The organism is Paenibacillus agricola, from assembly GCF_011440305.1.
Taxonomy (GTDB): Bacteria; Bacillota; Bacilli; order Paenibacillales; family NBRC-103111; genus Paenibacillus_S; species Paenibacillus_S agricola.
Map to the genome: position 1 here is coordinate 1 of NZ_JAAOIW010000004.1, position 57,671 is coordinate 57,671.

The 57,671-nt window shown below is 44.5% G+C and carries 57 protein-coding genes and 2 pseudogenes; 23 read left to right on the plus strand and 36 right to left on the minus strand.

The window, feature by feature from the left end; genetic code table 11:
• Positions 1-95, plus strand: a 95-nt coding sequence (locus G9U52_RS11355) for an IS3 family transposase (RefSeq protein WP_166146753.1), incomplete at its 5' end; no start/stop codon positions are given.
• 262 nt (positions 96-357) lie between these two features.
• Entirely contained in the window at positions 358-1,497 is a 1,140-nt protein-coding gene (locus G9U52_RS11360) for an FtsW/RodA/SpoVE family cell cycle protein (protein ID WP_166150685.1), read from the plus strand.
• Positions 1,498-1,589: 92 nt separating this feature from the next.
• Here G9U52_RS11360 and G9U52_RS11365 read toward each other — a convergent pair whose 3' ends face one another.
• The 3 genes from G9U52_RS11365 to G9U52_RS11375 all read right to left on the minus strand — a co-directional run bounded on the left by G9U52_RS11365 (position 1,590) and on the right by G9U52_RS11375 (position 5,255).
• On the minus strand, positions 1,590-3,467 hold the full coding sequence (locus G9U52_RS11365) for a CASTOR/POLLUX-related putative ion channel (protein ID WP_166149550.1): 1,878 nt from the start codon (positions 3,465-3,467) through the stop codon (positions 1,590-1,592).
• A gap of 131 nt (positions 3,468-3,598) precedes the next feature.
• The gene (locus G9U52_RS11370; RefSeq protein WP_166149551.1) at positions 3,599-4,588 is read right to left on the minus strand and encodes a BadF/BadG/BcrA/BcrD ATPase family protein; all 990 of its coding nucleotides are present in this window, start codon (positions 4,586-4,588) and stop codon (positions 3,599-3,601) included.
• Positions 4,589-4,655: 67 nt separating this feature from the next.
• The gene (locus G9U52_RS11375; protein ID WP_166149552.1) at positions 4,656-5,255 is read right to left on the minus strand and encodes a TetR/AcrR family transcriptional regulator; all 600 of its coding nucleotides are present in this window, start codon (positions 5,253-5,255) and stop codon (positions 4,656-4,658) included.
• A 189-nt stretch (positions 5,256-5,444) separates the two neighbouring features.
• Here G9U52_RS11375 and G9U52_RS11380 point away from each other — a divergent pair, with 189 nt between their 5' ends.
• Positions 5,445-6,107: a DUF2306 domain-containing protein gene (locus G9U52_RS11380; protein ID WP_166149553.1), complete on the plus strand. Its 663-nt coding sequence runs from the start codon at positions 5,445-5,447 to the stop codon at positions 6,105-6,107.
• 85 nt (positions 6,108-6,192) lie between these two features.
• Here the strand turns inward: G9U52_RS11380 and G9U52_RS11385 are convergent, their stop codons facing one another.
• Both G9U52_RS11385 and G9U52_RS11390 read right to left on the minus strand, forming a co-directional pair.
• Positions 6,193-6,609 (minus strand): organic hydroperoxide resistance protein, encoded by a 417-nt coding sequence (locus G9U52_RS11385; protein WP_166149555.1) that lies wholly within the window; start codon positions 6,607-6,609, stop codon positions 6,193-6,195.
• A gap of 68 nt (positions 6,610-6,677) precedes the next feature.
• Positions 6,678-7,202, minus strand: a complete 525-nt coding sequence (locus G9U52_RS11390; RefSeq protein ID WP_166149557.1) for a YfiT family bacillithiol transferase — start codon at positions 7,200-7,202, stop codon at positions 6,678-6,680.
• A 169-nt stretch (positions 7,203-7,371) separates the two neighbouring features.
• Between G9U52_RS11390 and G9U52_RS11395 the strand changes: the two genes are divergently transcribed.
• From G9U52_RS11395 to G9U52_RS11405, 4 genes are read left to right on the plus strand one after another with little or no spacing between them, the layout of a single operon-like run.
• Positions 7,372-7,707: an ArsR/SmtB family transcription factor gene (locus G9U52_RS11395; protein WP_166149559.1), complete on the plus strand. Its 336-nt coding sequence runs from the start codon at positions 7,372-7,374 to the stop codon at positions 7,705-7,707.
• Positions 7,708-7,736: 29 nt separating this feature from the next.
• Positions 7,737-7,859 carry a hypothetical protein gene (locus tag G9U52_RS40855; RefSeq protein ID WP_279538604.1) on the plus strand — a complete coding sequence of 41 codons (123 nt, stop codon included), beginning with the start codon at positions 7,737-7,739 and terminating at the stop codon, positions 7,857-7,859.
• A gap of 26 nt (positions 7,860-7,885) precedes the next feature.
• Complete coding sequence (locus G9U52_RS11400) at positions 7,886-8,293, plus strand: DoxX family protein (protein WP_166149561.1); 408 nt, start codon at positions 7,886-7,888, stop codon at positions 8,291-8,293.
• Positions 8,286-8,798, plus strand: coding sequence for an SRPBCC family protein (locus tag G9U52_RS11405; RefSeq protein WP_166149563.1), 513 nt, complete (start codon positions 8,286-8,288; stop codon positions 8,796-8,798). The genes G9U52_RS11400 and G9U52_RS11405 overlap by 8 nt, the downstream gene beginning before the upstream one ends.
• 149 nt (positions 8,799-8,947) lie before the next feature.
• Here G9U52_RS11405 and G9U52_RS11410 read toward each other — a convergent pair whose 3' ends face one another.
• Positions 8,948-9,238 carry a hypothetical protein gene (locus G9U52_RS11410; RefSeq protein WP_311764867.1) on the minus strand — a complete coding sequence of 97 codons (291 nt, stop codon included), beginning with the start codon at positions 9,236-9,238 and terminating at the stop codon, positions 8,948-8,950.
• A gap of 327 nt (positions 9,239-9,565) precedes the next feature.
• Here G9U52_RS11410 and G9U52_RS11415 point away from each other — a divergent pair, with 327 nt between their 5' ends.
• Positions 9,566-10,522 carry a helix-turn-helix transcriptional regulator gene (locus G9U52_RS11415; protein ID WP_166149565.1) on the plus strand — a complete coding sequence of 319 codons (957 nt, stop codon included), beginning with the start codon at positions 9,566-9,568 and terminating at the stop codon, positions 10,520-10,522.
• Positions 10,523-10,668: 146 nt separating this feature from the next.
• Complete coding sequence (locus tag G9U52_RS11420; protein WP_166149567.1) at positions 10,669-11,202, plus strand: hypothetical protein; 534 nt, start codon at positions 10,669-10,671, stop codon at positions 11,200-11,202.
• 234 nt (positions 11,203-11,436) lie between these two features.
• Here G9U52_RS11420 and G9U52_RS11425 read toward each other — a convergent pair whose 3' ends face one another.
• The 3 genes from G9U52_RS11425 to G9U52_RS11435 all read right to left on the minus strand — a co-directional run bounded on the left by G9U52_RS11425 (position 11,437) and on the right by G9U52_RS11435 (position 15,237).
• Complete coding sequence (locus G9U52_RS11425; RefSeq protein WP_166149569.1) at positions 11,437-11,967, minus strand: hypothetical protein; 531 nt, start codon at positions 11,965-11,967, stop codon at positions 11,437-11,439.
• A 402-nt stretch (positions 11,968-12,369) separates the two neighbouring features.
• Positions 12,370-13,386, minus strand: a complete 1,017-nt coding sequence (locus G9U52_RS11430; protein WP_166149571.1) for a Gfo/Idh/MocA family protein — start codon at positions 13,384-13,386, stop codon at positions 12,370-12,372.
• A 279-nt stretch (positions 13,387-13,665) separates the two neighbouring features.
• Entirely contained in the window at positions 13,666-15,237 is a 1,572-nt protein-coding gene (locus tag G9U52_RS11435; RefSeq protein WP_166149573.1) for an ABC-F family ATP-binding cassette domain-containing protein, read from the minus strand.
• Between the two features lie 287 nt (positions 15,238-15,524).
• Here G9U52_RS11435 and G9U52_RS11440 point away from each other — a divergent pair, with 287 nt between their 5' ends.
• The 4 genes and pseudogenes from G9U52_RS11440 to G9U52_RS11455 all read left to right on the plus strand — a co-directional run bounded on the left by G9U52_RS11440 (position 15,525) and on the right by G9U52_RS11455 (position 20,452).
• Positions 15,525-17,099, plus strand: coding sequence for an ethanolamine ammonia-lyase reactivating factor EutA (locus tag G9U52_RS11440; RefSeq protein WP_166149575.1), 1,575 nt, complete (start codon positions 15,525-15,527; stop codon positions 17,097-17,099).
• Between the two features lie 35 nt (positions 17,100-17,134).
• Entirely contained in the window at positions 17,135-18,454 is a 1,320-nt protein-coding gene (locus G9U52_RS11445; RefSeq protein ID WP_166149577.1) for an ethanolamine ammonia-lyase subunit EutB, read from the plus strand.
• Positions 18,455-18,529: 75 nt separating this feature from the next.
• Positions 18,530-19,202 (plus strand): annotated as a pseudogene (gene eutC, locus G9U52_RS11450) (ethanolamine ammonia-lyase subunit EutC).
• Positions 19,203-19,405: 203 nt separating this feature from the next.
• On the plus strand, positions 19,406-20,452 hold the full coding sequence (locus tag G9U52_RS11455) for an aldo/keto reductase (RefSeq protein WP_166149579.1): 1,047 nt from the start codon (positions 19,406-19,408) through the stop codon (positions 20,450-20,452).
• A 134-nt stretch (positions 20,453-20,586) separates the two neighbouring features.
• Here G9U52_RS11455 and G9U52_RS11460 read toward each other — a convergent pair whose 3' ends face one another.
• The 4 genes from G9U52_RS11460 to G9U52_RS11475 all read right to left on the minus strand — a co-directional run bounded on the left by G9U52_RS11460 (position 20,587) and on the right by G9U52_RS11475 (position 23,841).
• Entirely contained in the window at positions 20,587-21,288 is a 702-nt protein-coding gene (locus G9U52_RS11460) for a class I SAM-dependent methyltransferase (RefSeq protein ID WP_166149581.1), read from the minus strand.
• 64 nt (positions 21,289-21,352) lie between these two features.
• Positions 21,353-21,928: a Type 1 glutamine amidotransferase-like domain-containing protein gene (locus tag G9U52_RS11465; protein ID WP_166149583.1), complete on the minus strand. Its 576-nt coding sequence runs from the start codon at positions 21,926-21,928 to the stop codon at positions 21,353-21,355.
• Between the two features lie 219 nt (positions 21,929-22,147).
• Positions 22,148-22,600: a hypothetical protein gene (locus tag G9U52_RS11470; protein ID WP_166149585.1), complete on the minus strand. Its 453-nt coding sequence runs from the start codon at positions 22,598-22,600 to the stop codon at positions 22,148-22,150.
• 38 nt (positions 22,601-22,638) lie between these two features.
• On the minus strand, positions 22,639-23,841 hold the full coding sequence (locus G9U52_RS11475; RefSeq protein WP_166149587.1) for a multidrug effflux MFS transporter: 1,203 nt from the start codon (positions 23,839-23,841) through the stop codon (positions 22,639-22,641).
• Positions 23,842-24,147: 306 nt separating this feature from the next.
• Here G9U52_RS11475 and G9U52_RS11480 point away from each other — a divergent pair, with 306 nt between their 5' ends.
• The gene (locus G9U52_RS11480) at positions 24,148-24,534 is read left to right on the plus strand and encodes a MarR family winged helix-turn-helix transcriptional regulator (protein ID WP_166149589.1); all 387 of its coding nucleotides are present in this window, start codon (positions 24,148-24,150) and stop codon (positions 24,532-24,534) included.
• A 163-nt stretch (positions 24,535-24,697) separates the two neighbouring features.
• Positions 24,698-26,281 (plus strand): PucR family transcriptional regulator, encoded by a 1,584-nt coding sequence (locus G9U52_RS11485; protein WP_166149591.1) that lies wholly within the window; start codon positions 24,698-24,700, stop codon positions 26,279-26,281.
• A gap of 143 nt (positions 26,282-26,424) precedes the next feature.
• Here G9U52_RS11485 and G9U52_RS11490 read toward each other — a convergent pair whose 3' ends face one another.
• From G9U52_RS11490 to G9U52_RS11505, 4 genes are all read right to left on the minus strand, one after another.
• Positions 26,425-26,895 carry a VOC family protein gene (locus G9U52_RS11490; protein WP_166149593.1) on the minus strand — a complete coding sequence of 157 codons (471 nt, stop codon included), beginning with the start codon at positions 26,893-26,895 and terminating at the stop codon, positions 26,425-26,427.
• A 113-nt stretch (positions 26,896-27,008) separates the two neighbouring features.
• Positions 27,009-28,214: an MFS transporter gene (locus G9U52_RS11495; RefSeq protein ID WP_166149595.1), complete on the minus strand. Its 1,206-nt coding sequence runs from the start codon at positions 28,212-28,214 to the stop codon at positions 27,009-27,011.
• A 35-nt stretch (positions 28,215-28,249) separates the two neighbouring features.
• On the minus strand, positions 28,250-29,461 hold the full coding sequence (locus G9U52_RS11500; protein ID WP_166149597.1) for an MFS transporter: 1,212 nt from the start codon (positions 29,459-29,461) through the stop codon (positions 28,250-28,252).
• A 30-nt stretch (positions 29,462-29,491) separates the two neighbouring features.
• Positions 29,492-29,728, minus strand: coding sequence for a helix-hairpin-helix domain-containing protein (locus G9U52_RS11505; RefSeq protein WP_166149599.1), 237 nt, complete (start codon positions 29,726-29,728; stop codon positions 29,492-29,494).
• Between the two features lie 185 nt (positions 29,729-29,913).
• On the opposite strand from G9U52_RS11505, the gene glsA reads away from it, so the two are divergent.
• Positions 29,914-30,858: a glutaminase A gene (gene glsA / locus G9U52_RS11510; protein WP_166149601.1), complete on the plus strand. Its 945-nt coding sequence runs from the start codon at positions 29,914-29,916 to the stop codon at positions 30,856-30,858.
• An 84-nt stretch (positions 30,859-30,942) separates the two neighbouring features.
• On the opposite strand, the gene G9U52_RS11515 is transcribed toward glsA, so the two are convergent.
• The 7 genes from G9U52_RS11515 to G9U52_RS11545 all read right to left on the minus strand — a co-directional run bounded on the left by G9U52_RS11515 (position 30,943) and on the right by G9U52_RS11545 (position 41,435).
• A complete protein-coding gene (locus G9U52_RS11515) occupies positions 30,943-31,842 on the minus strand; it encodes a CheR family methyltransferase (protein WP_243767292.1) in 900 nt (299 codons plus the stop codon).
• 9 nt (positions 31,843-31,851) lie between these two features.
• Entirely contained in the window at positions 31,852-35,532 is a 3,681-nt protein-coding gene (locus G9U52_RS11520; protein WP_166149603.1) for a response regulator, read from the minus strand.
• Positions 35,533-35,670: 138 nt separating this feature from the next.
• Positions 35,671-36,519 (minus strand): carbohydrate ABC transporter permease, encoded by an 849-nt coding sequence (locus tag G9U52_RS11525; protein ID WP_166149605.1) that lies wholly within the window; start codon positions 36,517-36,519, stop codon positions 35,671-35,673.
• Between the two features lie 52 nt (positions 36,520-36,571).
• Positions 36,572-37,483 carry an ABC transporter permease gene (locus G9U52_RS11530; RefSeq protein WP_243767293.1) on the minus strand — a complete coding sequence of 304 codons (912 nt, stop codon included), beginning with the start codon at positions 37,481-37,483 and terminating at the stop codon, positions 36,572-36,574.
• A gap of 59 nt (positions 37,484-37,542) precedes the next feature.
• Positions 37,543-38,631: a Gfo/Idh/MocA family protein gene (locus G9U52_RS11535; RefSeq protein WP_166149606.1), complete on the minus strand. Its 1,089-nt coding sequence runs from the start codon at positions 38,629-38,631 to the stop codon at positions 37,543-37,545.
• A 22-nt stretch (positions 38,632-38,653) separates the two neighbouring features.
• Entirely contained in the window at positions 38,654-39,808 is a 1,155-nt protein-coding gene (locus G9U52_RS11540; protein ID WP_166149608.1) for a Gfo/Idh/MocA family protein, read from the minus strand.
• Positions 39,809-39,902: 94 nt separating this feature from the next.
• Positions 39,903-41,435 (minus strand): type 2 periplasmic-binding domain-containing protein, encoded by a 1,533-nt coding sequence (locus tag G9U52_RS11545; RefSeq protein ID WP_166149610.1) that lies wholly within the window; start codon positions 41,433-41,435, stop codon positions 39,903-39,905.
• 208 nt (positions 41,436-41,643) lie between these two features.
• Here G9U52_RS11545 and G9U52_RS11550 point away from each other — a divergent pair, with 208 nt between their 5' ends.
• Positions 41,644-42,528, plus strand: coding sequence for an AraC family transcriptional regulator (locus tag G9U52_RS11550; protein WP_166149612.1), 885 nt, complete (start codon positions 41,644-41,646; stop codon positions 42,526-42,528).
• Positions 42,529-42,678: 150 nt separating this feature from the next.
• Here G9U52_RS11550 and G9U52_RS11555 read toward each other — a convergent pair whose 3' ends face one another.
• The 3 genes from G9U52_RS11555 to G9U52_RS11565 all read right to left on the minus strand — a co-directional run bounded on the left by G9U52_RS11555 (position 42,679) and on the right by G9U52_RS11565 (position 46,040).
• Positions 42,679-44,445 (minus strand): methyl-accepting chemotaxis protein, encoded by a 1,767-nt coding sequence (locus G9U52_RS11555; RefSeq protein WP_166149614.1) that lies wholly within the window; start codon positions 44,443-44,445, stop codon positions 42,679-42,681.
• 561 nt (positions 44,446-45,006) lie between these two features.
• Positions 45,007-45,372 carry a c-type cytochrome gene (locus tag G9U52_RS11560; protein ID WP_166149616.1) on the minus strand — a complete coding sequence of 122 codons (366 nt, stop codon included), beginning with the start codon at positions 45,370-45,372 and terminating at the stop codon, positions 45,007-45,009.
• 14 nt (positions 45,373-45,386) lie between these two features.
• On the minus strand, positions 45,387-46,040 hold the full coding sequence (locus G9U52_RS11565) for a response regulator (protein WP_166149618.1): 654 nt from the start codon (positions 46,038-46,040) through the stop codon (positions 45,387-45,389).
• A 277-nt stretch (positions 46,041-46,317) separates the two neighbouring features.
• On the opposite strand from G9U52_RS11565, the gene G9U52_RS11570 reads away from it, so the two are divergent.
• Complete coding sequence (locus G9U52_RS11570) at positions 46,318-46,683, plus strand: c-type cytochrome (RefSeq protein ID WP_166149620.1); 366 nt, start codon at positions 46,318-46,320, stop codon at positions 46,681-46,683.
• A gap of 195 nt (positions 46,684-46,878) precedes the next feature.
• Here the strand turns inward: G9U52_RS11570 and G9U52_RS11575 are convergent, their stop codons facing one another.
• Positions 46,879-47,934, minus strand: coding sequence for a serine hydrolase domain-containing protein (locus G9U52_RS11575; protein ID WP_166149622.1), 1,056 nt, complete (start codon positions 47,932-47,934; stop codon positions 46,879-46,881).
• 897 nt (positions 47,935-48,831) lie between these two features.
• On the opposite strand from G9U52_RS11575, the gene G9U52_RS11580 reads away from it, so the two are divergent.
• Together G9U52_RS11580 and G9U52_RS11585 are read left to right on the plus strand one after the other, a co-directional pair.
• Positions 48,832-49,164 carry a BlaI/MecI/CopY family transcriptional regulator gene (locus G9U52_RS11580; RefSeq protein ID WP_375790249.1) on the plus strand — a complete coding sequence of 111 codons (333 nt, stop codon included), beginning with the start codon at positions 48,832-48,834 and terminating at the stop codon, positions 49,162-49,164.
• Positions 49,165-49,199: 35 nt separating this feature from the next.
• Positions 49,200-50,729 (plus strand): M56 family metallopeptidase, encoded by a 1,530-nt coding sequence (locus G9U52_RS11585; protein ID WP_207952929.1) that lies wholly within the window; start codon positions 49,200-49,202, stop codon positions 50,727-50,729.
• A 179-nt stretch (positions 50,730-50,908) separates the two neighbouring features.
• Here G9U52_RS11585 and G9U52_RS11590 read toward each other — a convergent pair.
• Positions 50,909-51,080: pseudogene (locus tag G9U52_RS11590) on the minus strand (IS5/IS1182 family transposase); the annotation flags it as partial.
• A 6-nt stretch (positions 51,081-51,086) separates the two neighbouring features.
• On the opposite strand from G9U52_RS11590, the gene G9U52_RS39235 reads away from it, so the two are divergent.
• Positions 51,087-51,263 carry a hypothetical protein gene (locus tag G9U52_RS39235; protein ID WP_207952995.1) on the plus strand — a complete coding sequence of 59 codons (177 nt, stop codon included), beginning with the start codon at positions 51,087-51,089 and terminating at the stop codon, positions 51,261-51,263.
• Here the strand turns inward: G9U52_RS39235 and G9U52_RS11595 are convergent.
• From G9U52_RS11595 to G9U52_RS11620, 6 genes are all read right to left on the minus strand, one after another.
• On the minus strand, positions 51,240-51,593 hold the full coding sequence (locus tag G9U52_RS11595) for a YmaF family protein (protein WP_166149628.1): 354 nt from the start codon (positions 51,591-51,593) through the stop codon (positions 51,240-51,242). The two genes, G9U52_RS39235 and G9U52_RS11595, sit on opposite strands and share 24 nt — an antisense overlap.
• 350 nt (positions 51,594-51,943) lie before the next feature.
• On the minus strand, positions 51,944-52,519 hold the full coding sequence (locus G9U52_RS11600; RefSeq protein ID WP_166149630.1) for an S-layer homology domain-containing protein: 576 nt from the start codon (positions 52,517-52,519) through the stop codon (positions 51,944-51,946).
• Between the two features lie 157 nt (positions 52,520-52,676).
• Positions 52,677-53,171 (minus strand): nucleotidyltransferase family protein, encoded by a 495-nt coding sequence (locus tag G9U52_RS11605; protein WP_311764850.1) that lies wholly within the window; start codon positions 53,169-53,171, stop codon positions 52,677-52,679.
• Positions 53,172-53,254: 83 nt separating this feature from the next.
• Positions 53,255-53,794: a GNAT family N-acetyltransferase gene (locus G9U52_RS11610; protein WP_166149634.1), complete on the minus strand. Its 540-nt coding sequence runs from the start codon at positions 53,792-53,794 to the stop codon at positions 53,255-53,257.
• Between the two features lie 65 nt (positions 53,795-53,859).
• Entirely contained in the window at positions 53,860-54,372 is a 513-nt protein-coding gene (locus G9U52_RS11615) for a DUF6886 family protein (RefSeq protein ID WP_166149636.1), read from the minus strand.
• 44 nt (positions 54,373-54,416) lie between these two features.
• Positions 54,417-54,959: a GNAT family N-acetyltransferase gene (locus G9U52_RS11620; protein ID WP_166149638.1), complete on the minus strand. Its 543-nt coding sequence runs from the start codon at positions 54,957-54,959 to the stop codon at positions 54,417-54,419.
• 372 nt (positions 54,960-55,331) lie between these two features.
• Between G9U52_RS11620 and G9U52_RS11625 the strand changes: the two genes are divergently transcribed.
• Together G9U52_RS11625 and G9U52_RS11630 are read left to right on the plus strand one after the other, a co-directional pair.
• Positions 55,332-56,396 carry a glycosyltransferase WbsX family protein gene (locus G9U52_RS11625; protein WP_166149640.1) on the plus strand — a complete coding sequence of 355 codons (1,065 nt, stop codon included), beginning with the start codon at positions 55,332-55,334 and terminating at the stop codon, positions 56,394-56,396.
• A 69-nt stretch (positions 56,397-56,465) separates the two neighbouring features.
• Entirely contained in the window at positions 56,466-56,987 is a 522-nt protein-coding gene (locus G9U52_RS11630) for a class I SAM-dependent methyltransferase (protein WP_243767294.1), read from the plus strand.
• A gap of 100 nt (positions 56,988-57,087) precedes the next feature.
• Here G9U52_RS11630 and G9U52_RS11635 read toward each other — a convergent pair whose 3' ends face one another.
• Positions 57,088-57,666, minus strand: a complete 579-nt coding sequence (locus tag G9U52_RS11635; RefSeq protein ID WP_243767295.1) for a TetR/AcrR family transcriptional regulator — start codon at positions 57,664-57,666, stop codon at positions 57,088-57,090.
• Positions 57,667-57,671: the final 5 nt, after the last annotated feature.

Consider the following 57,671-nt stretch of genomic DNA (forward strand, 5'->3'; position numbering starts at 1 on the left):
GATATATCCAGTATTACAACCACAAACGCATAAAGGCAAAACTAAAGGGCATGAGCCCGGTACAATACCGGATTCACACCCATAAGGTAGCCTAATATATATTGTCTAACTTTTTGGGGTCACTTCAAGCTTCGGACGGTTTCTTTAGGTGCCATATCCTGAATGAGGCTTATTTACGAATCCGTGCCATCTTTTAGGAAAGGATGCTTTATTAAGTTGTTTTATAGTGTAACTTTATATAGCTATCCTTCGTCTTATCTAGACAGTTCTTAATTCATTTATTTTATTAATAACCAGATTGGCTGTACAATATAAAATAATAAGCTCCATACTGGGGGTCGCTGCTTGGGAATTTTAATGAAGAAAAGGATTGACAGGTTAGACGGGATTATTCTTTCACTGCTATTTATCTTTATGGGGATTAGTATTTTCTGCATTTACAGTGCCACATGGATGAACCCTGATTATGTCGGAGCCCATATTAGAATGCTGTATTTTTACGGCTTGGGGTTCATTGTTGTGTTCGCTATGCTGTTTATTAACTATAAGATCATTCTAAAGTTTGCCCCGCTTTATTATATGGCGGGCGTTGGTCTGTTGATCTTTCTTTATTTTAAAGGGGATACGATCAATAACTCCCAAGGCTGGTTCTCCTTGCCGGGCGGACTGAGCTTTCAGCCTGCCGAGATTTGCAAGCTGTTTATGATCCTATTGCTCGCTTATTTTCTGTCCAAAAGAAATGTGGAGCTCCTCAACTTTACCAAAGAGGTCATGCCGATGGGACTCATGACCTTACTTCCATTCATGCTAGTGTTGATGCAGCCTGATCTGGGCAATGCTATCGGGTATCCCGTTATTTTTCTTGTCATTTGCTGGGTTGGGCATATCCGCTATAGCCATGCCATCATCGGTATGGTCATTATTGTGGCGGTTAGCGGCACCATGCTGTACAGCTATGTCAAATATCATGATGAAGTCAAACAATATATGGCGACTAAAAATAAGGAATACTGGCTGGATCGTATTGATGCTGTGCTGCTGCCGGAACAGGCATCCGAGAAATCAACGTATCACATGAAGCGGGCGATTACAGCCATCGGCTCTGGCTCTCTGCAGGGAGATGGTTTTCTAAAAGGAACCTCCGTCCAAAGAGGCCAGGTTCCATACACCTATTCCGATTCCATCTTTGTTGTAGTCGGCGAAGAGTTTGGGTTCGTGGGCTCCTCTGTGCTGCTAATGCTTTATTTTATTCTGATTTACCGGATGATGATTATTGCCTTAAACCTCCAAACCAAGGCAGGAATCTATGTGATTATGGGCATTGCTTCCATGTTCCTGTTCCAGATTTTTGAAAATGTCGGCATGCTGATCGGCATCATGCCGATTACAGGGATCACCCTCCCATTTATTAGCTATGGAGGCACCTCTTTGATGACCAATATGATTTCGATTGGCTTTGTGCTTAACATTAAGGTTTATGATGATGTAGAATTATAAGCTTCCCCCAAAAAAACCTTCAGCCTCCACATCTACTGTGGTTCTGAAGGTTTTTTCGATTTTATTGGGCTGGTCTATGAGCGGGAATGCTCCTATTCCTCGCCTATCACAATCATTTTATCCTGGTCGGTAAACTTAATAAATGCTGCTTTCTGCGGATTCATATAAATCCCATAGTTTTTGCTGGCATTCGCAGCTTCCGCTTCAATTTTATAACCAATGGCGATTTCATTTTTTAATTGGACCGATTCCACCAACGTGTAAAAGTTAACTTCACCGCTTAGTGTAATATAATTGCTTATTTTTTTCATATAAATTTCAGACCCTTCAGATCCGAATAATTGCTCATACACGAGGTTCAAATATTTGTTTTCGGAAATTTGCGCAACCATTAAGCTAATGATTTTACCGCTGATAACAAAGTCATTGACCTTATTCACATCGGCAAGCTCGCGGTTGCGAACATCCAGCATTTCGCTGACTAATGAAAATTGGATGCCGGTCTTTTCCGAAATATCTCTTAAATGGAGCAAGGTAATTAAAGTTACCGCATCTGCCTCTTGAACGCTTAGACGGTCCTGGTAGCAAAGCACAATAATATGGTCGAATTTTTCAGCAACTAAGGCTTCGAGTGCGCCGCGGTTCGAAATATCAGTTTCTACAAACTGGACTGTACAATTGCTCAGTTGCCCCTCGCACAAGCTTTGTAAGCGATTATCGTCGCCGTCAAATTCAGCTGCAACTTTAATGATCGAGCCTTGGGCCACATACTTATCCAGCTCTCGAATAATATCAATGGCATGCTCATTCCAGCCCAGAAATAAGGTGGTTTCGGGTAAAGGCGTAGCTACGGCTACGGCAGCTAACAGCTCTTTTTGTACCGGATATTCCTTCAATCCCGACAATATAATTTGATCGTCATCCAAAGAAATCACAATGATTTTATCATTGTCCTCTAGGATTAAATCCTTGGATGGATTGATAATTACAGCTTGATTACGAAACAACCCAATTACCGATGACGAAGCATAGGCATTAATAATATCCCCGAAAGCTTTTCCGGTAAGCGATTTCTCTGATTTGAAATAAATTTCATTGCCATTAAAATCAAGAAGATCGGTATAAATCACAGAGAGCCCGGATTGTCGGCACGTTTGTGCAATAACTCTTGAGATCAGCTTGTCCGCAAGAATGATTTCAGCTTGGCCTTTTCCGGCAATTCTCGTAACCTCCAAATTTTGTGGGTCCTTGACTACAGCTACGATATGCGCTGACTTTTGCTGCTGGTTCGTATTGGCGGTAATAGCCAGTATGGTTTTGATTGTGTTGGCATCTACATCATCATTAATAATTACGGTTCGGGCTGCACTAATATTCAGCATGTTAATATCAGCAATATCCAAGGGGGAGCCTTGCCGGCAAACAATTTTGGTGCCAAATGTGGAAGGAATCCTTTCTTGTAGCTCCTCTTCCATTTCGACCTTGTCCTTCGGAGCCATAATGACGATCGTCGATTTCTTCAAGCTTTTGTTGGCTTCAATGATCTCTGAAACTAAGGTGAAAATATTATCGGACCACCAGAGGATGATAGAATGATTGCTTTCGATGACGATAGAACGGCCTCTTCTCAGAGACTCAATCTTGTCTTGAATACCGGAGGTTAACAGTCCGATCAGGATACTGACGATAAAAATACCGCTAAGTGTAATCAACAGCATAAGAAACATAAATAAATAGCTTCCCGTATCGCCACCCAGTGTTCCAGCATCGATCGCCCTCATAAAGCTCAGCCAGACTAGATTAAGAAAGCTTTCTTCTGGCGAAGCATCGGTCAGCCACGCGATAAAGGATATAAAAAGTACAATTACGAAGGAAATGAAGGCCAAATACCCTATTAATGCAGGCGTGCCTCTTGACATCAGATTGTCAAATTTATACTTAATTTTTTCGGATAATGAAAATTGTTTCATCTATTCTCCACCTATTCTTAGTAGTATTAATGCTTCTGCACGCTAAGTATTATCTACTATTTTCGGGTGGTTGACAATATATTCTTGTCGGGTTGCGAATCCGTGAAACAGGCTCTCTTTAATCTGAGAATTCATTCATGGCGGGAGTGAGGATGACGTGCAAGATTGTCCAGCAATTGTGCTGTTATGGGCATAGAAATTTGCTTAAGCGCCATTAGCACCGCGCCAGCCACGGGAGAGAATACCGGCTTGACCAATTGGTAACTTTTATGGTTGCCGGCTTTAGTTCGAAGGGCAAGCTGTTGCTGGAAATACTCGCTGTTGGCCACACTTCCTATTAAAGCAACCTTTACCTCCTGTGCTGAAAAATAGGAAGCAAGCATCTCAATGCCTACCATAATCTGGTGCACGGCGCGGTCGCAGACGGTTTGCGCCAATCGGCTATTGTACACAGCTGCTTGAGTTATCGCAGGGGCAAGCTCGGCAAATCGTTTATTCCGCTCTCTACGGTCAGCGATGAAACCGTTAAGTGCAAACTGAGCCAGCTCTTGAATAGAGGAAAAGCCCCAAAATTGCAGCAGCTCCTGGACAAGCTCCTGGTCGCTTTCGTCGAAATTGCCTGCTAAGACCTCGTAGGTAACATCATAGGCGAGGAAACGTGCGGCGCTGGCTGCATATTGGTACATATCGTAATTACGGATCTGTCTGCCTTGCTCATTAACCGCGAAAATAATAGAACCGGTTCCTGAGATCACGATAATGCCAGGCTCGGATAACAAAGCGCCGCTATGCCCAACCACTGCGTCGTTCACAAGCAAATTGAGACCTGTTAAGCCCTCCATATCCGTTAATGGTTGAACCCATCCGAGGTCAGCTTCCGAATCATAGCCGGCAATCCCGCCTACCAAACCAACCACATCGCTAATTTCCTTGCCGGCCTGTTGCAACGCTTCTTGGATGGCGTGATGAACATTCAGTTTTGCCTGCCCATCCTTGTGAAAGGAGGCGGCTCCCTTCTCGATGTAAGCGAGTACATTGCCCTCACAGTCCGCAGCCATCACCCGTGTATGGGTGCCGCCTCCATCTATTCCTATTACAATACCCTTTATTAGGTTGCTCATAGTACCATCCTCGATTCTTATAAGCTATTGGCAAGCTTTTATACGGTAGAGCTCTGACAATTCCCAATTAATCCTTTTCATGCTTAAAGGTCAGCAGCAGCAGCTCGATGTTTTTAATCGCATAGGCGACATGTTTATTGTCACGGGTAAGCCTGCTCACAAGAATACCGCCTTCAATGGCTGAAAAACAAAAGGAGGCTACCGATTCCGTGTCCATGTCTACCCGAAGCTCCTTATCCGCTATGCCCTGTTTCAAAATACTCTGGATCAAGGATAAAGTAAGCTCATATATCGCAAGCGTTTGGTCACGGAGGAAGGGAGAGGCATGGTCGCTTTCAACGGCTGTGATTAAAAAAGGACAGCCTCCGATCAGGGGAGGATTGTGAACAGCATCGCTATAAACCTCGCCCATGGCCGATATTTTCTCAATTGCCGTTTCCTTGCCTTGGATAGCTGCCGAAAAATGCTCCGAAAGCAAGTTTCCTGCGTATTTAAATGCCTCTAGGGCAATTTCATCCTTATTCGTAAAGCTTCGGTATAAACCGCCCTTAGTGAGCCCGGTAGCTTCAATAATATCCTGCATGGTCGTTCCTGCATATCCCTTTTGATTAAAAAGCTCTGCGGATTTCATAATAATATGAGCTTTTGTTTTTTCGCCTTTTCGCATGTAAGGATTCCTTTCTTCATTTATGATAATTGCAAATGGGACGATCCAAAAGCGTTCGGACTCGTACATAAATTGTAACAATTCACGAATGAATTATACCATAATTTGCTATATAATAGCATTAATAAAGATACCGGACGGTTCGGTATTTAAAATACCACTAAAATAACTGAATATTGGAGTGATCCTATGAACGTATTTAAAGGCAAATACTTATATGCCCTGATGGTCGCGATTTCCCTTATTTATATCATTTATGTGACGTACACGAATTTGCTTTACGATCCACAGGCAGCGGATTTTCTAAGCCACAAAACCAATCTCAAACGGCCCATACCTGTTCCGGCATGGGCAAATGTGATGCATATTCATGTTATTGCTGCTTGTTTGGCTATGGTAGCGGGAGCTCTTAATTTCTCAAGCACGCTTTTGCGGAAGTATCGACTCTTCCATCGAATCAATGGCTATCTCTATGTCCTTTGCGTTTTTATTGTAGTTGTTACATCTGGTTACATGGCACCTTATACGACAGGAGGGAAAATAAATAGCATCCCGTTTAACCTTGTAAACATTTTGTGGTTTGGGATGACTATTACGGCATTAGTCCAAATCAAACGCAAGCAAGTGAATAAACATTGGAAATGGATGGTGCGCAGCTATGCTTTTTGTTTTACCAATATGTTTATTCATTTAATTAGCTTTGTTTTACATGATGGATTTGGGATTCCATATACGCTGAGCTACACGATAGGTGTGTATGGGGCCATACTTTTGAATATAATTGGTGCTGAGCTTGTTATCCGTTTTATTTATAAAATTCCACTTGCGCCCATTATGGCTGCTAAGACTTGAATACCCAGCGATAGCCTGCTTGACCAGCTCCCATTCGGTCAGCCCTTTCCATGCCAAACCGCATTTCGTGCATCTGGGTGGTAACTTAAACTACGTTGAGCTCAACTTGAATATTTCCCCTCGTGGCCTTGGAATATGGGCATACCTGATGCGCAGCGTCAACCAATTCCTTGGCTAAAGCCGGATCAACACCCAATAGGTGTACATCCAATTTCACTTCAAGCCCAAATCCGCCATCCGTATCTTTTCCAATCGTAACATGAGCTGTTACCTCCGTCCCCTCGACCTTAATTTTTTTGGTTCTGCATACCAAATTTAGTGCACTTTCGAAGCATGCTGCATATCCCCCTGCAAAAAGCTGCTCAGGATTCGTTGCTGCACCGCCCTGACCCCCTAATTCCTTAGGCATCCGTACATCCAGATTCAGATTGTTGTCACTGGATACTAGCTTCCCATCTCTTCCACCTGTTGCCTTAACCGTAGCTGTATATAATTTTTCCATCACATAGTCCTCCAATTAGAATAAGTTTATTCTGTTAGTCTAGACAAAAACGAACCTAACTTATACCTTTACCAGCCGTTATCCTCTTTTAAACCTCTTATCTGTGCAATATGATGTCGATTGTGCCAAACAAATCTTTGTAGCGCAATATCGATAGTAATCGGGCCTAAAGCTTGGGTTGTGAACTTTCTGCTGAAATCTACCTGGCTTAAACTATGAAGTAAAATAAATAACCGGCTATGTAGAGCTTCTAAAAGCGTCAATGACGTTTGCACGGGAACATCTCTGTAGTCGTTCAGCTCTGCGAACAGATCCTCACGATAAGAACTCGCAATGGGATCATCTTCCGTTAACGCTCTTTTTAACCGTAGGTAAGCGTTCATATCATTATCTGCCATATGATGCACAACTTGCTGCGTTGTCCAGCCATCAGGACGATAAGGGATTTGTAACTGTTCCGAGTCGAGGTTCTCCAAAACCTCCTTTAGAGATTTTGAAATGTCAGGGATTTGCTCTATACAATGGTTCCGTTCCTCTACGGACAGATGGGGATTTGCTACAAAATGACCTATCGGGTATCGCAATTTATCCACTATCTGAATCCTCCAATTTTGATGTTCATTATGTTTACTCTCTTCATCATCGCAATGATATGATTTGTGCTTAGTTTATTACAGAAAATTCAGATTGTAAATTATACCCATTTGTGACATCTCACAATATTCCTTGACAGGAATATTCCATATAAAATATACTCAAATTATGAATTCCACTTTTAGCGCTCTTGCCGAGCCCAATCGATTCAATATTGTCGAACTCTTGCGTGATGGCCCACTCTCCGTAGGAGATGTCGCTGTCCAACTCGGCCTTAATCAGCCGCAAACCTCCAAGCATCTCCGTGTGCTTTGTGATGCCGGACTCGTTGAGGTGCATGCGGTCGCTAATCGGCGAATTTACAAGCTACGAGCCGCTCCCTTCCAGGAGCTTGATGCCTGGATGGAATCGTACCGCCGTATCTGGGAAGAACGATTCGACCGATTGGACGATTATCTGCAGGAGCTGCAAAGAAAGGAAGCGAACCCAGACAACAAGCAGTAGCCCTGTGGAGCAGAAATATACGAATAAAATTGGAGGAGGCATGTACCCATGGAAATGGAAACAAACAGGAAATTGATGTGAAACCAGGTGGTGTATGGCGCGCCAAATCAACATTTGACCGTCTTGAGCAGCAACTGGCGAAGATGGAATAAACCTTGTAAAGGAAGAGTGCTAATACATGAGGAAAATAACCATTTTTTACTGGATTTTCACTGTACTTACGGTAGCCTTAATGGGAATTGGGGCGATTCCGAACCTTCTATCCGCACCCGATGGTGTCGTCTTATTTGCTCATTTAGGATATCCTGCTTACCTGCAGCCCTTTCTAGGTGCTGCCAAACTATTAGGAGTTGTGGCGATCCTGATTCCCGGATTTCCGAGAATAAAGGAATGGGCTTATGCCGGACTTGTTTTCGATTTGACGGGAGCCATGTACTCATTCATAGCAGTTGGCGATCCGCTTATTGAATTAGCAGTCTTCCCAATTGGTTACATTGTAATTATTGGCTCCTACGTTTTGTACCATAAAAGACTAAGAGCGGCTTCACTAAGCATGGCTAATAATAGGAGGAATTTAAATGTCTGAAGAAAAAACAACCAACCAAGGGGTCGAATTCGTCATTACCCGTGTCTTTAGTGCCCCGCGGGAGCTTGTATTCAAGGCATGGACTGAAGCGGAGCACTTGCAGCATTGGTGGGGACCCACAGGCTTTTCAATCCATATCTCCAAAGCAGATATCCACCCAGGCGGGATCTTCCATTTTTGCATGAAATCTTCGGATGGCCACGAAATGTGGGCCAAGTTTGTGTATGGTGAGATTGTAGCTCCAGAGAAGCTGGTGTACATTACTTCCTTTTCCGATGAAGAAGGCAATACGGTTCGAGCTTCTTTTAGCGAAACCTTTCCACTAGAAATTTCTTATGTGGTGACTTTTATTGAGAAAGATGGCAAAACTCGAATAGAAATGAGCGGAGGCCCTGTTGATGCTACCGAAGAGGAGCTGCAATTTTACCATTCGATGTTTGGCTCCATGCAGCAAGGCTTCGGCGCTACCTTCGGCCAACTCGACGAATACCTTGCATCGCTGTAAAATGTTCAAAAAAGACGACTTTCCATTCGATTTCCTAAATGGAAAGTCGTCTTTTTAATTGAAGCGCTGCGGGATTTTTAAAAGCAAAAGAACCTCCTAATCCACTATTGGTGTGGGTGGAGGTTCTTTTTATGCAAGTCAATTAGGGCTTACTTTTTACCTGCATATTCCTTGTTTGCTGTTTCCAGCATTGATTTCCAATTAGCAAAATCGGTTTCTCTCACAATGTGTCGCTCAAACAGCTCAGCATGGATGTTGTTGATATCTGCTTGCGTTTTCACTTGAAAGTTGCCTTTCTCTAAAAACGCTGCAAAAGTCTTCAGGCTGGAATGCTTGCTCATAAAGGCATCATTAAACAATTCATCCAATGAAATAAAATTCGGGTCTTCTTGCACCGTATTTTGGCCTTGTAAATCCTTCAATAGCTCGTCTAACGATATGGGCTTATGCTTTTTCAGACTACCACTCCTAAAATTTGTTTTTCGATGCTAGCTTTACTATGGAAATCGAAGCTAACTTCATCATTCATCTCGTTGATTATACATGAAATCCATACTAAATGAGAAACTTTTAAATTACTAAGCTGTTATTTGATGGTTCCCTACCCCAATTATACGATGTGAGAGTAGGTCTCGGCAAACCTTACATGCCATCCAGATGGAAATAGAAAGCGAACCCGTGGCACGGAGCATAAACATCTGTTACAATTTTCAGTAAATGCCCGTGAGCGGCAGGCTTTAGTTGGAGGCTTTATTAGGAGGATGGGAATGTCGGATATTTCATATACAACAGAAGAAATTGGCAAGCTTTTAAAGGTTTCCAAGGTTACGGTTTATGACTTAATTAAGAAAGGCGACCTTCCTTCCTTTCGTGTAGGCAAGCAAATGCGGGTAGATGCAGCAGATCTCGAAGCCTACAAAAACCGCGAGAAAGCATCACCTTTTAAGCTACCGAGTGATTTTCAAGAACGTTCCCAACCCGTACCCGCGGCTCCTTTTGCCTCGAATTCAACGGGCAACCCAACGATTGTAATAACGGGACAGGATATTAGTATCGATATTTTGGCCAGGCAAATGGAGAAGCATATCGTGGGAGCCCGCCCACTACGTGCCTATATGGGAAGCCTTGACGGCTTAATTGCGCTCTACCGCGGAGAATGCGATATGGTTTCGACCCACCTGTTCGATGGGGAAACGGGCACCTATAACCTCCCCTACATCAGCAGGATTTTTATCGGCAGCCCTTTCCTTGTTGTTAATTTACTCACACGGCACACCGGGTTTTTCGTGGCTAAAGGAAATCCGTTAAAGCTGCGGGGCTGGAGCGATTTAAAAAAACCAGGGCTAAGCATCGTCAATCGAGAAAAGGGAGTTGGCTCCCGTGTGCTCCTGGATGAACAACTGCGCCTTCTCGGTATGAAAGCAGAGCTGCTCAAAGGCTATGGAACCGAAGAATCCAATCCGATTGCGGTAGCTGCCAAGGTCGCCTCTGGGGAAGCTGATGTGGGGATTGGGAATGAAAAATCGGCGACGATGATCGATGGAGTGGATTTCATTCGCCTGATTGAAGAACGGGTGGATCTCGTTATGCTTAAAAAACCAGAAAACCATGAATGGATTCAAGCGGTTGTTGAGATTCTTAATGACGAAACCTTTAGGGCTCAGCTGCGTGCCATTCCTGGGTATGATCTGTCAAAAACAGGTCAAATCATGTTAGAAACTTAAATTTTTATATGTTGTTTAGTATCTTTTGATATCTTTTAGTATCTTTTAAATAAAAGTAGACATCAAACCAGATCAATGATATGATTCGAACTGGATAATGATATTCATTCTCAATTATATTCTATTTGAAATTTGGAGGCTATTTGATGTTGGAAATTGCAGTAAGGGATGGACGAACAGCAGAGCATTTGAAAATAATCAGGTTTGATGATATTGAAAAATATCATTGCGGCCAGTTTCTAATGGCAATTGCCGTAGCCTTTCGTATGCTTCAGGCGGGAATAGAAGAATTATGCGGGAACGAGCCGCCCCAGCGAAAAGATATTAAGGTGCTTTCCGGTCATGGCGGGCCTGGCTTTCGCGACGCTATCGAATATGTGACACGGGCAACCACCCACAATTCTTTAACGGTTGATGTTAATTATCCAGTTGCCCAATATGATCCACATCGGGCCCAATCCTATACCTTTGTCATTTCTATTGCGGGCCGTTCCCCCGTGGAGGTTTCTCTTAAAGATGGCTTTTTACCGCTTGAGTTTTATGACCTGCTGGAAAAAGGCCGCGCTGGCACTCGTACTGAAAGCGACGAGCTTCGACTGGATTTCCTCAAAGCGTCACTGTGTAAACGTGCCTTGGCGATGACCCAGGATGAACTGCTTCAAGTAAAACGCCTGGTTTAATGGATCCGCGAGCACCGATTAGACGAACAAAAACCAAAAAAGCGCCTCATCTCCCGTTTAAGTGGGGAGTGAGGTGCTTTTACGTATCACGTATCCGTTGCAGCAACCTTCTTTTTACGTTATACCATAGCCTGATATCGTCTTGGTTTCCAGGCATCCTGCCAGTCCGAAAGCCTCCTTATTCCCTAACGTTGCCAGACTGTTTTTATCCTCTTTTTCCAAAATGAACCTGGCTCACGAATTTAAAAACCGGATCAAACCTAATATCGCAAAACAGAACAAAGCCGTACCCGTGCCAATACCTGTAATTGCGCTATTTGCTGTATTTAATTTTTTGGAAATAAATAAGGAAGCGATTGAAATCACAACCAGCAGAATGCCCAATATATACAAGCTGGAATCTTTGAAAATAGGGGCTAACCAGAAAAAATGAAGGCCTACTATAAAAGCAATCCAAGGGGCAACATAATTCTGATATTTGAACTTTATTAATAGGAACGCACCTACAGCAGCCAAAAAGAATTCAATATAGACAAATAATAAATACTGTTTGAATACTCTTGGGTCTGATAAAGCCGTGTTGTCATTCCAATGGGTGACGCTCAAATAAATACCGATTAAACCTACCAGTAATGCCACGCCAGAAGCGATCCCGATATACATACGCCAGCTTTTTCGCGGATTTTCCTGAGCCCAACCAAACCAGCTAAAGCTGAATATTCCGAATATGGCTGCATACATCGCATAATCCCTGACATAGTCCATGAGAGCTCCTCCCTTATTTCTTTCCCATTACACAACCACGGAGCTAATTCTCGGCTTACTGACTATTTTATCATACAGGGCTTGGTTTAAGAACGTTTGCTAAGCTAGCAGCCATATACGGTTTCAAACTTTACTAATGTGTTTATTCATTATTAGTAGCCTACATATCATACACAAATGAGGGATCGCTAATGTTGGATGAATTTCTGGGTAAAAAAGTCATCATTAATTTTGTTAATGGATCTAATACAAATGCGTTACTACTTGGTTTTCATAATGGATACATTAGATGCAGGCAAGGCATCGACATTCATATTTTTCCGACATCCTTTATAAAACAAGTCCAGCTTCAGCTCGACAACTAACCTGATAGCAGAACTAAACTTATTGGATTCATGAGAGCTATTGGCTCGGCTTTTCATGGGATGCTACAGATGCTTCGAAAGGGTATTTCAATCCCCAATCTGCACGCAGCCGATCCATCGTTTGCATGATCGCAAGCGATTCGTCGAGTGGCATTATTGCGCTTTCCAGCCGTCCTTCCCGTAAGCATCGCATCGCTTCATTAGCTTCATAGGTATAACCTCTTGGCGCAGCTTTGTCCACGTAGGTCTCCTCCTGCTTTCCGTAGACGGATAATACAACTGTTTTAGCCTGCCAAAAATCAGGGACTGTAATTTCGCCTTTGCTGCCTAGAATAGTAACCTCATGCTTCGATTTTAAGCTTAACCCCGCCATAAGATGCGCCATTTGACCGCCTTCATAACCGAACAAAGCTGTGAACACTTCATCTACGCCTGTAGCTCCCAGCTTGACCAAGCTTTTTATCGTGGTCGGCTGCTGGCCCATCACCATCGAGATAAAGGATACCCCATATATGCCAACATCCAGTAAAGCTCCGCCACCGAGCGAAGGATTGAATAAGCGGCTTTCCGGGTTCCAAACGGCATGATTGCCGAAGCGAACGTCGATCATATGTACATCTCCGATTACACCGCTGGCCAGCCATTCCCTTACCTTCTCGATAGCCGGCAAATACCTCGTCCACATCGCTTCCATAAGAAAAACCTTGTTCTTCCGCGCTAGCACAACCAGTTCCTCCAGCTCGGCGGCATTCATCGTAAAGGACTTTTCACAGAGCACAGCCTTGCCTGCCTGTAGGCATGCTTGTACATGCTCCTTATGCATGGGATGTGGAGTAGCTACGTAAATAATATCAACATCGGGATTCTCAATAAGCTCTTTATAGCTGCCATAGGCATACGGAATCTGATACTTGGCTGCAAAATCATCCGCTCTTTCCTGTGATCTTGAGCCTACAGCAGTGATTCGTGCATGGGGTGCGTGCACAAGGTCATCGGCAAATACACGCGCAATGTCCCCGGGTCCCAGAATGCCCCATTGGATCATGTCTCTCATAAGCAGTCTCCTCAGTAATAAACTTAATGAATAAGATAAATATAAATAGTTTCTATCCTTATGTAAAGAGTTATTTGCAAAAGAAAAGCTACCCCCTCCTCAGGATGGGATAGCTGGAAGCTTTATGTGCCAGTCCACTTGGCGAAATAGGCATGTTTATTGTACCCCTCCCCGCTTCCCTCTTTCATAAGCTTATCTACAAAGCAACGAGGCAATTGATTAAAATAGAGGCTTCCACTATGAATAGTGGGAGCCCTCATTAGCGCTGAAGCCAGCTTTTCAAACGTTTTGCTCGCTGATTCCCGACTCAGGGTCAAAGACTAGCATCTTCGTTGCTATTTTATCGATAAAAAAGCGGTCATGGCTTACCGTAACCACAGCTCCAGGAAAATGGATCAATGCTTGCTCCATAACCTGAATGCTTGTCAAATCCAGATGATTGGTCGGCTCATCCAAAATAATAACAGCTGCCCCAGAGAGCAGGCATTTGGCAAGCGCAACCCGGGCGATTTGACCGCCGGACAAATTACCAATCACTTTACCTAGATCCATTTCCGAAAATTGCAGCATCGATAGAAACTTGTTCACTTTTTTCCGTGGAGCCTGTAAACCAAGCCCATACACATTGACCGCATGGCTCACGGTATCTGTGCGATCAAGCTCATCCCACATCCGGTTGAAATAGGCAAAGCTTACGCCCCGCTCCCAAATAACCTCACCGGAATCCGGTTGCTCCTGTCCCGTTAGCACCTTAATTAGCGTCGATTTCCCGCTCCCATTCGGACCGACGATGACCAGCCTGTCCTCCTTCTGGATATCGAAGCTGATGTTGTTGAAGATCGACCGTTCGTCATAGGTTTGCCCGATTTTCAGGACTTGGCAGAGCTTGTCGGGGAAACGCAAATTTTCATAAATATCCGTAATCAGCACGTTGACAGGATGAGGCTGGGTCCGCTTTTTCATATCAGCAAGCTTGCGCGAGACGCGGTCCTTGGAGGATTTTTTTTGTGTCCGGCTCTCGATCGCTTCCGACTCCATAATGAGAAGCTCTTCCTCCCATTCGAACTGGCGGTCTAATATTTTTTTATTCATCTTCTTTTTCCGTATGTAGTCGGTGTAGTTCCCATCGTATTCTTGAAAATGGTAATTTTCAATCTCAATGGTGCGTGTAACGACCTTGTCAATAAATTGCCTGTCATGCGATACCAAAATCATCGCTCCATTGTAGCGGTTTAGCCACTGCTCCAGCCACACGAGGCCTTCCATATCCAAAAAGTTAGTCGGCTCATCCAGCAACACCACGTCAGGCAGCTCCAATAAAATTTTGGCAAGCGCTGCGCGGTTTCTCCAGCCTCCTGAGAGCTCCTCCACAGGCTGGTTGCGCGACCTCTCATTGAACCCTAGCTTGGTTAGCACCGTATTGATTTCAACCGAAACATTCCAGCCATCCAAATGCTCCATTTGCTCAAATAGCTCTGCTTGCCGCTTTAAGAGCTGCTCCATTTCCCCCTCATCGATAACTTGTCCAAGCTTTTCTCCTACTTCGTTTAGCTCCCGCTCGATAAGCCCAACCTGCTCAAAGCATAGCTCCAGCTCCTGCTGAACCGACAAGCCACCTGAGAGCTCCGAGAATTGGGAGAAATAGCTGACTTTAATCTGGGGATCTACCTCTACTTTGCCGGCTGTAGGCTCCTCCTTGCCCATAATCAGCTTGAATACCGTCGATTTCCCGGCACCATTACGTCCAATTAGGCCGATCCGTTCGCCTTTGCTTACACGAAAATAAATGTCGCGAAAAATCATCGTATCTTCATACTTTTTGGTTACATTTTCCATACGGATTACGCTCATGGTTATCCCCCTCTGATTCCTCTTGCGTGATTATAACACTAGATGGCCTGTCGCTCCTAAAGTGGTTGGGGAATGTCAGTTATATTGACATTAAAATCATTGCCGCTATATAATGGATAGCATAAAATAATACAAAACCAAGTCGCTTTGATGACACCGATTCCCTTTTTATGAGACCGGGATTTGCGTGGGTTCAAAGCGTTTTTCTTATCCAACCTAAATCCCATCACGATAGAAAATGAAGAAGACACGTTGGAGCCTAGCCTGGGCAAGCAAGGAGGACGCGGATGCTAGAGAATTGGATTACGAGTGTCGGGATTGATCTTGGCACCAGCACAACCAAATGGGTCGTATCCCGGCTTCTGCTATCCCAAATTTCGGGGGGCTCCTCACTTCCCCGTTATGGCATTACTAAACGAGAGCTTCAATATGTCAGCCCTATTTATAGCACGCCACTTTCCACAATGACAGATATCGATTTCCCTGCCCTTTCCCTCCTACTTGAAAAAGAATACAAGCTTGCTGGCATTGACCAGACTGACGTACAAACCGGTGCAGTCATTATAACAGGCGAAACCGCGACCAAGCGTAATGCCGAGCAGCTCGTGCACTTGCTCGCCAGCCATGCCGGGCAGTTCGTGGTAGCCACGGCTGGGGCTGATCTGGAAGCATTACTTGCTGGAAAAGGCTCAGGCGCCCAGGAATGGTCAACCCATAACCAGGGGGTCATTTGCAACATTGACATTGGTGGCGGTACAGCCAATGCCGCTTACTTCAGCGATGGCGAGATGATCGCTACCGTCACGCTTCATATTGGGGGACGGCTGATTCGGCTAGATTCAGAAGGCGCCATCGCATACGTGGCAGAACCTGTTGCAAAATGGGTAAAAGCCGAGAACAGGGAATCTGCAGGACCAGGAACTGGCGTCAATAAACAACTTTGTGACGCTCCTGAAGGGCTCGCTACTAGCGAGAATAAGCTGGGTTCTGACATTCACATTCATCAGCCCGAACCTGGTGCAACGGTATCTTTTGATCAGCTTGAACAGCTATGCGTCCGCATGGCCAGTGCCCTGCTAGCGGTGGTTCAAGGGCATAGGCCGCATGATCCTGCCCTACTCCCACTATGGGTCAGTCGATCCGTTTGCGGACTGCCCGTACCCAATGAGATCTGGATCTCTGGAGGCATTGGCGCGCTAATGAGAGCCGCCCCTCCTAGAAATTTGGCGGAGACCGCCCGCTATGGGGATATCGGTCCTTTGCTGGCTGCCGCCTTAAACGTCCAGGCAGCCCATCTATCAATCCCCATCCGGCCTGCTGAGCAGGCGGAGCGTGCCACCGTGATCGGCGCGGGAACGCAAACTACAGAGGTCAGCGGCGCGACGCTTTATCTGGATCGCGATACACTCCCCCTTCGAAACGTGCCCGTTGCCCATTGCCGGCTGCAAGCAGAGCATCCCCTCCCAGAGATGGACTCGCTCCAGCTTGGTGAAGCTTTGAGAACGGCTATGGTTACAACGCTCGATACCTATGCGGCCGTTCAAGGCGATCCCCCTTTTGCACTCGCAATTGCCTGCGAGGAATATTGCTCTTACCGGCGCCTCCAGCGACTTGCAGACGCCATTCTGGAAAGCTACACGGAAGCGGCGCCAGAGGCTGGCGTCCTGCTCGTGATAAGCAATCGCGATATGGGTAAATCACTTGGCTACGCACTACGCAAGCGTGCTGTTCCTTCACTGCGCATCGTAAGCTTGGATCAATTGGAACCAGGCTTTGGCGATTACTTGGATGTGGGGTTACCACTGAAGGAAGACATAATCCCAGTTGTCATCAAAACCTTATTATTCCATAAATCCAACTAAAAAGGGGCTCACTATGAAACTGCAAACCGTGATCCATGGGGACAGCTACAGCTTTTAAAGCTAATGAAGAAAAATCTGGTGACCAGCTCGCAGGCATTGCTGCAGAGGATGCGGCCGAGCGTATAGCGGCCAAATATGTGCTGGCGGACATTTCGTTGGAGGAGCTTCGGGAGCACCCTTTACTTCCCCCAGAGGAAGACGAGGTTTCGCGCATTATTGAAGAAGGCTTAAACGAAAACCTATTCTCCACCATGAGAGGCTGGTCGATAGCTGAACTGCGCGAGTGGCTGCTCGCCTCTGAAACGACGGGCTCCGATATGCTGCGCATCTCCCAGGGATTGACCAGCGAGATGATTGCTGCTGTCTGTAAGCTCATGTCTAACCTGGATCTGATTCAGGCTGCTGCCAAAATCGAAGTGATTACAACCTGCCGCAGCACTATCGGACAGCGCGGTACGCTTGCCTCCAGGGTGCAGCCGAACCACCCTACTGATCATCTAGGCGGGATGAGAGCCTCCCTCTTTGAGGGCTTAAGCTATGGAATCGGCGATGCCGTAATTGGCATCAATCCCGTCAGCGATACGACGGAAACGATTAAAGCTTTGCTTTATGCCAGCGCAGAGACGATCGACCATTGGTCAATTCCAACGCAAAATTGTGTGCTTGCCCATGTGACGACGCAGATGAGGGCAATTCAGGAAGGAGCTCCTGCCGATATGTTGTTTCAAAGCCTAGCCGGCTCCGAGGAAGGCAATCATGGCTTTGGCATCAGCTTATCCCTGCTGAAAGAAGCCGATGCAATGATTCGTGAGCTTGGAACGGCAGATGGCTCCAACCGTTGGTATTTCGAAACGGGGCAAGGCTCGGAGCTATCCTCAGACACCCATTTTGGCATCGACCAGCTGACTTTGGAAGCCCGCTGTTATGGACTAGCGAAGCGATTCAACCCTTTTATCGTCAACACGGTGGTAGGCTTTATCGGTCCGGAGTACCTTTATGATAGCAAGCAGGTCATACGTGCTGGCTTGGAGGATCACTTTATGGGCAAAATGCACGGCTTGCCCATGGGCGTAGATATTTGCTACACCAACCATATGAAGGCAGACCAGAACGATATGGAGCTTCTAGGCGTAGTTCTTGCCTCCGCTGGGGTGAATTTTATGATCGGCGTACCGATGGGTGATGATTGTATGCTGAACTATCAATCGATGAGCTTCCATGATATCGCTACGATCCGCGAAACGTTGAACAAACGTCCAGCACCACAATTTGCGAGCTGGCTGGAGAATAACGGGCTGTTCCATGAAGGTCGCTTGACTCCGCTTGCCGGAGATGGAAGCCGATTTATTTTTTAACTGTATGGAAGGAAGGAGGAGTGCGATATTAGCGAGCACGATGAGATCGATAAGCACAAGCTTTTTGCCCATTTAATGAAACATACACCCGCCCGTTTAAATGTAGGACGCAGTGGTACAAGGCCATTGACTCAAGAAATGCTGAAATTCAGGATGGACCATGCCAAAGCCGTCGATGCGGTATATGGTACGGTGTCTCCTTCGTTGCTGGAGGCGTTCGGGCTATTCACAGTCGAAACCCAATATACGAATAAGGATTATTATCTCAGACGCCCTGAAGCTGGTCGCGTTCTCAACCATGGAGCTGAAGAAATCATCAAAAACAGATGTATCATGCAGCCCCAGGTGCAAATTGTCGTGTCCGATGGCCTAAGTGCCCAAGCGATTGAGGATAATCTCGATGATATTTTTCCGTCCCTGATCGACTCGCTCGAAGCTAATGGCCTAAGCAATGGCACGCCCTTTTTCGTTAAGGGAGGCCGGGTAGGCTGTATGGACGACATCGGACGGCTGCTGAAGCCCGAGACGCTTGTGCTTTTAATTGGAGAAAGACCAGGCCTTGTGACCATCCTCGATGAGTGCCTACATGTGCTTCCGGCCTCAGCCAGGGCGCAAGGATTCCGACCGGATGGTCATATCTAATATTCATCGTGGCGGTACGCCTCCGGTTGAAGTTGGCGCTCATATCGGTACATTGCTATGCCGAATGATCGAACAGCAGGCAAGCGGTGTGAAGCTCCGTCTTTAAGTGATGCTTACTGACCCCAGCTCTGGTGCAAATATTGATAAGCCTGTCCTACACATTTTGCAGGTTCTTCACTTCATAGTATGAAGGGCTACCTGATCATGATAAAATGATTCTCAACTGAACAATTATACTGGACACAGAGAAAAAGTACCCGGATAGGTAACGAGTAGTGTTTGGTATTAGGTTATGGGAGGCATAAAGCAATGAAAAAACGCAGGCTGGGCAATTCCGATTTGGAAGTGAGTATTTTGGGAGTCGGCTGCTTTCAATTTGGTGGTGGCAGCTATTGGGGTCCCCAGGATTTAAAAGATGTTGAAGACGTCGTGCATCGTGCTCTCGATACTGGCATCAATTATTTCGATACGGCCGAGGTGTATAACGAAGGCGAAAGCGAACGGGCACTCGGGCTCGCTCTCAAGGGAAGGCGTGATCAGGCGATCATTGGCAGCAAAGTAACGACAGCTAATATTGAGCCTGCCAAGCTAAGAGCGCATTGTGAGGATAGCCTGCGTCGTTTGGGAACGGATTACATGGACTTGTATATGCTGCATTGGCCTTTGAATCCCCTATCCGTTAAACATTATTCCTCGGATGAACAATTGATGGCCAATCTACCCTCCGTACAGGAAGTGTTTAACACCTTACATGACCTGAAAAAAGAAGGGAAAATCAGGCACATTGGTATCAGTAACCATGGTGTTCAACAGATGGGTGAAGTGCTGGCGACCCAGGTTCCTGTGGTGGCCAATGAGCTCGCCTACAATTTGCTATCACGAGCCATTGAGTCGGAGCTTGTTCCTTATTGCGCTGAAAAGCAGATTGGGGTTATTGCCTATATGCCCCTACAGCAAGGTTTATTAACCGGCAAATATTCAACGCTTGATGAGGTAAGGCCGATGCTGGCTCGGACACGCCATTTTCACCATAGCCGGACCGATTCACGGCATGGAGAAGAAGGAGCTGAACTGGAAACCGGCGAAGCCATTCGGGCTATTATCGCTATCGCTGCCGAGCTACAGGTATCGCCTTCTGTTCTTTCTCTGGCATGGGTTATGGCAAACGAACATATGGCAACCACGATTGTTGGCTCGCGTAATTTAGCTCATTTACATGCGAATGTGCAGGGTGCCTCCTTACAGCTTGACCACAACACCATGACCCGACTAAACGATGCTACCGAACAGCTCAGGCTCGTACTTGGCAATAACCCGGATTACTGGGAAAATCGAAATGACAGCCGAATTTTTTAAGCTAGGGATTACCGCCAACATCAACTAAACACGTATAACTTACGCTAAGGTATATGTATTGGAGCATTCACCAGACATGCGCAAAAACAAGCTGCCATAGGCAGCTTGTTGGTTTATTGAACTATCGTGCAGCGTTAGTTGAACCCTTTCAGTTTTCTACCGTATATAACAACAAAATTAAAATACTTATACATGCAATCTACATCCGAAAAACCAATCTCTTTTAGCCAGCCTATCTGTGCTTCTAAAGTTGACATTTTATCAAGTTTAGTTCGTTCATACGCAGAAGCAATTTCTTTTGTTGGCAGTTCGGTGGACTCTACTTTAGATTTCCAATTGTTTTTGTAAAATGAATCAAGAAACATTGTATTACCAAGGATTTGGTCAGCGTTAATAAACACCCCACCTTCCCGCAAATTTTGGAAGGTGTTTTTGTATAGCACCTTTTTTTCTGCATCAGTAAGATGATGAATCGACAGGGCTGATATAACAATGTCGAATTTATTTTCAAAAACATAATTGGTATAATCATTCACTATGTATTTGACATTATTCATACCTACGAATCTCGAATTGGCTACTTCCATCATTTTGTCAGAAATATCAATAAGTGTGAGATTTGCTGTTGGAAATTTTTTCAGCATCAAAGCTGACAATAATCCCGTACCCGCACCTAACTCTAAGATACTCGGGGTCTCATTTCCAGTCTCAGCAATTGATACGGATACATCGTAAAAATCATCAAAACATGGTATAAGATTTCTCCTCTGGTTGTCGTACTCATGTGCAACTTGATTAAATTTAAGAACAACTTCGTTATGATTACTGTTGTCCACATTCATACCTCCGTGCTTTGAGATTAGATTCAACCGGAAGTTAATATTCAGGATAGTTTAATGTTCAGCTGCAGGCATATGCACTAAAATTCGCAGGGTATACGGGATATAACTTTATGTCCCCTATATAAAAGTCATCTATTTCTATATGATGCACAGAATCACCAAACTCTGATTCGAATTTACCATTTTTAAAAACAACACATGCTTCTTCGTCAATTCCTATACCGAATCTGATTTTATGTTTTTTCATACCTGCTAAAAGATTACATTCATCGCTCCATTCCGTAAAATGTACACCAATTAATATGTCAGTTAACAAACCTACTCCATCTTTTGATAACATTTCTCCATTATTTGAATCATTCGGTGAAATCAAACAAATCTCAGGTAAAATTAATGCTCCTGCTGAAGATCCTGCTATGGGAATACCATCACTATAACGATCTTTTAAAATGCTCTTTATCGGTTCTGTTGCATAATAAGCATGATATTTCTCTGTATCACCACCCCCAATAAAAATCCCTGTAGCTTCTCTCAATAATTCAATAGCTTCTTTTTCATTTAACTTTCCTTGATCGTTGGGTAAGATAACAGAACAATATTCTACTCCAAATAAAAATAAATATTTATCTACCATTTCTTTGAAACCTCCAATTTAATATTATATAAATTAAACCAAGTCATCATGATTTTTGTGATAATCACAGCATCCATTCTGTTTTTAGAAGTGCTGGTTTGAGCAGGAAGATCGTCTATAAACTAAAAGCCTGAAATTCCTTTGTGAACGGAATTTCAGGCTTTCTATTTTTGAAATGATTGATTGTTTATCCTTTTAATAACTTATCAAGCGTTCCTGTTATTTAGTAAAGCCGGACTTTTTCCCTTTTCCTTTACTATTATAGGGAGGTACTTCCTCTACAATAGAATTCTCTGGTATGCCAAACTCATTAAATACTTCTTCCATAGTATGATATGCAGGCCTTTCGGTTACCGCATCATGGGTTTCTACCTTGTATTGGTCAGGATAATAGCCTTTTACTGCAGAATACTCATAAGTGTTCGACCAATGCTTCTTTATATAGTCTACCGCTTCATTCTGTGGCATCGTTGCTATGGGCTCTGCATCCTTGCTGATGCTGATCTCTACTACGGTGTTAGTGATGCCGTAAAGGTAATCACTCTTAGTTCTACGTTTATAAAGATTTACTACTGTAGTTGTAACATCTAAGAGGACGCCCCCATTTCCTTTATCTGCGGTAACATTGCCTAAGCTAACTATTTTATTGTCGATTGCCTTTACCTCTTGCATGATCCAATCTCCTCCTAATGGAACTTATCCAGCCGAAGCTAGGCGAGTCCGTTCATGGGCTTTCTTACCAACCCCAAATAAAATAACAATGCCAGCACGCTTGTTGACAAAATGATCACACCAAGTGGAACGGCTGTATATTCGCCAGCGATTCCAACCAGTGGCGAGATGATCGAGCCGAGTAGAAACGGGATCAGCCCCAGCAAAGCAGACGCGCTACCGGCAATATGACTTTGTGATTCCATTGCCAGCGAGAATGAGGCCGTCGAGGTCATCCCGATGGAGCCGACGAACAGGAACAGCGAGGCCACCAGCGCATAAAGCGGGCCGTGCAGCATGGCAACCATGAATACAGCTATGCCGGAAGCCACGGCAATTAGCAGGCCGATAAGCATAAAGCGCCGCTCTGATATTCTATGGGACATACGTCCCACGATTTGGGAGCCGATGATCAGGCTGATGCCGTTGGAGCCGAACAGGATCGCAAACAGCTGTGGCGAGGCTCCATATATATTTTGATATATAAAAGGAGTCCCCGATACATAAGCAAATATACCTGCGATCATTACGCCTTGTGCCAATGCACAGCCTAGAAACTGGCGGTCCTTCAACAGAGACTGAAAATTTCGCAGCATCTGCTTCAAATTGTTGGGCACCCTTTTTTCAACGGGCAATGTTTCTTCTAGTCTAAACACGGTCATAATGGTCAAAAACAAGCCTAGCACACCCAAAGCAACAAACACGCCGACCCAGGTCGTAAATAAAATGACGCCGCTACCAGCTAATGGAGCTAACAATGGTGCCATATTGCTGATGAGCATTAGCAATGAAAAGAAGCGTGTCAGCTCAGGGCCACTATAGGCATCGCGCACAATAGCGCGCGAAATGACGATGCCCGCTGATGCAGCAAAGCCTTGAATAAACCTGAGCGCGATAAACAGCCCGATATTCGGAGCAATCGCACAGGCAATAGATGCCCCCAGGAAAAATAACATGGCGATCATTAGCGGTCGCCGCCGCCCATAGACATCACTTAAAGCGCCCATAATCAACTGCCCTAAGCCTAAACCCAGCAAGCAAGCTGTAAGACTAAGCTGCACCATCGAGGCTGTCGTTCCGAAGTCTGCGGTAATGGCAGGAAAGGAGGGCAGGTACATATCGATTGTAAAGGGGCCCAGCGCCGAAAAAGTGCCTAATAACAAAGCAAAGCGTAAACGATTACGGTTTAAATTCTTGTCCATGGATAATAAACGGCTCCTAACTACTCTAGTAGGTGTAAAGATTCTATTATAGAGGAACCGCAAGCATCGAACAAGTAAAATTTACAAGACGTTACGTGAAAATGTAAATGTACGGAGTTTTACGGTCTTAAGCTTGAAAACCTTTCTGACTGGGTTTATTTTTGTTTAATAAAATAAGATGGAAACATCCTTTTTGTTAGCAAGCGTTGGTGCTGAATGTATGGTATAATAGAAAAAAACGGTACCCTCCCCACATGCTTTCAGCCAACAGCCAACTAACGTGCCTTAATCGAAAGGAGCTTGGACATGCGTAATGAAGTAGTAGGTAAAGATGAAACATTAGGGAATGTTGTAAAGGTTCAGCAGGTTATCGATTTTATGGTATTAGGTGTGATCCAGCAAAAAGGCGAGCAATACAATAACCAGCTTGAGCAGTTTGTTGTCAGCAAGCTGGGTGGGATCGGCGTGAACAAGGCCTACCTCACCACTAGGCTCGCCAAGATGTACGAGCTTGGCTATGTAAATCGGCGTTGGGAGGGCGATAATCGCTTTAATCGCTTCTATACAATTACCGAAGATGGTATCGCCTACTTTGTGCGGCTAAGGCGGGAGCTTCCAGAGCGCGTGGAAATGGCGCAGAAGGTTTATGGTTTGTTTGGTTCTTATATCGAGGAATTTGATGGCAAGCGGTAAGAGCACACATCGGACAATGCCTACTGAGGTGTATAAGATACAGTTCCACAGAAATTCGTTTGTCATAGGTTCCAGATGCGGTTAAAAATCCTGATTTAACATCAGCTTATATGCAGCGGGGCAGGTTTAATGGTATTTATATGTCACAGCAAGGAGGCCGTTTATGGATATTACGATACAAGAGGCACTAAAGGTGTATCCCTTGTCAGAAGGAAAGCTAGTGGCAGGTGCCCAAGGGGTATCAAGGATCATTAGTGCATTAAATTTGATGGATGCACCCGACATTTACAACTGGATGAAAGAAGGGGAGCTCCTGCTCACAACGGGGTACGCGATTAAGGATTCCCCGGATCATTTTGTTAGTCTGCTGCAAAACCTTAATGCCAAAGGCTCGTCAGGCCTCGGAATAAAGCTTGGACGGTACTGGAAGGAAATCCCTGCTGTTGTTTTGGAGGAAGCGGATCGGCTGCATTTTCCACTCATTGAGCTACCATTTGAAATTACATTCGCTGAGCAAATTACTGCATTGTTCCATTTTCAATACGAAAGAAATACAAAGAAACTGAACCAGGTTCTAGACATGCAAAAACAATTGGTCGATTTCGCACTTCAAGCCAATGAAAATTCCGATTATTTCATGGAAATTTCCGCCATTCTCCAAAGTCCATTTGCCGTTTTGGATGCGTCTGGTAAAATATTACATAATTCAACTGGCTGTACCGAGCAGGTATTATTAAAAACATGGCCCTGGGAGCCTGAGTATCTAGTAAGCCGTATACAAGGCAAGATGACCTACCGCATCCCCCTGCTGAAAAGTCGCCATTGTCTCGGCTACTTTCTTGTCATGTCACAAAACCTGTCGGATACCAGTATGGACAAAGGTGTTTTTCACCAGGCTGCTGTTATTCTTTCTTATCACTTGGAGGCTATCCAGAATCAGGAATCTTTGGCTTCCGATTATCGATTAGGCAATGCTATTGAACGTTTCCTTCAAGAAAAGCTTTCTATGGAAGGCTTGATGGAGCAGGCCCATACGTTTGAGGGCGACATTTGGAAGGCAACTTATGTGTGCATGTTAACACCGCTCCATTCGGGAGTCGGGGATAAGTCTTGGAAAAACTCCGTCATTCAAAGCCTCCATAAAGCGATGAAAGACTATCCGAAGTTGGTAGCCCTTGAATCCCATCATTTGTTTGTTCATAACAAGCTGTTATCTTTATTTGCTTTACCTGAGAAAAATAGTGTGGATTACACTTTTGTCGAACAGCTTGCTGGCAGCTATGCCCAGCTCTTGGGCCTATTAACCGACGGCGCTCAGCAATCCTTTACCAGCTCCATACAATTTAAGGCTGAGCAGCTAATGGAAGGCTATGAGCAATGCCTGGAAGCACACCGGATCAGCGAGCAACTGGGCTTGGAGCAGAACGTTATATTTTTCCCTGACCTCGAATTTATTTATATTCTCCGGCATGTGCCTGTACAAGTGATGGCGAAATACAATAGAAGCCTGCTGCATCCTTTAATGCTCAAGGAAGCTGACTATATAGCAGAGATGCTGCGAACCTTGGAATCATACTTTGCCAACAACGGCCAGATTAACGACACCGCTAAGGAACTGTATATTCATCGCAATACCGTGTTATACCGCTTGGAAAAAATCGGCGAGCTGCTGAATATTGACCTCAAAAATCCAAATGATCTCTTGAAAATAAAGCTGGCGCTTATGTTTAAACGACTCCTTCCTTAGCCTGAACATTATCATTAGATACCAGGAACAGGAAACAAAAAGGACTGCCCCTAGTCTATTACGACTTTGGGGGCAGCCCTTTCTTAAGCCACTTCATAATGGGCGGCAGACACTAGGCTTTCGATTTAAAACGGAATATTTTCCTAGCCCTCATACGCTTGCTTCAAAAGCGCAATATCCAGCTTATCCATTTGCAGCATCGCATTCATCGCCTTTTTCGCTTTCTCTGTGTCCTTGCTATGCAGCAGTTCGCCTAAAATCGTCGGGACGATCTGCCAAGACACACCATATTTATCTGTAAGCCAGCCGCATCTGCTTTTTTCTCCACCAACGGACAGCTTTTCCCAAAGCTCGTCTACTTCCTCCTGTGTCACACAATTAACGTATAGCGAGATAGCAGGTGTAAAGGTAAAATGGGGCCCGCCATTAAACGCCATAAATTGCTGGCCATCAATGCTGAATGTACCTGACATTACCGTTCCTTTTGATCCATTGCCTTCTTCACTGGACCGATTCAAGCTCTCGATCTTTGAGTTTTTAAAAATAGAAACATAAAAATTCATTGCTTCCTCGGCTTTGTCATTGTACCACAGAAATGGAGTAACTTTTCGCATAGGGCTTGGCTCCTTTTACCTGGAATGGATTAGGTTGTTTCGTATTATTCCCAATTGGGTCAAGTAAATAGTACCATATACAAGAAGCCTTGGTTTCTTTCGGATTGCTCGATTTAACCCGAAACCTGCTGCTCCTGTTGTTGCTTTTCGTGCTGCTCGTGAAGTAAGCTGCCATACCCGGAGTTACGGCGTACATATAGCCATAGAAGGAAAACCGCAGCAAAGCAAATAACCGAGCCCGCAACAAAGCCCGAGCGAATCCCAAACCATGCGGCATAAAGGCCACCGATGAGGCCGCCCATAATCCGGCTAAGCGCATTCATAATGAGCGAATTCATCATTTGTCCGCTCGCCTTCAGCTCCTTCTGGACATGCTTGCTTACAAATTCCGCAAGGCATAAGTAAAATAGCATAAAGGTGCCTCCGTGCAGCACCCATGTGAACAGGTACACAGCCGGATTCATTGTTGTGGCGAGCAGCACCCAGCGCACGGCATGAACGATTCCTGAAAACAGTAAAATATTCATAATACCAAAACGCTTGTAGAGCGATTCGAAGAAGATCATAAACGGGAATTGGCTAACCGAGCCGATCGCAATACCAAGCCCAATTAGACCGGTGCTCAAGCCCTGCTCTTTGCTATATACCGCTTGAAAGGTAACAAAAAATCCAAGTGTCGACTCTACTGCAAACGTATACATGTAAATCCTTAATAATGTGGGGTTGGCAAACAGCTGCTTCATGGCGACTTTGCTTTTGCCGCGTTGATGCCCTTCTACTTTGGGAATACCCCATGCTACAAGAAAAGCAGCAAAAATAATGATGGAAAATATCGGGAACATATAATGGATATTCCGATCCAGAAACCAGCCCGCCATCCCTGCCATAATGGCGTACCCTACTGACCCAGCGGTACGTATCCGCGAGAAGGGAAAACCGGATTTGGCAGCCAGCTCCATCGTAATGGTGTCACCTAATGGATTAACTACGCATTGAAACGAATAAAAAATGACCGAGCACACCACAAGCAGCCAAAAGTAGCCATCGGATAACGGCATGAGCCATACCGAGCCCGCTGTCATCAGCAGCGCAAGCAGGAGCAAGCCGTTCTTCGAAGCGGCGCGATCAGCGGCAATTCCCCATAAAGGCTGTAAAAATAGTGCCGTAATTGAACCCACGGTCGTCAGAAAGCCGATCTGGAAATGATCCAAATGAATTTCATTATAATACAAGCCTAGATAATTGCTGAAGACGCCCAGCGCTGCAAAGATCAGTGAATAATACAATGACATATACATATACATCGTCCGGTTGGCCATGGTAGATAAATTCCTCGCTTTTGTGTTTAACTAGTTCAGGAGCTACCCCGACGCATATACCCTATCATCATCATTACGCTAAGTAAAAATGCAGCAATAATCAGGATAAACGGAAGCTTCGGATCCATCGAGTAGGTCCAACCTCCGATTACACCAGCCGGGGAAACAAATATCAATATAATCACAGACAATATTGAAAATACGCTGGCGCGGTTATCGTCGTCAATAGCATTCTGCACAGCTGCCTCCAAGTTCGGGTATACAATAATACTACCTGCCGCCGTCAACACGGTGCTTAAGAGCATCGGAAGGATTTGTCCCGGCGGGGTGAGAATTTGAATGATATAGGCTAGTGCACAAACCAACAGACCTACGATCATATAGCGGTTCATATGATCCCTATTTAGCCGCGGAACAAACAGAAACATAAGCAGCAGTGTTGCAATGGACGTGACCGCAGGGAACCAAGCAATAAAAGCTTCGCTAAAATGAAGCGCTTGCACCATGTAAATAGAAAGATATGTATTGCGCATCGTGAGCTGGAATTGGTAGAGCACATAAACCCCGAAAATAAGCAGCAGCGCGCGGTTCGTAGCTATTGTGACCAGCACTTGCTTATATTCCTGCAAAAGCGGTTTCCATTTGAATGCAGCATTTTCTTTCATTTTTCTGATACCGATCTCTGTCTCATAGGTCGCATGGTGACGTATAAAAAACATCGCTGTCATGCTTAAGAACGCCATCCCGTACATCAATCGCTCCGCAGCTACCAGTGAATAGTGGCTAACCAGCAAGCCTCCAAGCGGCGCAAACAATCCACTGGCTACACTAATAAATTGCAGCGTCGAAAAGATATGGGTCCGCTCCTTTGGTTCCGTATCCTCCACAAGCAAGCAATACCAAGCTGTATTAGGCACCTTTTGAAAGCTATTAACCGCTGCCGCGATCGCAAAAAACCAAAAGCTATGAGCCGTCATCCACAAAATCGTCGCAATGCTCCAGCTAACTAAATCAAATACCAACAAAGCCATCCTTCGTCCCATACGATCCGTTAAATAGCCACTAATCAGGGATGTGAAAATTTGCAGCACAAGCCCGAGCGAAGTAACAAGCCCTATCTCGGTTTCGGACAGACCCAGCTCCAGCATATAAACCGAAGCATAAGTTAAATACAAGCTATAGGGAATAATAAACATCGGTTCATATATTAAACAACCCCGTGCATTACCCTTTACGTTTCCAAACATATGGTTCGCCCCATTTGCGCTAATTCATACTTATGCTTTGTCTGAGAACGAAAGTCCCTTATCGGCAAGGGTGCTACGAATTAGCCTAAGGGCTTTGGGTCCCATGCCATGCAATTGCAGTAGCTCTGCTTCACTAACCTTGGCAAGCTCTTCAACTCTGGAATAACCCGCCCCTGCAAGTGCACGTTGTGCCGGTTTTCCCAACCCATTGGGAAAATTGCTTCCCGGTTTGGATTCAGTAGACTTCGGTTCAGCAGATTTAGCCATCGCTCTTTCTCCTCTCTTATTCCAGTGATTCACTTATTAATGAAATTATACTCCAATTATCTTGCATTTTCACTCCTACTCCATTTTTATATTTCTTCTTTAGGGTTGTCTATGTTTTAATGGAAGGATCGATATAAATATTGTCGAAAAAAGAGAAAAAGTGTATTAACGAGGAGGAACGAAGCATGGTATCCGTTTGGGAGCAATTAGAAAAAAAGATGCCCGCATGGCTCGAAGAAAGTCGTAAACAAGCCCGTTCAGGCAACGTCGCTGCCTATATCCCAGAGCTGGCAAATGCTTCTCAGGAGGCGCTGGGCATCACGATCTATAATGGAAGAACGGACATGATTACAGCCGGAGAGCATGATATGCGGTTTACGCTGCAAAGCATTTCCAAAGTATTTACGTTGCTGCTCGCATTAATGGATCAAGGGGAAGAAGCTGTGTTCAGCAAGGTGGGCATGGAGCCTACCGGAGACAATTTCAATTCGATGCTAAAGCTGGAGCTGGTTGATCCCGGCATTCCCTTTAATCCGCTAATCAATGCGGGAGCGATCACGATATCCTCGCTCATTGCCGGATCGACTCCGGCTGAGAAAACAAGCCGCATCCTGGCCTTTTTCCGCGAGTTGACCGGAGATCCGGCTTTAACCTTGAATGAAGCCGTTTATCGTTCCGAAACGGGCACGGCGCACCGTAACCGTTCCCTCGCCTATTTCCTGAAAGCCAACCGTGTGCTCGGCGATGAGATTGATGTTGAGGAGGTGCTGGAGGTATACTTCAAGCATTGCTCCATTGAGGTTTCCTGCTCGCATCTAGCGAGAATGGCGCTGGTGCTTGCCTTCGACGGCACGGACCCTGTGACCAGACGTAGCCTCATCCCCCGCCGCTACGTGCAAATAGCGAAAACCTTTATGCTGACCTGCGGCATGTATAACGAATCGGGCTCCTTCGCGATCCGCGCAGGCTTACCTGCGAAAAGTGGCGTGGCCGGCGGCATCCTTGCCATCGTGCCCGGCCAGTACGGAATCGGTGTTATCGGTCCTGCCCTGAACACCAAGGGCAACAGTACTGCAGGCGTTCATCTGCTAGAAACCCTCTCCACAGCCTTCGATTGGAGTATTTTTTAATATCTATTCACGCCGTCGTCTCGATCAAATAAGAGCGGCGGCTTCATCACAAATGCCAACTCGTATCACAAAAGCAAACATGTATCATCTTGGCTTGGTCGCTCCTCTTGCTGATATGATTTTACGATATAGCTTTTCATTAGAATCAATAGGCTCATAGCTTTCTTCATAACCGCTGAAATGGATGGATTCCTTATCCCCGAGAACAAGAAACCCAAAGACCGATAAGCTTTCAGCGAACAGGCGATGAGCGCGGTTTTGCAAATTCTTATCGAAATAGATTAACACATTACGGCAAAGAATCACGTTGAATTCATTAAAGGATTGGTCTGTTGCCAAGTTATGCCGAGCAAATACAATGTTTTTCATTAAAGCCGGATTGAATATAACCGCATCATATTGGGCTGTATAATAATCCGAAAAGGATTTGGTTCCTCCGGATTCCAAATAATTATGGGTATAGGCTTTCATGTTGCGCAAGGCAAAAATGCCTGAGCGTGCTTTTTCAAGAGCATACTCATCAATATCGGTAGCATAAATACGCGATTTGTCGTAAAGCCCTTCCTCCTGCAATAATATGGCCATCGATATAACTTCTTCGCCCGTCGAGCAGCCTGCATGCCAAATCCGGATATGTGGGTACGTATGCAGGTAGGGCACCACCTTTTCCCGAAAGGCTTTAAACATCAAGGGGTCGCGGAACATTTCGGTTACATTCACAAATAAATACCTCAGCAATTGCTGCATCCGTTCTGGATCATAAAGCACTTGTTCAATTAGCCCAGATATATGCCGGACGCCTATTGACCGCATGCCATGCCGGATTCGGCGGCGGATGGAATCATAAGCATAGTTGCGAAAATCGTAGCCATACATCCGGTAAATGGCTTCTAGCAGCAGATCGACTTCGATCTTTTCCCGCTCTTCCTCGAATATTGTAGCTGGATGTTCAGCATCCATACCATCGTCCTCTATTATGATCATCGGCCCCCTTTAAATGTAAAGCCATACCTTTAATAAAGATAGCAGCCTCTCGGTGTCAATGGGTTTGCTGATATAGTCGGATGCACCGGCATCGATGCAGCGCTGGCGGTCTTCTTTCATAGCCTTAGCGGTTAAGGCAATAATCGGAATCTTCTCGAATTGCGGCATCTTGCGTATCGCCTTCATTGCTTCGTAGCCATCCATTTCTGGCATCATGATGTCCATCAGGATCAGGTCCACTTCCGGGTTTTGTTCCAGCAAATCAAGAGCCTCCCGGCCATTCTCAGCAAACGTGACCTTCAGGTTATACGATTCCAATACATTCGACAAGGCAAAAATGTTGCGCATATCATCTTCTACCAGAAGGATGCGTTTACCGTCGAGCGCCGCTTCATTACTATACAGCTTTTTCAGCAGGTTGCGGCGTTCCTCTGGTAAATTAGCCTCTACTCGATGGAGGAACAAAGCCGTTTCATCATACAAACGCTCCTGCGATTTTACATTTTTAATAATAATGCTTTCGGCATATTTTTTTAGCTTCATTTCTTCCTTCATATCCAGGTCCTTGCCGGTATATATAATAATCGGAAGCTGCTTTAGCTTTTCCGTCTGCCGGATGCGGTCCAGCAAATCAAAGCCCGATATATCGGATAGCCCCAAATCCATAACCATACAATCAAAGCTTTCAGCTTGAAGCTCTGCGAGCGCATCGCTACCGCTGGAAACCGCAGTGATGGCGACATCGTCATGCCCGATCAGCTCCACCAAGCTATTGCGTAAAACAATATCATCCTCGACGATAAGCAGCCGCTTCAGGTTACGGTTAATAAACGACTCGATACGCGAGAACGCATTATCGATATTTTCTTTGCTGACGGGCTTAATAAGATAAGCCATCGCCCCCATCGTCAGCCCCTGTCGCGATTCATCATTGACAGAAATAATATGGACGGGGATATGGCGTGTTTCCGGGTGCTGCTTGAGCCGTTCGAGTATATACCAGCCATCTAGCACAGGTAGCTGGATATCGAGCATAATCGCGTCCGGTTTATAAGCATGAGCGAGCGCCAGCCCCTTATCGCCCTGTAGGGCAACTAGTCCCTTAAATCCCCGTGACCGGGCGATATCAAGCAAGATCTCGGCAAAATGGATATCATCCTCGATAATGAGCAGCACCTTATCGCCGGACTTTACCTCATCCCGGTCATCCACCATCTCTGACGCTATCAGCAAGCTTGGATCGCTAAGCTCGATATGAGGCACCAGAACATGATCGATCGCCCCCTCATCAGGTACTTTAACCAAGCCCGCGTCGGACGCCGCTATCTCCTGCAGTGCTGTAAGATAGGAGCCTTCCTGCAGCTCGGGCACATAAAGCGTAAACGTGCTGCCTGCGCCCTCTTCGCTTTCAATCTCAATATGTCCGCCAATCAACACCGATAAATCACGGCTAATCGTCAGCCCTAAGCCAGTTCCACCATACTTACGGCTGGTTGTCCCATCGGCCTGCTGAAACGCTTCAAAGATAATATCTTTTTTATCCTTTGGTATTCCGATACCTGTGTCAATAACGGAAAAAGCAATAACGGCGTCCTGTACGGTTTGCAGGCTGCCTGCTGGAAGTAAAGATTTCTCGGAATTAGTTCGAAAAATTCGTAAGGTAACATGGCCCTTGCTAGTAAACTTAAAAGCATTGGTCAACAAATTTTTCAAAATTTGCTGGAGGCGATGCCCATCGGTATAAATCGTGTTGGGCAGTGCTCCTTCTAATATGACGTGAAAATTAATGCCCTTCTTGCCAGCTAACGGCCGGTAACTACGCCCAAGGCTTTCCTTCATATCCTCAAGGAAAACCGGCTCCATCTCGATTTTCATTTGTCCCGCTTCTATTTTGGATAAATCAAGGATTTCATCAATTAGCCGCAGCAAATCGCTGCCCGAGGAATGGATCGTCTTGGCAAACTCCACCTGCTTTGGAGTCAGGTTGGCTTCCTTGTTTTCCTCCAATATTTGAGAGAGGATCAACAGGCTGTTAAGCGGTGTACGTAGCTCATGCGACATATTCGCGAGAAATTCAGACTTATATTGCGAAGCTGAAATCAGATCTCTGGCCTGCTGTCCTAGAAGCGCATTTTGCTGTTCAACCTGTTCATTGATTTCCTCAATTTTGCGCATTTGCGACTCTAATTGGTCGGAACGCAGCTCCAATTCAAGGTTGCTCTGCTCAAGCTCTTCCTGCTGGCGCTGCAAGCGGTCCTCCGAGCGCTTCAAGGAGTCATTGGAGGCCTTCAGCTCGTCCTGCTGTTCCATCATCTCCATAGATTGCGCCTGTAAGGCTTCCGTCTGCTGCTGGAGCTCCTCCGTTTGTGCCTGCAGCTCCTCGGACAAGCTCTGCGACTCCTCAAGCAGTCGTTGAACCTCCATTTGCGCAGCTGCACTATTCATGGCGATCCCAACCGTGCTGCGGATCTGCTCAACTAGCTGGCGTTGTATAGGTGTAAAGACATCCAATGAAGCCAATTCCACAACAGCCAATACCGTGCCTTGGAATTCAATAGGAAAAATCATAATGCTTCTAGGTGACGAGTCCCCTAAAGCTGTCGTTATTTTCATATGCTCCTCAGGTAGCTTATCCAGCATGTAAATCCGTTTATCGACTGCAGATTGACCCACCAAGCCTTCACCAAGCCGTATACTGGACGCTCCTCTCGGGTCTCCAGTGGCTGCAAAGGCTGCTGTCATCTCCAGCTTATTGCCGGACACGGTATAAAAAACGCCGTAAGAAGCATCCAAAAGAAAAGCAATTTTATTAATAAAGGCTTGCGCCAGTTCAGATACTTGGTTAAAGCCCTGAAAAGCGGAGGCGACGTCGGCGATACTGGTTTGTGTCCAATTTTGTTTTTCATGCGTTTCCAATAATTGATTGGTCGCGTCCCCAAGCTCCTTGATTTCGTCTCTGGTTTTGACTTCAATTCTATTGGAGGTCAGGCTTCCCTCGGCAGAAGCAATGCCCGATATCGCTTGCGACACTTGCTTAATGGTTCTGACAATCGATCTGGCAATGATCGACGAAACGACGACCGATAAAACAATAACCAACAGTATGATCAAGTAAAGCCCATATTGGACATCCCTGTTTTTTTGATCAAGCGCCGTTACTCGCATTTCGGTCAGATCTTTTTCAATCTTAAGAAAAGCTTCTATTTGAGTGCGCAGCTGATCCGTAATTTTTTTTCCATTGTAAGTTTTTAATAAAACAAGAATATCCTCTGTTTTATTTTCTTTTTTTAAGCTGATGGTAGGTTCACCATCGGAATGGATCCAAAGCTGGATATTCGCTTTGATTTCTTCGAGCTTTTTTTGCTGGCTTGGATTATCCGTAATCAACTCATAAAGCTTGGTATAATCTTCCTCCCACTTGGCTAATGCTTGGTTATAGGGCTCCAAATAAGCCAAGTCACCCGTAAGCGCATATCCTCGTTTCCCTGTCTCCATATTCAAAACATGCTTGAGCGCCTGGTTAGCTAGATTATGGACCTCCATATCATGGTTCGTAATAAAATCTATCTCTTTTTCCATAGATGAAATTCGGTCATTTAACATAAAGATGGACACGCCTAAACAAACCACGATAATGAAATAACCGAGGGATATTTTGGCACGGATATTAAATTTAGCATTCTTAAACATGCCGCCGCACTTTCCTTTCCAATGAATTTAATAGATACGTTGTCTACGCTATGTTCAACTATATCATATTAGAGCTATTTTCCGTAGTAAACGCCAAAAAAGCCTGGCTATTAGCCAAGCTCCTTCTTTGATCTTGTGTTAGCCTTTAACCGAGCCCATTAAAGCGCCTTTGGCAAAATGCTTTTGCAGGAATGGATAAACGATCATAATCGGGATCGTAGATACGACAATAACGGCCATTTTGACGGATTCCCCATAAAAGGCCACGGACTCACCGCCATCACCCAAACCGCCGGAGGCCAATACGACAATCTGTCTGAGCAATACCTGTACCGGCCACTTGTCCGGTGTATTGATAAACATGATCGCATTGAAATATTGGTTCCAGATGCCTACCGCATAAAACAAGCCAAAAGCGGCAAGTGATGGCAACGAAAGCGGTAGCACAATTCTTAGCAGCACGACAATTTCATGCGCGCCGTCCATTTTGGCGGATTCGATCAGCTCGGTGGGCACACTGGAGAAAAAGTCCCGCAATATGATTAAATAAAAAGCGCTGATCAAGCTGGGAATCATAAGCGCCCATAACGAATCAATCATGTTAAGCTCTTTGACCACAAAATAGGTTGGGATAAGTCCACCTTGAAAAAGCATGGTGAATAAGACGAGCAGCATGATTTTACTTCGGCCGGGAAGCTGCTTATAGGAAAGCGAATAGGCCATCAAAGCCGTCGTAAACAAGCTTAACGCAGTGCCAAGTAAGGTAATGTAGATGGAAACGCCTAAGCTTCTTACAAAGGTTTGGGTTGAGAAAATATAGCGGTATGCGTCTATATTGAAATCGGTTGGCCAGCCTCCGCTGTCCGCCGAGAACGAAGCGATCACGACGTAGACGAAGGGCAGGAAGGTTATAAGACCAACGAACCCGAGAAAGATGTAGTTAATGGCATCAAATATTTTTTCTCCAAAAGTTTGGTTATGCTGCATGGTGCTCTCCACCTATTCTTTCCAACGAGCGCGTATCCTGGGCGCGCGTTGCTTAATATATTCCCTCTTCGCCAAACATCTTGGCAATCTTGTTAGCCATGAGCACCAAAACCAGTCCGACTACCGACTTAAATAATCCGACCGCCGCACTATAGCTAAATTGCCCCTGCTGCAGCCCGACACGATACACATAAGTATCAAACACCTCACCAACCTCACGGTTGACAGCGTTAACCATCAGGAAGATTTGCTCAAAGCCAAGGTCAAGAAAGCTGCCCAGCCTTAAAATAAACAAAATAACAATGACACCACGGATCGCAGGCAGCGTTACATGCCAAAGCTGCTGGAACCGATTAGCGCCATCCATACGTGCCGCCTCATATAATTGCAAATTGACTCCAGCCAGTGCTGCCAGAAAAATAATCGTACCCCAGCCGGCATCCTTCCAAATCATCTGTAGCACAATTAATGGACGGAACCATTCCTCATTCGTCAAAAATTCAATCGGCTGGCGCCCAATCGCAATTAAAAGCTGGTTTATAATGCCTCCCTCGGTCGTCAGCAGCACATAAGAAATACCGGCAATCACGACCCACGAAAGAAAATGCGGAATATAAACGAGCGTCTGTACAAACCGCTTGAATAGCTCCTTGCGAGCCTCATTAAGCAGCAAAGCCAAAATAATCGTTATCGGGAAAAATACGAGCAGACTATACAGCCCGATCACAATCGTATTGCGGAAAAGCGTCCAAAACTCCGACATTCCGAAAAAGCGCTTGAAATGATCCAGCCCCACCCATTCACTTTGCATCAAGCCTACATAGGGCTGGTAATTTTTGAACGCCATAATAACTCCCCATAAGGGGACGTATTTAAAGAGAAAGAAATAAATGACACCGGGAACCATAAATAAGTATAACCAACGGTATTTCCACGTTTCTCTTAAGAGCATTTGTGCCTGCATGATGATGATCACCTCGTTTTGTTTGACTTTCTAAGGCGTTGTCCTTCATTAAGGATTTGTTATATGGGCTCCGCCCAAGGTTGGGCAACGGATACAACGGTCTCGCCTGATTGAACTGCCTGCTCGATCAGCATGCCAATATAATGATCCTGGGATGCTTCGGGCAGTCCATAGAAGCTCGGACCACCAGCCGCATAAGCCGCCATCTTTTTCAAGCAGGCGGCAATTGCGATTTCATCGTCGTAAAGCCTTGCAGGCATAAATGGATTCTCATATACCCAGCGCTCTCCCGCCATAATCCCTTTCAGGAAATAGCCTTCTGCGTTCTCATATTCGCCTTTATTGATCCGCTTTAATTCCAGTTCAATCTGCGTGCAGGCTGGATCCTGGATACGAATCCGGCTATCGAATATTTCGCCGCGCTCTCCTCTTACACTTAAATGGTTGGACCGAGTCCATGATCGATGCTGGTCTTTCGTGAAATCGTAGATACCCAGCTTGCCTCCAAAATCGAGCCAAGCTAAATCCCGCTCCGATTTGATCAATTTATCTTCGGTAGGGGGACCGCTGCGGTTAGGACCGGCCACCCAATCGGATTCAAATCTCATACCTTTAATCTTCACTTGTTCAAAGCGGACACCCAGCATGGTACGGATTAAGCTAACTGCATGGTAAAGCTGGGAGATAGAAACGGTTACTTGATTAATATTTCCCAATTGCCCGGATTGGATCATAGCGGTTCTCGCTTCTTGCACCGGGTGAAATTGGTATTGCTCGGCTACCTGAATCCGTGCTCCCTTGCGGGTCAGCTTATCATGAATCTGCAGCAAGCCTTCCAGATCAGGAGCTGGCGGCGTTTCTGCCAGAACGGGGATTCCCCGTTCCGTTAGCTGCGCCATATAATCGAACGCGGCGGAAGCCTTGACCGAAAGTACCACGAAGTCTGGCCGTTCCTTCGCCAGCAGCTGGTCCAGCTCCCGATAGGTAGCCACATGCCATTGCTCTTCCATCGCTTGCCCCTTGGCTTCGTCACGAACTACCATACCACTCACCCGAAACTGCTCCGGCAAAGCCTGCGCGATTCGCAGAAAATATTGGGCGCGAAAGCCCGCCCCACCAATAATACTGAACGTGACTGGCTTTTGCATGCTACATATCCCCTTTATCCGTTTAATATTTGCCGCCTAATGTAATTTCATTGCTGGCAAATGAGTTGACCGAATTTTTCTTCTCGTAAAAATGCGTAGCATTCGCCATGATGCCTTCTCTGGTGTAAAACAAGCTATCCGGCTTTAAAGGCAATTCAACCTGCTGCCCTGTGCTAGCTGCCATATAAATCGCCGTGATCAGCTCAAGCGTTTTTTTCCCTTCGTTGCCATCAACCAAAACGTCTAAAGAATTATTTTCTATAGCGGACATCACATTATCGATTTGGCCTTGATGCCCACTGTAAGGTACCGAAGGAAGCTCGCTATACAATTGTTCAATTTCCTTTTCCAACTCGACATTTTTGACTGGAAATCCATTTTCTTTGGCAACGGAAGCGGTAACTTTCCATGGAGCCGAGATTCTTGCCTTCTCCCCCTGGAAAATCAGCTGCTGCTCTTCACCATGATGGACGACCGAGCTTGTGATCTGCGCTAGTGAACCATTGGCATAAGATAAAATAGCAATCGATAAGTCCTCAACCTCTGCATTGTCATGTGAAGTGTTGCTCATAATCGCTTGTACCTTAGTTGGCATCCCCATCATCCATTGCAGCATGTCAATATGGTGCACCGCGTGGTTTAACGTGCAGCCTCCGCCTTCCTTCTCCCAAGTACCTCTCCACCAGAGGTCGTAATAGACGTGCCCTCGCCACCAAAATGATTCAACCTGCGCATGAACCACCTTGCCTGTTTTGCCTGAGTCCAGCACCTGCTTCAGCTTCATGATCGGATCACGGAAGCGGTTTTGCCCAACGACCGAAAGTATTTTTTGCGCCTTCTCAGCCGCGGCGATCATCCGGTCACATTCAGCTAATGAAGAGGACATCGGCTTCTCTACCAGCACATGCTTGCCGGCATTCAAGAACTCCACAGACAAATCGGCATGTGTATAGGGAGGGGTGCAAATCGAAACCAAATCGATATCATCCCGCGATGCAAGCTCTGCCGATTCACTGACAATATCACAATCCAGGTTATATTTACTTTTTAAAAGCACGGCCTTTTCCGGAAAAATATCGCATAACGCAACGATTTGGCAACGCTCTGGAAATGAAGTATAGGCATCCAAATGTGCTGCCGAAATACCGCCTGTACCTATAATTGCTACTCTAATCATCCTTAAAACCTCCCATATTTAACTAATCCTACTAGTATAGTTATTGTAGCATAAAAAGGCTTCACCACTATTAATAACGCTTTCTTTCGACTTCTTATTTATTTTGCGTTTTGGCATAGGCTTCTGCATATTCTTTGGCAGTTTGGTCGCCACCTGCGCTCTTGTACTTATCTATTGCCGCTTTCCAGCCGCTTTCATCAATTTTACCCATGATAAATTTCACTTTGGCATCGACCAAAATTTGCATCAGCTCTTGGCCTTTTTGTGCCCAGGTTGCTGAAATCAATACAATCGTTGGATCCATCACCGCATATTTATCGTTATCCTCTTCGAGCTGGATTTGCAGCTTGGTCATAGGATCGAGTACACCCTCAGTCCTGATTTTCGTTACTGGAATCGTTTCAAGTGGGAATTTGTAAGGAAAGCCTACTTCATTATCAAAGGCATCTTGGTTAGTTCTAACCGCTTTTCCGTCCTTGATGTCATAATGCTTGCCTTGAATTCCCCATTCCAGCAAGTCTGCCATCGGTTTATCAGACAGCTTGTCAATAAATCCTAGCAATTGCTTTAAATCCGCTTCGGTTTTAACACTTGATTTCGGGAACATCAATATGCCGTTGGAGCCACGCTCCCCGTTGATCAGCTTGCCCTTGGGCCCTTCCACAATGCTGAAAGCATCAGTTACAGCGTTTGGATTATGGCTTTTAACACGAGTTTCAAAGGTCAATATTTTATTCGTAGCTTCATTAATAACGCCGCTTTTGGCATTTTCGAAATTAGCTTCAAACTTGGGCACATCGATGGAAGCAAAATCCTGGTTGATCAATTTTTCATCATACAGCTTTTTGGAAAACTTTAAAGCTTCCAAATATTCCGCTGTTTCCTCGGATTTAGTGAATTTTCCATCCTTCAGAGCCCATGCATTTGGGGCGCCAAATGTAACACCGAAGTCAGGCCTTAACGAATCATTTTTAATCATCATAGTCAGACCGTACGTATCATTAGCCCCATTTTTATCTGGATCGTTATTAGTAAAGGCTTTAAACACATTGTATAACTCATCTATATTTTTGGGCTGCTGTAAGCCTAAATTCGTCATCCAATCCTTCCGGTACGTAAAGGCGTAACGGGCAAATGGGCGATACCTCGGGATTCCGTAAAGCTTGCCGTCGATCTTCACATTATCATAAACCTGCTGTGACATGGTCGATAAATTTTTATAATCCTTGATGTAGGGACCGACATCCCAGAAAGCACCGTTTTGCGCTGCACTGATCAAATATGATTGGTTTGGTGCTCCACAACTCGCGATAATTTGCGGCAAATCTCCAGAGGCAATCATAACCGGCAGCTTGCTGCAAAAATCATTGCTCGATATTAAATTCATCGACAGCTTCGTATTCGTATATTTCTCTATTTCCTGCTGGGCAGCATTACCGGGCTGTGGAATATCCTTGCCATCAAAATTTAGCGAAATCTTGATTGGAAGAGGCCCCTTGTCTTGGGCAGCATTGCCTGCTGGAGCTGTAGTGGTGTTAGGTGCACTGCTGCACGCGGCTAACAAAGAGGTAGCCATAACTACTGAAGCGGTTACAAATCCGATTTTGTTCAAATAATTGGTTTTCATTTTGAACCTCCCATTGGTATTCGTTCTCTTTAAAGGGCTCTAGTTGTGTACACGCTTTCACTGATAATACTAACATACCACACAATACAGAAGCTGACGATGTGCTAAACCTTGCAACAGTTTACCCTTTTCGCGCATTTTCATTTTTAAAAAAACCTTATATAATGAATGTAAAGATAATCTGCTAGTAAATAAGGGAGCTGCTCACATGCCCTATTCCGACGATTTTGTATTAGGCCGGCTACCGGATGTTCGTATAGCTTTTCAATTGATGGGCTTGCATATTCGCAAGGTTAACGCTAATTGGACCTATCCTTCACATGAGCACCCGATGTATGAGATCCACTGGGTCGTGGCAGGCGAGATGGAAATGGTCGTTGATGGAAAAGTCTATAGCCAGCAGCAAGGGGACATCCTTTTTATTCGCCCAGGCGTTACCCATTCCTGCACGTCGGCGGGCTCCGACGGGTTCACTTATTTTAGTGTACACTTTAGTGTTTTTGACCATGCTTTTTCCAAAGAGCTTGAACATTATGAAACGATGTATTATCCTGCTTCCTCTACGCTGGTTAAGGGGATCATGCCTGCCTTATTGACACTATATAACCTTGCGATAGCCAATCAAAGCACCAAGCTGACGACCTCCAAAAGTATGAAGACCCATTCTGCGGTGTTTGACTTGTTCGGCGCTTTGATCGACCAGCTATCCCAAAGCGACAATGTACTGCCAACAAAAAAGGAAATACTCGCTAACCGTATTGCCGAACAAATTGAGGATTCCGTCCGAAGTATTTTACTTCACGGACCCATACAAGATAACGACCGAACCTGGATGCAGGATATCGCCAAATCCTTAAAAATGAGTACATCCCAGATAAACCGTATATTCCAGCAGGTGTATGGCAAAGCCCCGCGCAAATATTTGTCTGAAATCTTATTAAATGAAGCCAAGCGCCTGTTGCTCCAGACCGATCTTTCCATCGACCATATCGCCATGATGCTTGGCTATCAAACCAGTGCCCATTTTAGCCGGCAGTTTAAACGATGGACGAAAACTACTCCCAGTAGCTATCGGCAAACGATCCAAGCTTAACAAGCTATTTCTATCGGCGGACTTCTTCATGGATATTTTAACCATAATCACAGCTAAAAACAGTTCTATGTACAAAAGAGCCCCCCGCTGAACCAAAAAAAGCTCCGGGGCGATGTTCCCCGGAGTTGTTCTCACTGTAAGACCAGCCTTTTATCTAATAAAAGCAGTTCCCAATTGCTGCGGCTTGCCGTATGGCGGCATTGCCTCATTCAATGCCACTTCTTGCACCTCTTCAAATTTGAACCTGCGAATTTCACTCTTTAGCTCCTCCGCCATATGATTTAAAGCCTCGGCAGATGCCGATATTTCTTCCATAGAAGCAAGCTGCTCCTCGCACACAGCAGCCACACTTTGAGAATGGTCCGATATTCCATTGGACATCCCAACCAATTGCTGCTCCGAAACGACCAACTGGTCTGTTACCACAGAAAGCTCCTCTGTTGCAACAGATACCTTCTGCACTTGGCCAGCGACATTACGAATGGCACTATACACGGTTTCGAATGCTTCTCCAGTACGGTTCATATAATCCGTACCTGTTTGCATTTCCACAGAACCCTTCTTCATAACACCAACAGCTTCGGAGATCGTATCGACCATTTTTTTGATGCCGCTCGCGATTTGCTCCGATGCTTCGCCTGTTTGCTCTGCCAGCTTCTTGACTTCGCTTGCCACTACAGCAAAGCCTCTGCCCTGCTCCCCAGCCCGTGCCGCCTCAATCGATGCATTCAACGATAATAAATTGGTCTGCTGGGCAATCTCTTTAATGAATTGCGTGATCTTGTCTATTTGCTTCGACTGCTCGCCAAGATCATAAATAACGGAGGCTGATTCCTCTATCGTCACATGAATCTGGCGCATTTGGCCGACCGTTTCACCTAACAAGCGGCTCCCCTGTTCCGCCTGCTGCATCGCTTGCTCTGACGACTCAGCAGTTATTGCCGCCGATTGAGCGATCCGTTGTAGGCTAAGTGCACTTTCCTCCATCGCTTGCTTATTCTCCGCCATCTTTACAACCTGAAGGTCTGCCGAACCGGATATTTGCTGAACCGCTTCGGCAATCTGGTTGGAAGCCATTACCGACTGCTCCGACCCTTCGGAAAGCTCTCTGGACACAAAGGCTACCTCTAATGCATTATGGTTAATTTTTTGCAGTAAAAGTCTTAGGTGGTTTTTCATATCATTAAAGGCGCGAGCCATCTCGCCTATTTCATCCTTTTGCTTAATGTCCAAGTCTGCAACTGTCAGATCACCTGCGGCAATCCGCTTCGCTGAGTTAGCGACCTGGATAACTGGACGGGAAATCATTTGTGTAATCAAATAAGCGAGTACCGTACCCAGCAACAAAGCCAATATAACGGAAATAACGATAATACTTTTGATGCTCTCTACCTGGTTAGAGGTTTCTATCTGTGTCATGGCCAGCGCAGAATTTTGATAATTTTCAAGCTCCTCTGCCTTATCCGCCAGCGCGAGCGCCAGAGGTACACATTCCTCTTCGACCAGCCGCGTATAAGCAGCTACATCATTCCTTTTCTTATATTCAGCAATGTTGGCTACAACTATTGTATATTGTTGCTCCAATTGGTTCAGTTTTCCAACCAACTCTTTGCCTTGTTCAGTCAGGACAGTCGGCTGTAGCTGCTGTATAATCGAAGCAAATTGCTTATGGTCATTCTCATAGCTTTCATAATGCTTTTGGTTTCCAGTCAACAGGTAGGCTCTCACATTTTTGGCTTCATTAGCTGCGAAGTACTTTAAATCCTTCACCTGCAAAATTTTCTGCACACGATCATTAATCAACGTTTCGTATGTTTTATTGGTGGTCGTTAGTTCAATCCAGCTAATCACGCCAACGATCAGGGTTAATAGCAGTACAGCAGCAAAACTAAAGGCGAGTTTTTTCTTGATGTTCATGATTTCTTTTCCTCTATTCTATGTATAATAGTAAAAACAAATTCTTTGTGATATCTATGAAATCCCCTCAAATAACTACGAAAACAGCTAAAAATGAGCTATAATACCTAATTATCCACTTGAAACAGTTTCGAAACATTTTTTCACGTTTTTTTGATACTTTTTTATAAATAGTTCTTTTTATCTATGTTTTTGTCAAAATATGTTCAAAAAAATACGTAGTTATACATTAGTGATTCGTATAGAAATATAATTTGGATCACCTAATTAGTACTTTTGTATGAACATGCAAAAAACAACATCTCCTGTTCGGAATGACCGACAGTAAATGTTGCTTTTTCACACCCTCAGATAATGTCCTCTATTAGGTTCATCATCTAGCTTATCCAGCAGAGTCGCCTGCTGCTCCATTCAAAGGCTTATAGCCCGCTTCCAATTTGGACATTATTTACAAAAGTAGAGCCTTTTTTCGTTGCCCTCAACACAAAGAAGACTATCCCGCCTTTATAATAACTTTTGTGGCTTGCACAAGCAGCTAATAGCAACTCGTGTATTCTCGATCTATTTTTTTGTGGATAACCATTCTGCTAAAGATTGAATATCCGCATCCTTCAGCTTATCTTTAAAAGCCGGCATACTACCTCCGCCATGTTGCACCTTATCGGCAATTTGCTCCTTACTGCGCTGGGCTCCCAGCTTTTGCAGGTTTGATCCAATCGTTCCCTCCAGATTAGCACCGTGGCAGGCGATACAATTCGCCTTATATAAAGCTTCGCCATTGGCTTTGCTGCTTCCCTCCGTAAGGTTCGCTGGCTGCTTGGCTTCGGGATTTCCGCTCTCGTCTCCATTATGGCTTGCGCTATTGTACCCACAGGCAGCTAAGCCCAGCATTAATAGCAACCCCACTATTAAAATAATTTTTTTCACGCTTGCTCCTTCTTTTATCCTTTATCTTTTATCCATCCTTTATCGTAAGCATATCTCATCAACTGAACGCGGTTGCCCAAATGAAGCTTATGTAAAATATTTTTTAGGTGGTTTTTAACGGTATGCTCGGAAATGGCAAGGCTACTAGCAATATCGCGGTTGCTGTTTCCTTTAGCTACACATTCCAAAATTTCTTTCTCTCGATGAGTTAATGGAGAATTGTCGGAGTCATCATATTTACCTGTGGAAAACTCCTTAAGCAGCCGCAAGGCTATTTCTCTGGACATGGGAGCCTCATCAATCGCAACAGCACGCAAGTATTCATGCCAGGATATAGGATTCAAATTTTTAAGCAAATAGCCCTGCGCCCCTCTTTTCAAAGCCTCGAATAAATGGGTAATATCGTCAGATACCGTAACCATTACGATTTTCACATAGGGGAATTGCTCTTTAATAATTTTGGTAGCCCCTAAACCATCCAGCTTGGGCATTTTAATATCCATTAAAATCAGGTCAGGCATCCAATACGCTGCCAAGCTGACAGCCTCTTCGCCATTCGTGGCCTCGCAAATAATATCAAATACCGGATCGGTCTCGATGATTTCCCTCATGGCTTGACGTGCCTGTGCATGGTCATCGACCAGCATCAACCGAATCGGTTGAGTCATACGGATCCCTCTTTCCTGCTAACATGACCGCAAGCTTTATCCTTAAATGGAGCTTCCATTGATCTTCTATTTAAGCTGCCAACGGTATTCACTTGTTCATCTAACCATATTTCACTCGAAAATCCTATGACTCGGAAGAGCCATCTCCTTACGTATATAAGGCATTCCTATCACAACTGCCAATTCTTAGAAATGACTCCAAAGTGCTATGGACAATAAGCTCACCCGAATGCTAAATTGATCCTGCAAATCCAGTTAGCAACAGGAGGAATCTACGATGTATAAATGGGTAATGGCTTGGGTTTTGGGCGCTGCCTGTCTGCTGGGCGTCGGCGTTTTGTTCAGCCAAATTAACAATAACCAAAGTGAGGTTCCGCAAGCAGCTGTGGCACCAGCGATCCCCGAAGTCGCCATGAACCCGCAAGCAGCCGAGGCTATTTACAAGCAATCTTGTATAGCCTGTCACGGAACCGATCTCGAAGGCAAAATGGGACCCAATCTGCAAAAGGTTGGCGCTACGCTATCTGATGAACAGCTTTTTAAATTGGTGCAAAACGGAAGGGGAGCCATGCCTGCCTTCAAAAGCACATTAAAAGAAGAAGAAATCAACAACATCGCGAAGTGGCTAGCCGAGAAAAAATAGGCTGTCCATTCATGGACAAGCATGGCTAAACAGGAACACGTATGGATAATTATGTATAAAAACCAACAATCTGTAGCAGGCTGCTAAGAAATTCGCGGTCTGTCACATGCTCATGTCACCAATAAAAGGGCAGCTCCCGAAGGAACTGCCCTTGTTTTATGCTATGTGTTTATGCTATGTATTATTGTTAAATGCTTATTCCTCTAGCATAATCTCTTCGATTTTTTCGTAAAGTGGTTCCAGATCGTCATCACAATTGGAAAGTATAATAATCGTTAGATCGTAGGTCATATTGCGAACCAGAATGCTAGTATAGCCTGCCCAATTGCCATCGTGGTAGACCACCTCTGCCGGCTCTTCAGGATCTTCAATATCCTGCCAATCCAAGCACCAGCCCAAACCGTAATCCACATATTCTTCGTCATTCGTCCATGAACCGGTAAACAAGCTCGCTGTTGTTTCCTCAGAAATAAGCTCATTGGCATATAACGCGCGATCCCATTTAAGCAAATCCTCAATCGTCGAATTCACCGCGCCATCGCCTTGAATGCCATCCAAATAAACGACATAATCGTAGTCTTCTAGATCATCCGGCAGTAAGTAGCCTTCTGCATCCTCGTCATAAACATGGCCATAAGCATAGTCTCTAATCTTCGGGTCCGACAGACGACGGTTACAAATTCTCGTACGGGTCATCCCTAGTGGTGCAAAAATATTGCGTTTCATAAAGTCAGCGAATTTGATTCCGCTTACCTCTTCAACCAAGCAGGCAAGCAGTACATAACCGGTATTGTTATATTCATGCTGATCATTGGGCTCAAATTCCAAATCGGGCTCATGCTCGATCAGCATCTCCAGAACGTCGGGATTCGTTGCAATCTCGGATTCATCCCAATGCTCAGCAAATAAATCCATATAATCGGGCAAACCGCTAGTGTGATGAAGCAGATGGCGGATCGTTATCTCCGCGTAAGGGAATCCAGAAAGATAGGTATCCACCGTTTCGTCAATATCCAGATCTCCCCGTTCTTGAAGGATCATCACTGCCATTGCAGTAAATGTTTTGGAAACGGATGCAATATCAAACATCGTTTGTTCGGTTAAAGGCGTTTCTTCTTCTAACTCGGCAAAGCCGTAGGCCCCAGAAAATACCGTTTCTCCACCTTCAGCGACCAAAATACATCCATTAAATTCGCCATCTTCATACACCTTATCGACAAACTTCTTGATTTGCCTCTGTTTTTTCATCATTTTTCACTCCAATATGGATGTAAGTTGGTTGTTATCCGCGTTTAGTATAATGGGTTTACTGATTAGGGTCAACATATAATTACAATAGTATAATCTTCTGCTTTTGTGCTACTATTTTTAAGTAATCCGCTTTGCAGAATTGCCCTCTATTAAAAAGGAGCCTATCCAACTATGACACTCTTTTACTATATCGCAGCACATCAATCATTGCCAATTGGAGCCTTCGGCCCAAAGGAAATCAGAAAAAATGTATATGAAACGAAGAGGATGCTGCTGGAATTTATGTCAGTGGACCGCTACAGATTCAAGATACATCGCAGCATTTCAGGTATCCCTATGTCTATCAAGTTGACCCTGATGGGGGATCATTTGCTATAAACAATAGCTTATTGGTGCTTTCTCCAATCATGTATAAATGCGCGATAAAATGCATCACAGAGCTTCTGAATTATTTGGATCACAATCTGCAACCAGGCGAAGACATAGAGCTATTCGCTTGTTGGGCTCACGGAAGGGAAAGGTTCTTGGAGCCTCGAAACGCAAATTTGGATCTTGTTCTAGATTTAAATACATTTAAGCTGGGGGAAGAATTTGCGTGGCTGGAACGGCAATATGTGGTAGTGAAAAAATAATCCGTTAAAAATCTGTGTGGATTACGGCAACCCTGCTGCTGCACCGTCTTCAAAGCCAATATCGAATTCTTCACTTTCATCCGGTGTCCATTTTTCCTGGCCTTGGCTTAAGGACACCTTCATTGGGAGGAACAGGATTTAGTAAGCTTGACAAATGTGGATTACATGTGTAATAATCGACTTGTATTACATTTGTAATCCAAATAGGAAAGGAGGTAAAAATTTGAAAACCGTACCTCATATATCCGATGCTGAATGGGAGGTCATGAAGGTCCTCTGGGCTCATTCTCCGTGTACCGCTAATGAAGTGATCGAAGCTATGCAGGATAAGACCGAGTGGAAGCCCAAAACGATTCGCACTTTGTTGAACAGGCTAGTCCAAAAGCAAGCCCTATCCTTCTCGCAAGAGAACCGCATTTACGCGTATTTTCCGATTGTATCTGAAGCGGAATGTGTGAAATCCGAGACCCAATCGTTTCTGAAAAGAATTTATGGCGGAGCGTTTAAACCGCTGCTTGTTAACTTTTTAAAGGATGAGCAGCTATCGGCGGAGGAAATCAAAGAGCTAAAAAATATTCTTGACGACAAATCCAAATAACAGCAGCCCCTTATTCTCATTTAAGAAAGGAAAGGGTGAATGTGAATCGAACCAATGAATTTCTGATGACTCTTTTTGACTGGATCTGGCAGGCATCAGCGATGGCTGCTGTTACGGTTGTGCTGATCCTATTGATTCAGCGTGTCCTTCAACAACGTTTAAAACCAAGATGGCAGTATTTGATGTGGCTGTTAGTGATCATTAGGCTGATGCTTCCCTGGAGTCCAGAGAGCCCATTTAGTATTTATAATTGGCTTTCCTATCCTAGCTCTATGCCTGTAATCGATCCCACTGCCTACTGGGATTCTTCGAAGGAAGCTAGCGTTTCCGAATCAGCCGGAGCTTCTCTATACCGATATTGCTTGTATGTCTGGCTGCTGGGCATTAGTGCTTTCGGAACCTATACGGTTGTGGTCAATCGAAAGTTCGCATTACAAATAACCAAAGAAACGACTCCCATCATGGATACACGGGTACAGCAGTTATTTGCTCATTGTCAAAGGTTAATGTCGGTACACCAACCTATCCAGCTTGTCGTTTCGGACACATTGACTGCACCCACACTTTTTGGATTGGTTAAACCCAAATTGGTGATGCCACAAACCGTCCTGAATGGTTTAAGTGAGGAACAACTCCGTTATGTATTCCTGCACGAGCTGGCACACTGCAAACGCAATGATATCGGGATCAATTGGTTGATGCAGATTTTACTTATTTGTCATTGGTTTAATCCTGTACTTTGGTATGCCTATCAGCGTATGCGTGAGGATCAGGAGATCGCGAGCGACGCCTTGGCGCTTACCTACCTGGATTCGGATGAAAGCCGTAATTATGGATATACCCTTATTCAAATGTTGGAAAACTATGCCCAGCCCATAAATGTGCCCGGCAATATCAATTTAACCGGAAGCAAATTACAGCTACAGAGGAGAATTATGATGATCAAACAATTTAAGTCCAATTCGTATCGATGGTCGTTTGTTGGTTTGGCGGCTATCATTATCATTAGTGGTTGTTCCTTGACCGATGCCCAAGTCATCCCAGCTCCAGCACAAACGTCGAACCTACAAGCCATTGATCAAAAGGCTTTGGTGACTACCGATACTGCTACCGTTGTAACGGATACAGATAAAAAGCCGGAAACGAGCATTGAAACGGGTACAAAGACGGAAGCTACGATGCCCGCCGCTGCAAATGAAGCAGCCGTGGTGGTTACTGCTCCAGAGGAGCAGAAGCCGGCACCGACTGTGATCGAAGCGCCCCGCACGGCTACTCCGTCTGACGAGCGGCGCGAAGCCGTAACACGCGCAGCGCTAAACGATAAGCCGCAACCAGTAGCCGCGGCGCCTAGTGCGGCGCCAGCGCAAAAGCCGCAACAGGCTAGAGCCAGCGCGGCGGCTCCGCAGGAGAGACAGCGGCCGTCGGTCTCGGCGCCTGTCGCTGCGACCGTGCCAGCACCTGCTCCAGCAGCTGCGGACAACAACGTGAGGAAACCCACGCAGGTGATGCCGGAACCGACTGCACAGCCGCAAGAAGCTCCGCAGCCGGTTCCAGTGGAAAGCTAAGCTTTGAAAGCTGTCTAAGCTTGCATGAACAAAAAGAAGGGCTGCCACGTGCGAAGGCCACTGAACAACTAGGGGGATTGACGGAGCAGCTAAAGCTACCTAACAAAAGACGATCATTATTCCAGATTATTAGGGATTGCGATCGTCTTTTCGCTCTTATTTCAGCTTTTGGCGATAATTTCGCTCGTCGTGACAACGGCTGCCGTAATGATCCGTTCCGGTCATGGCCATATGAGTCTTGTAGCCAAAGAACGAGGAGTCCGCGCTCTTGTGGCCCACCTTTGCATCATGGTCTTCTGAGATCCGCAGTTGCTCTAGGTCATCGACGCCCGTTTCTTTCAAGAAATTCAATGGGATATGCTTTACAAGGTCATGGGGGCAGCGTACAACGCAAAGCAGCTTAATTGGGATTGGATGCAGACGGTCGTAGACAAGACGTTGACGGCTTCGGGGCTTTCGATCCGGCACCTGCAGGACCGTTATCAGGCAGTGCTTAAAAGCACACTCGGTTCAAACAAGAGGTTGTTGAATTAATGTTGCGAAATTGAACTGATGTACATGACCATCATTTAGTGTAGTCATACCTTTTACGAAATGTACATGTTTGCCATTGCCAACAGGAATTGCACGTCCAGTCCTTATTCTTCTGAGATTATGAAAATGGTTCAAGAAATCGGTATGCGTGAGATCTATTTCATGAACATGACTGTTTCCTGAGCGGATCACTTGACCGGTAACACCTGCAAAACGGTGATTATGTCTATCCGCACCTTGTTCTGCTAATTTAGTACTACCTTCAAATTCATGTAAATGCGTCTGTCTACTTGCTAAAATCTTACTTTTTCTTGACGCTTGTTTACTCATTAGAACATCGCTCCCTTAAAGAAATTTGAATCATGGTATATTATTAGAATTGGGAAGAGTATGTGTTGGGCGAAAGACTTAATTTATCTATACCCCTTTACTATCAATATCTATAAAATGAATAATGGATAAAACACAGCAAAGCCCTCAATCCTATATGGATTGAGGGCTAATTTTTTTCCTAACAGCCAGGCGATGAGTTTATTTCTTCCTGTAGGCATATGCCTTTACTCACTATCAAATGCCTATGTATACCCAGGATCATGCAACCTATTGTGTTCTGGACCCCATGTCAAGGATACTTAAAAAAGCCTAAGCTGACAAAAGGCGATTCCTGTACTGAACGTCAGTTAAAAAGGATTTTTAACCCTGTATTGCACAGCGCCATAAGTCGCCACTACCAGGTCACTACGTCTAGCATCTACTGTGTAATCTGCGTTGATAGGGATAAAGCCCGCCTTAATGGCTGCTGCGACATAACCCTTCGCCCAACCAGACACCTTACCATCGACAGCCTCTGCACTAGGCTCCAGCTTAAAAGCTCGGACTAATACCGTTGCCATCTGCTCCACCGTAATATTCATGCCTGGCGCAAATTGCCCTTCAGCAACACCGTCGAAAAACGTCGCCTTCGTTGTTGCCCCGATATAGCCTGTAGCCCATTCATAACCAGCTAAATCCTGGTATACAGAAGCGCTTTCTGCATCCTCGGAAAGATTCCAGATTAAACCCATTATTTTCGCGAATTGTGCTCGGTTTGTTAAGGATTCAAGGTCTGCACCTTTCTCCGTACCATCAAAGATGCCCATGCCTTTTAAAATTTCATATTTTTCTAAAGGTGTCTTTTCTTCCGCTCCTAATGCCACAGAGCTGAACATGCTAAAAACCAAAGTCAAAACTAACGCAATCGTTACCATTCTTTTCATAACGTGATGTCCCCCTACGAATCTAGTTATAGTGTCGTAGGATATTTAAACAGAAAGAACAATATTTAAACAGTTTGCTTTATAGAGATGTTAGTCACTTCAACAATAATGATGCTTCCCCATTGTTTCCAGAAGTAATGAATAACCTTCAATTTCATTAATAGATTTCCAATTTGGGCCAGAGCCCTTTCCAATTTTTCTGGTTAACTCTGTACCTATAGTGGCCTTCATCCTTAAATAGAGGGCTTTTTTTTACCCTGAATTCAAAAATATCTTCCAGACCATAAGGACATACGACCGAAACGCGGTTATCGTTTTCCAATTTGACCCCGATCGCTGTAGCAGTTTCTGGCCATTGACTTAGCGCATCCTCGATTGAGTGATAGGGCTGGTCACCATTTTTAATATGCATTCTTGCTTGATTTTTTACAGACCAAAGCGAATTTCCCGTCTCTCGTTTTAATTTTTGTTCATATGTTTTTTCGTTTTCTTCATCTAATTCATCTGGATTATAATAAACAACATCAATATCATTTAATGGAGTTCTCTCTGGAAAATCATGTAATACATCCCATATATAATTCCGAATGTACCCAGCAGCTATGTAACTATCAGGTAGATTGAGATCTCTAATAATCGATAAATCTTGCATAATGGTTTGGTTCTTAGTTATTAGCTCTATAAAAGTGGACGTGTATGTATCCATATGAACATGACCTCGTTTAATTTATTTCACTAGAATACTTTTTTAATTAAGCTTACCCGAATGACTTCATCCCAAATAGGTCCCTGCCTCACTTCCTCATATCCAAGCTTTTTATTAAGCGCGATCACATGGAGATTTTGTACTTCTGTATGTGTATATATCAAATTTACATCATTTAGTATAGCTACCTCTTCAACCATTTGCTTTAATGTCGTGGCTATACCACGTCTTCGAAAATCGGGGGCTACCCATAGTTGAAAAATCTCCACAAAGCGCCCATCCTCCTGAAATAAACGCCGATCCAGTTCATTGAAAATGGTCTTCCAAAGGAACTTCCCATCTCGATTAACAATTGAATACATGATCATCCCGATTCTTTCGCTGCTCGTTTTGTCCTCATAAATAAAGGCTCCTCTTTTTGTATCCGTCACGAATTTCATTATTTTCTCGCGATGCTTTCCCTGATCCTCGTTGATTAGTTGAGTCTCAGATGATTCCGTAATTCCATCCACCAATAAATCAATCTGAACCAAAAAATCAAGGTCATGTTTATCCGCTGATCGTATCATGGCTGCACCACTTCTCTTGTAATTGATCCACCATAAAAGCTCACCCTTAAATTACCTCAACCCATCTAACTCTGTATCGCGTTTTTCATTCTTATCATTGAAAAATTTACCGTAGATGACAATATAGCTTGCTTGAGCGGCATTAGCGAAGGAGTAATCCGAACTTCAATACCCAAATCCGTTATACTTGCCAAAAGATTATCGATCCGCTCTACCGCTAGTGGTTTAACTGTACGTGTTGTTGTAAAGTAACCTGCGTCAGCATGGTTTAAAATAAAGTCATCCGGATCAAACGTATACCGATATATGCATCCTTTAACCATTCTATCAAGCCAACCCGCTTCCCATGCAACGATTCGCCGGTTTTGTGAATGCCCAAAAAAACGCTCCATATCTTCATCTGTGGTCTCATCTTTAGGCCATATACATACTCTCGGGCAATCACGCGGGAAAAAATAATGCGGTGCATGAAACTCGTCGATCGCCCACACTTGGGCTGGCTCATCAAGCCGATACTCCAGCTGTCTGGGCTCAAAGATACATATATCGGGTTCTTCACTAAAGTGATATAGCTTCATTGTTTAGCCGCCTTCCCTAAAAATACGCCAAAAGCTTTTGGCGCTTACACTCCAATATCTTCAGCCAAAATCCCATATACCACATGGTCATAAAATCGTCCATCTATCCATTCCGCTTGCCTAATTGTCCCTTCATGAATAAATCCAAGCCGCTCAGGAATCGCTCTGCTTTTATAATTCTCTGAACATGCCCTTATTTCCACCCGATTTATGCCTAAATCTTGAATTAAATAGCGTAGTAAACCTTTACACGCCCGAGTCATAACACCAGAGCCCTGATACTTTTCGCCCAGCCAGTAGCCTATTGAAGTTTTCCTATTCCTCCAGTTAATGTCATGAACTCCAATACAGCCTACAAGCTCATTGTTAAATATAATACCGCTCGAAAAGCCATTGTTTTTCGCAAACCGGCTTAGTTCGAATTGAATAAATTCTTGCGTAACCTCTACTTTTGTTGATTCGTTTACCCAAGGTAGCCACTTGGACAAATAATCATGATTGTTATTTATCAAAGTAAATAGCTTTTCAGCATCTTGGAGCTCTAGTATTTTCAATTCAATTTCCTCGCAGATTTTAAAGGTAAACATGGGGCTCCTCCCTTTCTTTATTGAAATCAGTGATCACGAATAAATCAATAACTCCTTCTTTAAATTCAATTAATCCCATAATATCCCTGCCTACTCCCAAAAAAGAAAATGGGGGTAGCCTTAGCCTAGCGCAAGCCTGTTTAATTCAAAATATGCACCCGAGCATGCATTAACTCATACATATATATCTATATAAAAAAAGAGCCAGGGAGATGATGCAGAGAGTGAAAAAAGGTTAGGACTGGCAACGGTATTTCTGCAAATGCCGCCATGCAGGCAGCTAATTTCAATACGCGGCAATTTTCAATAAAAAGAGAAACTACTTATTCATTTTAGAAGCTACCTTCTTAAGATTTTAGAGGAGAGATGATTTTGAAACTTATAGCCTTCTATTTGCCTCAATTTCATGAGACCGACGAAAATAATCGTAATTGGGGAAAAGGATTTACCGAATGGACCAATACCAGAAAAGCACAGCCTCTATTTCCTGGACATTATCAGCCGAAAGAGCCGTACCAAGACTATTACTATGATTTGACGGACGAATCTGCAAGGGAATGGCAAGCTCAAATTGCAAGAAAATATGGCATCTACGGATTTTGTTATTATCATTACTGGTTTAAGGGAAAAAGGTTTCTTCATAAACCAATTGATGCAGTTCTTCAAAATGGGAAGCCCGATTTCCCTTTCTGTCTTTCCTGGGCAAACGACCCGTGGACAAGAACATGGACCGGTTCAAGTCATGAGGTATTGGAAGATCAAGATTACGGAGAAAAAGTAGATTGGAAAGAACATTTCGAATTTCTTTTAACAGCATTTAAAGATAAAAGGTACATCAGAGTAGAAAACAAACCTTTATTTCTTATATATCGTCCTAGCGATATTCCCCAATGCGAGGAAATGCTGGAGTATTGGCAGAAATTAGCTGTCGAAAATGGGCTTGATGGAATCCATCTCGTCCAAACTTTAAATAGATTTAACAACCCTCAACTTAAAGGTTTCGATGCTCGTATTGAGTTTGAGCCTGGATACACCATGTATTTAACAAATGGTATCCATTGTGGAAAAGCTGTTGATGGATATAAGCAAACATTTAATCTAATGGATTACGATAAATACTGGTCCTGTATACTAGAAAGAAAAGTTGACATGGATAGTGTTAAAACTTATTTAGGAGCTTTCATCGATTGGGATAACTCCGCCCGGGTTGGAGGAGAACGGCCTCTCATCTTCACCGGTGCGTCTCCCGAAAAATTTTCCTTATATTTAACACAACAAATAAAAAAATCTCTAGATATAAACAGTGACTTTTTGTTTATTAATGCCTGGAATGAATGGGCCGAAGGAACGTATTTAGAACCGGATAAAAAATACGAATTCCAATATTTGGAGGCATTAAAAAAAGCATTAGCAAATAACGGGTTTTGTGAGAGGTGATCTGAAATTACTGGAAATTTGCTTCAAATTAGCCAATTTTATCATTTTATTGACTCGATCAGTGGGTGGTTGACAACTACAGAGCAAACTGCACTCCTACATTTGCCAGCTCTCGTTGATCATTTAGATGGGGAAATTGTTGAGATCGGTTCCTTTAAAGGAAAAAGTACTGTTGCATTAGGTCTCGGGAGTAAGTGGATAAGTGAAAGGAAACGAACAATTTTTGCCATTGATCCTTTTATTTCTAATGGATATTATTCCGATTATTTTAATGAATTTCAGAATAATATTCTAAATTACCGTGTTGCAAACTATGTATCACCAATAAAAAAATTCAGCCATGAAGCCATCCAAGATTGTCCTAAGCGCATATCTGCCCTTTTTGTAGATGGAGACCATAGTTATTTAGGCGTAAAAAGTGATATAGACTTATATGCTCCAAGAGTTGTCGGCGGAGGATTTATAGCGTTTCATGACTACACTGCTTATGCCGATGTTAGAAGAGCTGTTGATGAATTATGTGATAGTAGAGAATATGTACATGTTTGTGATTACGATAGTTTGCGCCTCATACGTAAATTGGACAAATAACTCTGGTATTGTAGACCAGGGCCATTTTGTTTAAGATCTAGGGCACCTATAGAGTGGACACTTTGAACAAGAGGGTTCAGCTATGGGTACCTTTTTCACATTAAGCTCTAATGGCATCCCAGCTCATCTGGATAATTTGTTGCATATTGGCCTCATTGGCTTCAAATTGTCCTTTGAAGTGTGCTTTTGCCAGCTGTGCTACGGGTGAATAGAGATAAGTCAGCAGAAATGTAGTTTCCAATCGCTTTAGATCGCCTGCCCGCTTTCCCTGCTCGATAAAGTCGTACAAAGAGGTAAACATACTTGAGGTATCCTCTAGGCATAATTTATCCATAAGCGGCGAGGTTGTAAACTGCTCCAGAAACATAAAATAATCCTTGTTTTCCAAAATAAATTGCATGGAGTTTCTCATAAACCTCTCACAAACCATTTGGGTCGGCATGGCGGGATCAAGCTCTTGTATCATTTGCCTGCTCAGCTTCTCCTTCACATTCACATAAAGCTTGCCCAGCATATCCTCCTTATTCTCAAAATATACGTAAATCGTTGCTGATGAAACCTTCGCTCTTTTGGCGATTTTGGACATGGAAATGTCGGAGAACCCAATTTCATTCAGTAATTGAATCGTGGCTTCAAAAATAGCTTCGCTTTTATATTCATCTTTATGTCTCATAGCCATATGTT

Bases quoted from the DNA above. Each gene is read 5' to 3' on its own strand.
- G9U52_RS11360 (WP_166150685.1), top strand. From the start codon at position 358: ATGAAGAAAAGGATTGACAGGTTAGACGGGATTATTCTTTCACTGCTA.
- G9U52_RS11365 (WP_166149550.1), bottom strand. From the start codon at position 3,467: ATGAAACAATTTTCATTATCCGAAAAAATTAAGTATAAATTTGACAAT.
- G9U52_RS11370 (WP_166149551.1), bottom strand. From the start codon at position 4,588: ATGAGCAACCTAATAAAGGGTATTGTAATAGGAATAGATGGAGGCGGC.
- G9U52_RS11375 (WP_166149552.1), bottom strand. From the start codon at position 5,255: ATGCGAAAAGGCGAAAAAACAAAAGCTCATATTATTATGAAATCCGCA.
- G9U52_RS11380 (WP_166149553.1), top strand. From the start codon at position 5,445: ATGAACGTATTTAAAGGCAAATACTTATATGCCCTGATGGTCGCGATT.
- G9U52_RS11385 (WP_166149555.1), bottom strand. From the start codon at position 6,609: ATGGAAAAATTATATACAGCTACGGTTAAGGCAACAGGTGGAAGAGAT.
- G9U52_RS11395 (WP_166149559.1), top strand. From the start codon at position 7,372: ATGAATTCCACTTTTAGCGCTCTTGCCGAGCCCAATCGATTCAATATT.
- G9U52_RS11400 (WP_166149561.1), top strand. From the start codon at position 7,886: ATGAGGAAAATAACCATTTTTTACTGGATTTTCACTGTACTTACGGTA.
- G9U52_RS11405 (WP_166149563.1), top strand. From the start codon at position 8,286: ATGTCTGAAGAAAAAACAACCAACCAAGGGGTCGAATTCGTCATTACC.
- G9U52_RS11415 (WP_166149565.1), top strand. From the start codon at position 9,566: ATGTCGGATATTTCATATACAACAGAAGAAATTGGCAAGCTTTTAAAG.
- G9U52_RS11420 (WP_166149567.1), top strand. From the start codon at position 10,669: ATGTTGGAAATTGCAGTAAGGGATGGACGAACAGCAGAGCATTTGAAA.
- G9U52_RS11425 (WP_166149569.1), bottom strand. From the start codon at position 11,967: ATGGACTATGTCAGGGATTATGCGATGTATGCAGCCATATTCGGAATA.
- G9U52_RS11430 (WP_166149571.1), bottom strand. From the start codon at position 13,386: ATGAGAGACATGATCCAATGGGGCATTCTGGGACCCGGGGACATTGCG.
- G9U52_RS11435 (WP_166149573.1), bottom strand. From the start codon at position 15,237: ATGAGCGTAATCCGTATGGAAAATGTAACCAAAAAGTATGAAGATACG.
- G9U52_RS11440 (WP_166149575.1), top strand. From the start codon at position 15,525: ATGCTAGAGAATTGGATTACGAGTGTCGGGATTGATCTTGGCACCAGC.
- G9U52_RS11445 (WP_166149577.1), top strand. From the start codon at position 17,135: ATGGGGACAGCTACAGCTTTTAAAGCTAATGAAGAAAAATCTGGTGAC.
- G9U52_RS11455 (WP_166149579.1), top strand. From the start codon at position 19,406: ATGAAAAAACGCAGGCTGGGCAATTCCGATTTGGAAGTGAGTATTTTG.
- G9U52_RS11465 (WP_166149583.1), bottom strand. From the start codon at position 21,928: ATGGTAGATAAATATTTATTTTTATTTGGAGTAGAATATTGTTCTGTT.
- G9U52_RS11470 (WP_166149585.1), bottom strand. From the start codon at position 22,600: ATGCAAGAGGTAAAGGCAATCGACAATAAAATAGTTAGCTTAGGCAAT.
- G9U52_RS11475 (WP_166149587.1), bottom strand. From the start codon at position 23,841: ATGGACAAGAATTTAAACCGTAATCGTTTACGCTTTGCTTTGTTATTA.
- G9U52_RS11480 (WP_166149589.1), top strand. From the start codon at position 24,148: ATGCGTAATGAAGTAGTAGGTAAAGATGAAACATTAGGGAATGTTGTA.
- G9U52_RS11485 (WP_166149591.1), top strand. From the start codon at position 24,698: ATGGATATTACGATACAAGAGGCACTAAAGGTGTATCCCTTGTCAGAA.
- G9U52_RS11490 (WP_166149593.1), bottom strand. From the start codon at position 26,895: ATGCGAAAAGTTACTCCATTTCTGTGGTACAATGACAAAGCCGAGGAA.
- G9U52_RS11495 (WP_166149595.1), bottom strand. From the start codon at position 28,214: ATGGCCAACCGGACGATGTATATGTATATGTCATTGTATTATTCACTG.
- G9U52_RS11500 (WP_166149597.1), bottom strand. From the start codon at position 29,461: ATGTTTGGAAACGTAAAGGGTAATGCACGGGGTTGTTTAATATATGAA.
- G9U52_RS11505 (WP_166149599.1), bottom strand. From the start codon at position 29,728: ATGGCTAAATCTGCTGAACCGAAGTCTACTGAATCCAAACCGGGAAGC.
- glsA (WP_166149601.1), top strand. From the start codon at position 29,914: ATGGTATCCGTTTGGGAGCAATTAGAAAAAAAGATGCCCGCATGGCTC.
- G9U52_RS11515 (WP_243767292.1), bottom strand. From the start codon at position 31,842: ATGATCATAATAGAGGACGATGGTATGGATGCTGAACATCCAGCTACA.
- G9U52_RS11520 (WP_166149603.1), bottom strand. From the start codon at position 35,532: ATGTTTAAGAATGCTAAATTTAATATCCGTGCCAAAATATCCCTCGGT.
- G9U52_RS11525 (WP_166149605.1), bottom strand. From the start codon at position 36,519: ATGCAGCATAACCAAACTTTTGGAGAAAAAATATTTGATGCCATTAAC.
- G9U52_RS11530 (WP_243767293.1), bottom strand. From the start codon at position 37,483: ATGCAGGCACAAATGCTCTTAAGAGAAACGTGGAAATACCGTTGGTTA.
- G9U52_RS11535 (WP_166149606.1), bottom strand. From the start codon at position 38,631: ATGCAAAAGCCAGTCACGTTCAGTATTATTGGTGGGGCGGGCTTTCGC.
- G9U52_RS11540 (WP_166149608.1), bottom strand. From the start codon at position 39,808: ATGATTAGAGTAGCAATTATAGGTACAGGCGGTATTTCGGCAGCACAT.
- G9U52_RS11545 (WP_166149610.1), bottom strand. From the start codon at position 41,435: ATGAAAACCAATTATTTGAACAAAATCGGATTTGTAACCGCTTCAGTA.
- G9U52_RS11550 (WP_166149612.1), top strand. From the start codon at position 41,644: ATGCCCTATTCCGACGATTTTGTATTAGGCCGGCTACCGGATGTTCGT.
- G9U52_RS11555 (WP_166149614.1), bottom strand. From the start codon at position 44,445: ATGAACATCAAGAAAAAACTCGCCTTTAGTTTTGCTGCTGTACTGCTA.
- G9U52_RS11565 (WP_166149618.1), bottom strand. From the start codon at position 46,040: ATGACTCAACCGATTCGGTTGATGCTGGTCGATGACCATGCACAGGCA.
- G9U52_RS11570 (WP_166149620.1), top strand. From the start codon at position 46,318: ATGTATAAATGGGTAATGGCTTGGGTTTTGGGCGCTGCCTGTCTGCTG.
- G9U52_RS11575 (WP_166149622.1), bottom strand. From the start codon at position 47,934: ATGATGAAAAAACAGAGGCAAATCAAGAAGTTTGTCGATAAGGTGTAT.
- G9U52_RS11580 (WP_375790249.1), top strand. From the start codon at position 48,832: ATGAAGGTCCTCTGGGCTCATTCTCCGTGTACCGCTAATGAAGTGATC.
- G9U52_RS39235 (WP_207952995.1), top strand. From the start codon at position 51,087: ATGCTTTACAAGGTCATGGGGGCAGCGTACAACGCAAAGCAGCTTAAT.
- G9U52_RS11595 (WP_166149628.1), bottom strand. From the start codon at position 51,593: ATGAGTAAACAAGCGTCAAGAAAAAGTAAGATTTTAGCAAGTAGACAG.
- G9U52_RS11600 (WP_166149630.1), bottom strand. From the start codon at position 52,519: ATGAAAAGAATGGTAACGATTGCGTTAGTTTTGACTTTGGTTTTTAGC.
- G9U52_RS11605 (WP_311764850.1), bottom strand. From the start codon at position 53,171: ATGCAAGATTTATCGATTATTAGAGATCTCAATCTACCTGATAGTTAC.
- G9U52_RS11610 (WP_166149634.1), bottom strand. From the start codon at position 53,794: ATGATACGATCAGCGGATAAACATGACCTTGATTTTTTGGTTCAGATT.
- G9U52_RS11615 (WP_166149636.1), bottom strand. From the start codon at position 54,372: ATGAAGCTATATCACTTTAGTGAAGAACCCGATATATGTATCTTTGAG.
- G9U52_RS11620 (WP_166149638.1), bottom strand. From the start codon at position 54,959: ATGTTTACCTTTAAAATCTGCGAGGAAATTGAATTGAAAATACTAGAG.
- G9U52_RS11635 (WP_243767295.1), bottom strand. From the start codon at position 57,666: ATGGCTATGAGACATAAAGATGAATATAAAAGCGAAGCTATTTTTGAA.